The sequence below is a fragment of the Streptomyces sp. VTCC 41912 genome, assembly GCF_045799175.1.
Lineage (GTDB): Bacteria > Actinomycetota > Actinomycetes > Streptomycetales > Streptomycetaceae > Streptomyces > Streptomyces albulus_C.
This window is the reverse complement of sequence record NZ_JBJMAB010000001.1, coordinates 167,616-223,713: the sequence shown is the minus strand read 5'-3', so window position 1 is coordinate 223,713 and position 56,098 is coordinate 167,616. Positions and strand designations below refer to the sequence as shown.

The window sequence follows — 56,098 nt, the reverse complement described above, 5'->3', positions numbered from 1 at the left end:
GACGCGATGCGCCGGGACCTCGGCCTCTCGCCGGTCCAGGCCCGCACCCGGCTCGCGCAGGAGGCCGAGGCCCAGCACACCGCGCTCGCGGTGCGCCGGGTGCTGGCCGCGCCGCCCGCCGGGATGTGGTTCGACACGTCGCTCGGCCGGCTGGTCGTCGCGGTGACCGACGCCGCCGACGCCCGTCGGGTGCGGTCCGCCGGCGCGGTGCCCAAGACCGTCCGGCACAGCCGGGCGACGCTGCGCGGCATGGTGCAGCAGATCGCCGAACGGGCCGGGCACGGGGTGCCCGGCGTCACCGGCTGGGGCATCGACGAGCGCGCCAACGGGGTGGTGGTGCGGGTCGACCGCGCGGCGCGCACCAACCGCACCGCCGGTTTCGAGACCACGGTCCGCCAGCTCGCGGTCCGTTCGCGGGTGCCGGTCTCCGTCGAGCGCAGCGACCAGGCGCCGCGCCAGCAGAGCGGCACGGTCGTCGGCGGCGAGCGCTGGATGCCGGGCACCGACGGCATCTGCTCGATCGGGTTCTCGGTGACCGGTCCCAGCGGGCTCCGCGGCTTCGTGACGGCCGGTCACTGCACCTTGAAGGCCAACCAGCCCGCGTACGGCAAGGACAACAGCCGGCTGGGCACCTCCAACCAGGGCGGGTCGCACAGCGTCAACGGCTACGGGGGCGACTTCGGCCTGGTGACGGTCGACCAGCAGGGGTGGAAGCTGAGCCCGTCGGTGGCCGGTCAGGGCGGCAGCCCGGTGACCGTCACCGGCTCCCAGGAGGCGATCGTCGGGATGTCGATCTGCCACTCGGGCCAGACCAGCGGCTGGCGCTGCGGAGAGGTGACCCGCACCGACCAGACCGTGGACTACGGCAACACCGTCATCTCCGGCCTGTCCTTCACCAACGCCTGCTCCGCGGCGGGGGATTCGGGCGGTTCGTACGTCACCCAGCCCGGCGCCCCCAAGGCCGTCGGCGTGCACTCCGGCGGCGGCGCCGCGACCTGTGACGTCGGCGGGGACACCGTCACCATCTTCCAGCCGATCGACGAGCCGCTGCGGAAGTGGGACCTGAAGCTGGTGACCGGCACCCCGTGAGCCGCGGCCCGGTCCCGGGAGCCACCGCGGCCCCAGCGGATCGGGGGCACCCGGGACCGGTTCATGACCACACCTTTACGTACTGTTTAATGGCAACCGCATAATTGCGAGCCATTCGCAACAACAGTCGATCTTCAAAAGGGGTGTGGGCAATGACGTCCCGGTCCATACGGCGCGTGGCCGCCACCGCGCTGGCGGCCACGATGGCGCTCACCGCGGCGGCCTGCGCCGCGCCGAACGAGGGCCGGGGCGGCGGCAAGCCCACCGACACCGCGGTCGTCGGCATCGCCTACGAGCCCGAGACGCTCAGCCCCCTCCTGGGCTACGGCAAGGACGGCAACTCCAAGATCTTCGACGGGCTGCTCACCCACGACGCCGAGATGCGCCTGAAGCCCGCACTGGCCGCCGCCCTCCCCAAGGTCACCGACGGCGGCACGACCTACACCTTCACCCTCCGCCCGGGCGTGAAGTTCAGCGACGGCAAGCCCTTCACCGCCGACGACGTGGTCTTCACCTACGCGACCATCCTGGACGAGAAGACCAACAACGCCTCCAAGGCCGAACTGGACGCCCTCGACAAGGTCGAGAAGAAGGACGACCGGACCGTCGTCTTCCACCTGAAGTACCCGTACGCGCCGTTCGCCGAGCGCACCGTCCTGCCCATCGCCCCCCAGCACCTCGCGGGCAAGCAGGACGTCAACACCGGGTCCTTCACCACCCACCCGGTCGGCACCGGCCCCTACGTCCTCACCAAGTGGTCCAAGGGCGAGAAGCTCACCTTCACCGCCAACCCGCACTACTGGGGCGGCGCGCCGAAGGTCAAGCACTTCACCATGGCGATCATCAAGGACGACGACATCCGCGCCACCCGGCTGCGCTCCGGCGACCTCGACGGCGCCATCCTGCCGCCGGAACTCGCCGCCACCTTCAAGGCCGACCAGGGCCGCAAGACCGTCGCCGCCAAGACCTTCGACTACCGCAACGTCACCCTGCCCAGCGCCAACCCGGTCACCGGCGACCGCGCCGTCCGTCGGGCGCTGGACCTCGCCGTCGACCGCCAGGCCATGGTCAAGGGCATCCTCAGCGGCGCCGGCAAGCCCGCCTACGGACCGGTGCCGACCGACAGCCCCTGGTTCGCCAAGGGCACCGAGCGCCCGCACGACCTGGCCAAGGCCCAGCAGATCCTCGACGAGGCCGGCTGGAAGAAGGGCCCCGACGGCGTCCGCGCCAAGGACGGCCGGCGCGCCTCCTTCACCCTCTGGTACCTCTCCGGCGACAAGCTCCGCCAGGAGCACGCCCTGGCCTTCGCCTCCGACGCCAAGAAGGCCGGCATCGAGGCCAAGGTCGAGTCCGGCACCTGGGAGGCGATCGAACCCCACATGAAGCAGGACGCGGTCCTCGCCGGCGGCGGCAGCCCCGCCGACCCCGACTTCGACCAGTACCTGCTGCTGCACTCCTCGCTCGCCGGCGACGGCTTCAACAACATGTCCCGGTACGCCAACGACACCGTCGACGAGCACCTCGTCACCGCCCGCCGCACCGACGACCACCAGGCCCGCAAGAACGCCTACGACGCCGTCCAGCGCGAACTGGTCAAGGACCCCGCCTACGTCTTCCTCACCCACGTCGACCACCTCTACGTGATCGACGACCGCTGGCAGGGCCTGACCACCCAGGTCGAACCGCACGACCACGGCCTGGCCTCCGGCCCCTGGTGGAACGTCGAGGACTGGCAGCCCACGAAGTGACCGCGCCGACCTCGCTGCCCTGGGGGCCGATGGCGCGGATGACGGCACGGCGGGCGCTGACCGCCGTGCCGGTCCTGCTCGCCGTCACCCTCGGGGTGTTCGCGATCGCCGCCGCCTCGCCGTTCGACCCGGTGCGCGCCTACGCCGGCACCGCCGGCCTCACCGCCTCCCAGGAGAACCTCGACCAGCTCCGCCACAACCTGGGCGTCGACCAGCCGCTGCTCACCCGCTGGTGGGACTGGCTGACCGGTGCCCTCACCGGCGACCTCGGCGACTCCGCGAGCCTGCGCGCCCCGGTCTCCCAGGTCATCGGCGAACGCCTCGGCTGGTCGGTGCTGCTGTGCGCACTGGCCTTCGCCCTCGCCGTGGCCGCCGGCACCGTCCTCGGCGTCCTGGCCGCCCGGCGCCGCGGCGGCGCCCTCGACCGCGCCGTCACCACCACCGCCTACGTGCTGGAAGCCGCCCCGCCCTACTGGCTCGGTCTGCTCGCCGTCTGGCTGGGCGCCCTCAAACTCGGCGTGCTGCCCGCCGGCGGCCTCACCGACACCGGCAGCGACCTCGTCACCGCCGGCCAGGCCGCCCGCCACCTCGTGCTGCCGGTGCTGGTGCTCGCCGTCTCCCAACTCCCGTGGTTCGTGCTCTACGTCCGCCAGGGCGTCGCCGACGCGCTGGCGGAGGACCCCGTGCGCGGCGCCCGCGCCCGCGGCCTGCGCGAACGCACCGTGCTGCGCCAGCACGCGCTGCGCTCCGGCCTGCTGCCCGTGCTCACCCTGATCGGCTCCCGCGTGCCCGAACTCATCACCGGCGCCCTCCTGGTGGAGACCGTCTTCAGCTGGCCCGGCATCGCCGCCGCCACCGTCCAGGCCGCCACCAGCGTGGACTTCCCGCTGCTGGCCGCGCTCACGGCGCTCGCCACCGCCGCCGTCCTGGCCGGCAACCTGCTGTCCGACCTGCTCTACGGGTTGGCCGACCCGAGGGTGGGGTTCGATGGCTAGCGCCAGCACGTCCGCCGCGCCACCGCAGAGCCGGCGCGGCACCGGCTCCCGGCGCGCCCTGCGCCTACGGATCTGCGCCGGCATCCTCGCCGCCGTCGTCCTCGCCGTCGTCCTCGTCCCGCTGCTGTTCCCCCTGGACCGGCAGGCCGTGGACCTCGCCGCCAAGCTCCAACCGCCCTCCGTCGCCCACCCGTTCGGCACCGACGAGGTCGGCCGCGACCTGCTGCTCCGCTGCGTCTACGGACTGCGCGTCTCGCTGCTGGTCGGGGTGGTCGCCGCCGTGGTCGCCACGGTCATCGGCACCGCCGTCGGCGCCCTGGCCGGCGCGCTCGGCGGCTGGGCCGACCGCACCGTGATGCGCCTGGTCGACCTCTTCTCCTCCGTGCCGCACCTGCTGCTGGGCATCTTCATCGTCGCCATGTTCCGGCCCGGCGTCTGGCCGGTGATCGTCTCGGTGGCGCTGACGCACTGGCTGTCCACCGCCCGGATCGTCCGCGCCGAGGTGCTCTCGCTGCGCTCCCGACCCCACCTCGACGCGGCCCTCACCGGCGGCGCCTCCCGCTGGCGGGTGACGATCCGTCACCTGCTGCCGGCCGTGCTGCCGCAGGCCGCACTCGCCGCCGTGCTGATGGTGCCGCACGCCATCTGGCACGAGTCCGCGCTCTCCTTCCTCGGCCTGGGGCTGCCCGCCCACGAGGCGAGCCTGGGCATCATGGCCAACGCCGCCCGCGGCTCCCTGCTGGCCGGCGACTGGTGGCCCACCCTCTTCCCCGGCCTGTTCCTCGTCGTGCCCACCCTCGCCGTCGCCGGCCTGGCCGGCGCCTGGCGGGAGCGGCTCAACCCGCGCCGCCGATCGGAGCTGATGCTGTGACCGCCCACGGGACCGCGGCGGACGCCGCCCGCCCGACACCCGACCGGAGCCCCGGACCGGCCGGCGCCCCCGCCGACCGTCCCCTGCTCGCGGTCCGCGACCTGACCGTCCGCTTCCGGATGCCCGGCGGCCGGTCCGTCGCCGCCGTCACCGACGCCGCCTTCGACCTGGCACCGGGCGAATGCCTGGTCCTCGTCGGCGAGAGCGGCTGCGGCAAGTCCGTGCTCGCCTCGGCGCTGCTCGGCCTGCTGCCCGGCAACGCCGAGGCCACCGGCACCGCGCTGCTCACCGACGCCCGCGGCACCACCGACCTGCTCGCCGCCGGCGAGGCCGAACTGGCCCGCTCCGTGCGCGGCCGCCGCATCGGACTGATCCCGCAGAGCCCGGCCGCCCACCTCACCCCCGTCCGCACCGTCCGCGCCCAACTGGAAGAGACCGTACGGGAGTTGACCGACACCCCGCGCGGACCCGCGCTGCGGTCGGCCGCCGAGCGGATCGCCGAACGCGCCGCCTTCCCCACCGGCCACCTCGACCGCCACCCGCACCAACTCTCCGGCGGCCTGGCCCAGCGCGCCGCCACCGCCCTCGCCCTGGCCGGCGACGCCCCGCTGCTGCTCGCCGACGAACCGACCACCGGCCTCGACCGCGACCTGGTCGACCGCACCGTCGACGAACTGCGCCGGCACCTCGCCGCCGCACCGTCCCCCACCGCCGCGAACGGCACCGGCCGCGCCCTGCTGATGATCACCCACGACCTGACGGCGGCCCAGCGGATCGCCGACCGGGTCGCCGTGATGTACGCCGGCCGGATCGTCGAACTCGCCGACGCCCCACGGTTCTTCGGCACCCCCGGCCCCCGCCACCCCTACGCCCGCGGCCTGTTGGACGCCCTGCCCGAGCGGGCCTTCACCCCCATCCCCGGGATGCCGCCCGAACTCGGCGCCCTCCCCGACGGCTGCGCCTTCGCCGCCCGCTGCGACCGCGCCACCGCGCGCTGCGCGACGCTCCCCGCACCACGCGACGGCGTCGCCTGCCACCACCCGGGCCCGCCGAAGACGGAGACCGACCGTGCTCGAACTGCGTGACATCACCGCCGGATACGACCGCCGCGCCCCCGTCGTGCGCGGCGTGTCGCTGGCCGTCGCCCCGGGCGAAGCGGTCGGCCTGCTCGGCCCGAGCGGCTGCGGCAAGTCGACCCTGGCCCGGGTCGCCGCCCTGCTGCACCGCCCCGACGCCGGCACCGTCGTCCTGGACGGCGCGCCCGCCCGCGGCTGGCGCCACCGCGCCCCCCGCACGCAGCGCACCGCCTTCGGCGTCCTCTTCCAACAGCCCCGACTGTCCGCCGACCCCCGACTACGGCTCGCCGACGTGATCGCCGAGCCACTGCGCGCCACCGGACGGAAGGTCGAAGTGGCCGACCGGCTAAGGGAGTTGGGGCCGCTCGTCGGCCTCGGTGCGGAACTGCTCACCCGGCGCCCGCACGAGGTCAGCGACGGCCAGCTGCAACGCGCCTGCCTGGCCCGCGCCCTGGTGCTCCGCCCGCGCTGGCTGATCTGCGACGAGATGACCGCGATGCTGGACGCCTCCACCACCGCCGCCCTCGTCGCCGTCGTCGAGTCCTACCGGCGGGAGAGCGGCGCCGGACTGCTCGCCGTCGGCCACGACCGCACGCTCCTGGAACGCTGGTGCGACCGCACCGTCACCTGGGCGGAGCTGGAAGCGACCGCCGGAATGCCGGGCGCGGGCTGAGCGTTCCCCCTACGATGGTCCGGCGTGTGACGGACGAGCACCATGGTGCCGGAAGTGATCATTGGTGAGACAGGAGCGATCGTGACCGAAGCGACGCATGTGACGGCCGAGGCGGACACGGCTGCGCCCTTCACCGTGCCGATCACCGTCCGGGGCTACGAGACCGACACCCAGGGCCACCTCAACCAGAGCGTCTACCTCCAGTACGCCGAGCACGCCCGCTGGTCCCTCCTCCAGGCCAGCGGCATCCCGCAGCGCGCACTGGTGGCCCGCGGCATCGGCCCGGTCACCGTCGAAACCACCATCCGCTACCTGCGGGAGCTCCACGCCGGCGACGAGGTCGAGGTCAGCTGCCGGTTCGTGTGGGGCGAGCGGAAGACCTTCGTGATCGAGCAGTCCGTCCACCGGACCGACGACGGCACCCTCGCCGCCGAGATCCGCGCGGTCTGCGGAATCCTGGACCTCACCGAACGCCGCCTCGTGCAGGACCCGCGCACCGCCCTCGGCGAACTCGCCACCGACCCCGCGCTCCTGGGCCTCGACCAGCCGTAGGCGCGCCCCCCGCCCCCTGCCCCACCGCACGGTCCGCCCCTCACGACCGCTGCGGCACCACCGTCACCTCCGTGCCGGCCGCCCGTACCGCCCGGACCTGCTCCGCCGGCAGCCCGTCGTCGGTGATCAACAGATCGAAGTCGGTCAGCGGCGCCAGCGCGTACAGCCCGTCCTTGGCGAACTTGGTGTGGTCGACGAGCAGCACCCGCCGCGCCGCGCTCTCCATCATCGCCCGCTTGACCTGCACCGTCTCCGGCGAGGTGTGGTAGCAGCGGCCCTTGGCCACGGCCGTCGTCGACAGGAACAGCACGTCCGCCCGATAGGCCCGCACCGCGTCCGCGGTGTGCAGCCCCATGAACGCGTCGTACGCCGGGAAGTACGCCCCGCCCAGCGTGATCAGCGAGATCCCCGGCTCCTTGGCCAGCGTGGTGATCGCCGGCAGCGAATTGGTGAGCACCGTCAGCGGCGCGTGCCCGGGCGCCTGGTGCGCCAGCATCAGACAGGTGGTGCTGTCGTCCAACAGCACCGTCTGCCCCGGCGTCAGCAACGCCGCCGCGGCCCGCGCCAACGCCTGCTTGGTCGCCGCCATCGTCGCCATCCGCTCCGCGACCGTGCCGTGGAAATGCGCCGACGGCAGCCCCGTCGCCCCGCCCCGCACCTTCCGCAACCAGCCCTGCGCCTGCAGCGCGTCCAGGTCCCGGTGAGCGGTCATCAGGCTGATCCCGAACTCCGCGGCCAGCTCCGAGGTCCGCACGAACCCCCGCGCGACCACCGTCTCCCGGATCCGGCGCCGCCGTTCCTCCTGAGCCTCGACCCGGTCCATCGCCCCGTTCCCTCCGGTTCGCGCCGCGGTCACCCACGTGAAGGCGCCGCGTGATGTTCACACGAAGGTAACGCGGGCCACCGGGTGCAGGTGCCCGCCGGACGCGGTTCCGTCCCGATGCCTCACGGCAGCTCCCCGCCGCGATGGGAACATTCCGGCCGCCCTTGACGGCCCTTTCGCGCGAGCGGTTGCATCACCGCGTCGTCCACCGGCCACCGAGGCTCCCGCCGCCCCTCCCGCCGGCCCGGACCACCCGCATCCGTCCCGCCGCACACAAGGGGAGCTTCGATGACGAACCCTCCGCTGCCCGCGCCCCGCGCGCTCCCGGCCCGCCTCGGCATCCCGCCGACCCTCGCCTGGGGATACCTCGGACTGCTCCTCTTCATGATCGGCGACGGCGTCGAATCCGGATACCTCTCGCCGTACCTCATCGACCGCGGCATCCCCGAGTCCCGGGTCGCCCTGCTCTTCACCGTCTACGGCATCGCCGCGGCCATCGCCGCCTGGCTCTCCGGAGTCCTCTCCGACCTGTGGGGCCCGCGCCGCGTGATGGCGACCGGCCTGGCCGTCTGGGCCGCCTTCCAACTCCTCTTCCTCACCGCCGCGCTCCCGCTCACCAACTACCCCCTGATGCTCCTCGGCTACGGCCTGCGCGGCCTGGGCTACCCGCTCTTCGCCTACGGCTTCCTCGTCTGGATCGCCGGCGTGGCACCCCGGGCCCGCCTCGGCACCGCCATGGGCTGGTTCTGGTTCGCCTTCACCGGCGGACTCCCCACCCTCGGCTCCCTCGTGGCCAGCGGCCTGATCCCGCACATCGGCGCCTACGCCACGCTCTGGGCCGCCCTGGCACTGGTCGTCGCCGGCGGACTGACCGCACTGCTACTCGTCCGCGACGCACACGGCGCGCCCCGCCCCCGCGGCGCGGGGGAGGGGCCACTGGCCACCCTCGTCGGCAGCGTCACCGTCCTGTGGCGCAACCCCCGGGTCGGCGCCGGCTCCCTCGTCCGGGTCATCAACACCGCCTCGCAGTTCGGCTTCTTCGTCGTCCTGCCGGTGCACTTCACCAAGACCGTGGGCTTCACCCTCACCCAATGGCTGCACCTGCTCAGCGCGATGTTCGCCACCAACATCTTCGCCAACCTGCTGTTCGGCGTGGTCGGCGACCGCATCGGCTGGCGCCGCACCATCGCCTGGTGCGGCGGCGCCGGCTGCACCCTGAGCACCCTGACGCTGTTCTACGTCCCCACCGCCGCCGGCCCCAACTTCCCGCTAGCCCTCCTGGTCGCCGCGTTCTACGGCGCTACCCTGGCGGGATACGTACCGATATCAGCGTTGATGCCCTCCTTGGAACCGCGGCACAAGGGACAGGCACTGGCGGCGCTCAACCTCGGCGCCGGCGCCAGCACCTTCGTCGGACCCGCCGTCGTCGCCGCCTTCGTCGGGCCGCTCGGCGTCGAAGGGGTGGTCTGGATCTTCGCGGGGATGTACGCGGTGAGCTGCGCCCTCACCCTCCTGCTGAAACTGCCGGACCCACCGGAACCGGCAGCCACCGTCCGCACCGCCGCCGCGCACACCACCGAACGCCCCGGCGCGAAGGGACTGAGCTGATGTCCGTCCTCACCATCGACGCCGGCACCACCGTCATCAAGTCCGTCGTCTTCGACGACCAGGGCCACGAGACCGCCGTCTCCCGCATCGCCACCGACGTCCTGCGCCCCCACCCCGGCTGGGCCGAACAGGACATGGACGCCGTCTGGCGGGCCGTCGTCCACACCGTCCGCGACGTCCTCACCGACCTCACCGACCCGGTCCGGCTGATCGCCTTCACCGCCCAGGGCGACGGCGCCTGGCTCGTCGACGACCACGACCGCCCCACCGGCCCCGCCATCCTCTGGTCCGACGGCCGAGCCGGCGACCTCCTCACCACCTGGCAGCACGACGGCCTCCTCGAAGCCGCCTTCCGCCGCAACGGCTCCCTGACCTGCGCCGGCATGCCCAACGCCCTCTTCGCCTGGCTCGCCGCCCACGACCCGGACCGACTGGCCCGCTCCACCACCTCGCTCACCGCCGCCGGCTGGCTCTTCCTCCGCCTCACCGGCATCCGCGCCACCGACGAATCCGACGCCTCCGCCCCCTTCCTCGACCACGCCACCGGCGCCTACGACCCCGCCATCCTCGACCTCTTCGGCCTCACCGACCACGCCCGCCTCCTGCCCACCGTCCTCGCCGAGGACCAACGGACCGCCGAACTGACCACCACCGCCGCCGACCAACTCGGCCTCCCCACCGGCCTCCCCGTCGTCATGGCCCCCTACGACATCGCCGCCACCGCCCGCGGCGTCGGCGTCGTCAACCCCGGCCAGGCATGCAGCATCCTCGGCACCACCCTGTGCACCGAAATCGTCCGCACCGGCATCGACACCACCGGCGAACCCTCCGGCGTCACCATCGCCTACCGCGGCCGCGAACGCGTCCTCCGCGCCTTCCCCACCCTCAACGGCGCCGAAGTCCTCGGCTGGGCCGCCCGCCTCCTCCACCTGCCCGGACCACCCGAACTCTCCCGCCTCGCCTTCGAAGCCGAACCCGGCGCCCGCGGCCTGATGTTCCTGCCCTACCTCTCACCCGCCGGCGAACGCGCCCCGTTCCTCGACCCCACCGCCCGCGGCTCCTTCTGGGGCCTGACCCTCGACCACACCCCCGCCGACCTCGCCCGCGCCGTCTTCGACGGACTCTCCCTCGTCCTGCGCGACTGCCTGACCGCCGCCCGCACCGACGTCACCGAACTGCGCCTGTGCGGCGGCGGCGCCAACAGCGACGCCTGGTGCGCCCTGATCGCCGACGCCACCGGCGTGCCCACCGCCCGCTCCGGCGACACCGAGATCGGCGCGAAGGGCGCCTTCCTCACCGGCCTGGTCCGCACCGGCGCCGTCAGCAGCATGCACCGCGCCGCCGACACCTACGTCCACGTGCAACGCCGCTGGCAACCCGACCCCGAGCGCACCGCGTTCTACGCCGCCCTCCACGAGGACTTCCTCGCCTGGCGCGGCCTCGCCCGCACCGCCGGCTGGCGCACCACCGCCACCTGGCGCCCGGAAACCACCACCCGCCGCACCGACCCCACCCACCACCCCGCCGAGCAACCCGCCCCAGGAGGCATCCGTGTCTGACCCGCACGCCCCCGGACCCACCGGCCACCACCCCGGCCCCGACGGCATCTGGCTCGGCCTCGACCTCGGCACCCAAAGCGCCCGCTGCCTCGCCGTCGACGGCACCGGCACCCTCCTCGCCACCGCCGCCCGCCCCCTCACCGGCAAGCGCACCGGCAACCGCCACGAACAAGACCCCCACCAGTGGTGGACCGCGCTCGCCGAGGCCTGCCGCGAAGCCCTCACCGGACTCGACACCCGCCGCATCCGAGGACTGGCGATCGACGGCACCTCCGGCACCCTCCTCCTCACCGACCCCCACGGCACCCCCCGCACCCCCGGCCTCATGTACGACGACGGCCGCGCCACCGAACAGGCCGAAGCCGTCAACGCCGCCGGCGCACCCGTCTGGCAGGAACTCGGCTACCGCACCATGCCGCCCTCCTGGGCCCTGCCCAAACTCCGCTGGCTCCTCGACGACGACCCCACCCTGCGCACCGGCTCCCGCCTCCTGCACCAAGTCGACCTCATCACCTGGAAACTCGCCGGCCACCAACTCCCCAGCGACACCAGCCACGCCCTCAAAACCGGCTACCACCTCATCGACGAACGCTGGCCGCACGACGTCACCGACCACCTCGGCATCCCCACCGACCTGCTGCCCGACGTCGCCCGCCCCGGCACCGTCCTCGGCACCGTCTGCCCGGCCGCCGCCGACGCCACCGGCATCCCCGCCGGCACCACCATCGTCGCCGGCATGACCGACGGCTGCGCCGCCCAGATCGGCGCCGGCGCCCTCACCCCCGGCGCCTGGAACGCCGTCCTCGGCACCACCCTCGTCCTCAAAGGCAGCAGCGACCACCTCATCCGCGACCCCGCCGGCGTCGTCTACTGCCACCGCGGCCCCGGCGACACCTGGCTGCCCGGCGGCGCCTCCAGCAGCGGCGCCGGCGTCATCTCCCAGTACTTCCACGGCGAGAACCTCGACGTCCTCACCGACCAGGCCGCAGCCCTCGACCCCGACGCCGTCGCCTACCCCCTCGTCTCCACCGGCGGCGAACGCTTCCCCTTCCACGCCCCCGAAGCCGAACCCTTCATCCTCGGCGACGTCCCCACCCGCGCCACCGCCTTCCACTCCTACCTCCTCGGCGTCGCCTGCCTCGAACGCCTCTGCTTCGACTACCTCGACCTCCTCGGCGCCCCCACCGACGGCCCCCTCACCTACACCGGCGGCGCCGCCCGCAACACCTACTGGTGCCGCCTGCGCGCCGAAGTCCTCGGCCGCACCGTCCACGTCCCCGAACACGCCGAAGGCGGCCTCGGCATGGCCGTCCTCGCCGCCACCTCCAGCGGCGCCACCCTCACCGAAGCCGCCACCGCCATGGTCCGCCCCGGCACCGAGATCCGCCCCGCCCCCGACCGCACCCCCCGCTACCTCCCCGTCTACCACCGCTTCGTCGACGAACTCACCCGCCGCGGCTGGCTCGCCCCCGCCGTCGCCGACCACGCCCTCAGGAGGGCCGCCCAGTGACCGACTTCCTCCTCGTCCGCCACGGCGAGACCGTCTGGCACGCGGAGAACCGCTACGCCGGCCGCTCCGACGTCCCCCTCACCGACCGCGGCCGCGAACAGGCCCGCACCCTCGCCCACTGGGCCACCACCGCCGACCTCACCGCCATCTGGACCTCCCCCCTGACCCGCGCCCGCCTCACCGCCGCCCCCGCCGCCGACGCCTGCGGCCTCACCCCGCACGTCGACGAACGCCTCTACGAACTCGACTTCGGCCAGGGCGAGGGCCTCACCCGCGACGAAATGCGCCAACGCTTCCCGCGCGGCGTCGCCGACTTCCTCGCCGACCCCGCCGAGCACCACCTCCCCGGCGGCGAACACCCCCGCCACGCCGCGGAACGCGCCGCCGCCTGCCTCACCGACATCGCCCGCGACCAACCCCACGGCCGCATCCTCGTCGTCGCCCACTCCACCCTCATCCGCGTCCTGCTCTGCCACCTCCTCGGCATCCCCCTCGCCGCATACCGCCGCACCTTCCCCGAACTCCACAACGGCGCCCTCACCGAGATCCGCCTCGACGGCACCCACACCGCCCTCCTCCGCCTCAACGCCCCCACCCACACCGAAACCCCCGCCGCCCTGCCCTGACCCGCACCACCCCACCCCGCACCACCCCACCCCGCACCACCCCACCCAGGAGAAGACCCCGCATGACCACCACCGTCCTCGCCGCCGGCAACCACTTCATCCGCCCCGGCCTCTTCAGCGCCGCCGTACGCGCCGCGGCCGGGGACACCCCACTGGACATACGCGAGATCCAATTCGGCTGGCCACACACCCCCTTCGGCCCGGTCGCCGAGGTCACCGAGGCATCCGGCACCGAAGACGACATGATCGAGGCGCTCCAAGGCATCGAGATCTGCGTCACCGAACACGGCCCGCTCACCGAACGCATCCTCGCCAACTGCCCCGACCTCAAGCTCTTCTGCACCAGCCGCGGCGGCCCCGTCAACGCCAACCTCGCCGCCGCCACCCGCCACGGCGTCGCCGTCTGCAACGCCCCCGGCCGCAACGCCACCGCCACCGCCGAACACACCCTCACCCTGCTGCTGGCCGCCGCCCGCGGCGTCGGCGACACCCACACCGACCTCCGCCGCGGCATCTGGCGCGGCGACTACTACGACTACGACACCTGCGGCATCGAGATCGACGGCACCACCATCGGCCTCATCGGCTTCGGAGCCATCGGCAGCCGCGTCGCCAAGGTCCTGCACGCCATGGGCGCCCACGTCCTCGTCCACGACCCCTACGTCCGCCCCGAAGCCCTCGCCGGCCTCGCCGAACAGGTCCCCCTCGACGTGCTCCTCACCCGCTCCCGCATCGTCTCCCTGCACGCCCGCGTCACCCCCGAGACCACCGGCATGATCGGACCCGCCCAACTCGCCGCCATGCCCCACGGCTCGGTCCTGATCAACTGCGCCCGCGGCGCCCTCCTCGACTACGACGCGGTCTGCGACGCCCTGGAATCCGGGCAACTCGCCGGCGCCGGCTTCGACGTCTTCCCCGAAGAACCCGTCCCCGCCCACTCCCGCCTCCTGACCGCCCCCCGCGTCGTCCTCACCCCGCACATCGCCGGCGGCAGCCAACAGGTCGCCCACAAGGCCGCCGCGATCGTCGCCGGCGACGTCGGCCGCTACCTCCGCGGCGAACCCCTCCACCACCAGGCCAACGCCTGACCCGCACAACGACAGGACGGCCCGCCTCGAAAGGCGGGCCGTCCCGTCGTCACGCTTCCGGATGCGCCGCTCAGCGCCGCCGCACCAACGGGAACGGCAGCGTCTCCCGGATCGACAGACCCGTCAGGAACATCACCAGCCGGTCCACGCCGATGCCCAGACCACCGGTCGGCGGCATCGCGTACTCCAGTGCCTGGAGGAAGTCCTCGTCCAGCTCCATTGCCTCCGGGTCACCACCGGCCGCCAGCAGCGACTGCGCCGTGAGCCGCCGCCGCTGCTCGACCGGATCCGTCAACTCCGAATAGGCCGTGCCCAGTTCGGTGCCGAACGCCACCAGGTCCCAGCGCTCCGCCAGCCGCGGATCGACCCGGTGCTGACGCGTCAACGGCGAAACGTCGGTGGGGAAGTCCTTGTAGAACGTCGGCAGCGTCGTCTTCTCCTCCACCAACCGCTCGTACATCTCCAACACGACGTCGCCGCGACCCATCTCCGGCTTCACCGGCACCGACGCGGCCTGACACAACCGCCGCAGCACCGCGGGATCGGTGTCCGCGTCGACCTCCTCGCCCAGCGCCTCGGAGATCGCCCCGTACACCGTCTTCACCGGCCAGATCCCCGAGATGTCGTGCTCGACCAGCCGCCCGTCCTTGTCCGCCTTGCGCGCCGTCGCACTGCCGAACGCGGCCACCGCCGCACCCTGGATCAGCTCCCGGGTGAGGTTCAGCATCACGTCGTAGTCGGCGAACGCCTGGTACGCCTCCAACATCGTGAACTCGGGATTGTGCTTGTACGAGATGCCCTCGTTGCGGAACGTCCGCCCCATCTCGAAGACCTTCTCCATGCCACCCACACAGAGCCGCTTGAGGTACAGCTCCGGCGCGATCCGCAGGTACAGGTCCAGGTCGTAGGCGTTGATGTGGGTGTGGAACGGACGGGCGTTCGCCCCACCGTGGATCTGCTGCAACATCGGCGTCTCGACCTCCAGGTAACCCCGGTCGATCAGCCCCTGCCGCAACGCCTGCACCGCCGTGCTCCGCGCCCGCACCGTCTCCCGCGCATCCGGCGACACGACCAGGTCCACGTACCGCTGCCGCACCCGCGCCTCCGGGTCGGACAGCCCGCGCCGCTTGTCCGGCAACGGACGCAGACACTTCGCGGTCAGCCGCCACCGCGTCACGAACACCGTCAACTCACCGCGGTCACTGGTGCCGACCTCACCCTCGGCCTCCACGTGGTCACCGAGGTCCACGTCCGCACCGAAGCGGTCCAACAGCTCACCGGCCGCGTCCCGGGTCAACGCGATCTGCAGATCGCCCGACCAGTCCCGCAACTCCGCGAACAGCACACCACCGTGATCCCGGACCAGCAGCACCCGCCCGGCGACCGTCACCGTCTTGCCGGTGCGCTCACCAGCCGCCAGCGCCCGGTACTCCTCACGCACCTGACCGAGCGTGTGCGTCCGCTGCACCCCGACCGGGTACGGGTCGGTACCCTCCTGGCGCAGCCGCTCCAGCTTCTGGTGCCGCACCCGCACCTGCTCCGGCAGCGCGGCCAACTCCCGCTCCCGCCGCTCCTCCTCGGTCGCCGGCGCGGCCTGCACCAGACCCAACTCGTCCAACGACGGCAGCCCCGCGGTGCTCGCCGGCGCCAACACCCGCTTCTTGTGGCCCTTGCCCCACAGCTTGCCCAGGCTCGGCACCGCCACGAAACCCTCGGCGATGCCCGACGCCATGCCGATCCGCGCCAGCGCACCGGCATCCGCGTAGCACAGGAACCGCGGGTACCACTCCGGGTGGTACTTCGAGTTCGACCGGTACAGCGCCTCCAACTGCCACCAGCGGGAGAAGAACAGCAGCAACCGCCGCCACACCTTCAACACCGGACCCGCACCGATCCGCGCGCCCTCCTCGAAGGCCGACCGGAACACCGCGAAGTTCAACGAGATCCGCCGCACCCCCAGCGCCCCGGCCTGCGCGCACAGCTGCGCGACCATGAACTCCATCACGCCGTTCGGCGCACTGCGGTCGCGCCGCATCACGTCCAGCGAGATGCCGTCCTTGCCCCACGGCACGAACGACAACAGCGCGATCATGTTCCCGTCGCCGTCGAACGCCTCGGCCAACAGGCACTCGCCGTCCTGCCCGTCCCCGAGCCGGTCCAGCGCCATCGAGAAGCCACGCTCGGTCTCGGTGTCCCGCCACGCGTCCGCCCGGTGGATGACCTCCTGCATCTCCGCATCGGTCAACTCCGCGTGCCGCCGCACCCGGAACGTCGCCCCGGTCCGCTCGACCCGGTTGACCGCCTGACGGGTGCCCCGCATGTCCCGGCCGTCCAGATCGAACTCCGAAACGTGCAGGATCGCCTCGTCACCGAGCTGCAACGCACCCAGCCCGGACCGCGCGAACGCCTTGGCACCGTCCTCGCTCGCTCCCATGACCGCCGGCTGCCAGCCGTACCGACCCGCGACCTCCAGCCACGCGTCGATCGCCGGCGCCCACGCCTCCCGGTCACCGACCGGGTCACCACTGGCCAGACAGACACCGGCCTCCACGCGGTACGTCACCGCGGCCTTGCCACTGGGGGAGAAGACCACCGCCTTGTCCCGACGGGTGGCGAAGTAACCCAGCGAATCCTGGCTGCCGTACTTCGACAGCAACGCCCGGATCCGGTCCTCCTCGTCACCGTGCAGCGCCGCTTCCATCCGCTGCGAACGGAACAGCGCGGCGGCGGCGTTGAGCAGCGCCAGCGCGCCCAGCAGCCCGAGCAGCGTGCCGATCCAGTGCGGTGGGTGACCCTCCACGATCCGGCCGCCGACCAGCCCACCACAGACGCGGTTGGCCGCCCACAGCAGGCGATTGCCGCCACCGGCCTCCAACGAACCCGGTGCCAACGACACCACGCCCCAGCCGACCAGCACCGCGGCCACGAGACCGCCGGCCAGCACCAGCGCGGCCCGCAGGAACGCACCGCGCCGAGTGATCGCGTAGAACTCCCGGTGCGAGACGAGCAGCAGCACCAGCGCCCCGGCGCACAGCGCCAGCGAGAAGCCGAACTCCCAGAACCCGGCCGCCAGGAACAGCGCGTCGGCGAGGACGTTCAGCACCATGTACGCGGCCACGAACCACAGCGCCACCCGTTTGCGCGCGGTCATCGCCGCGGCCAGGAGGAAGAGGAACGCGGCGTAGGCGAAGTTCGGCGCCACCGGGATCGTGAGCGTGTCCAGCCAGTAGATCACCGAGTGGAGCGTGCGCCGAAGGGGCCCGATCAGCGCCGTCAGGGCACAGAAGAGCCCCAGCAAGCTGAAGATGATGGCGAAGCCATTGGGGACGCGGCGCCGGAAGCGCAGCCACCCCGTGAGTTGATCCTGGTCCTGCACGGTGCTCATTCCGTCACATTAGGCTCTGAAAAGGGGTCGGCAGTCCGACACGAGGCGCGTGCTCCGCCTCCGGCCCACTGCCGCTGCGACCGGCCGACCATCGAGGCTCCGGCCCGCCCCCTCTGTTGTCTGTCCCTCACAGGGAGGGTTCGGTGACCCGTCACGGAGTCACCCACCTGGACCTTGCCATAACGCCGGCGTAAGTCCGAGTCCGGGCGTGAGATACGCGTCAGAATCGAGGTCCGCCCGGACGGCCGTACCCCGACCCACGGTGAACCGCAGCCCGTAGTCCTTGGTGAAGAAGCGTCCGCCCCCGGAGTCCACGCCGTTCAACTCGGCCTGGAGGGTCACCTTGGTGCCCGGCTTCCACTCCTGCTCCGGCCGCCAGCTGATCCGGTCCTTGCCGTGGACCGACTTCCAGGTCCACGCACCCGTCGTCCGGTTGTCGGTGGTCACGGTCAGTCGCCGCTCCACCGCCGCCCGGTCCCGCACCGGAAAGGCGAAGGTCAGGGTGATCGGATCATGGACGCCCACCACCTCGCCGTGCGGCCGCGGGGCGATCGTCAGCCGGTTCCGCTTGGCCACCTTCCCGGTGGTCAGCGACTCCTTGGCCTCATCGGTGGCGCCCTGCTGGTTCTTGGTCCGGGCGAGCACCGAGTACTTGGTGTCCGGCGCGACCTTCGCCCGCGACGTCCACACCGTCCCGCCCGCACTGAACCCGCCGACGAGCTGCCGGCCCCGGGGATCGGTCACCGTCACCTCGGTCAGCACCCCGCCGGCCGCACTCACCCGCAGCCGGTCACCGGCCTGCACCGTCGGTTGCCCGCCGGCCGAACCGAGCCCCACCTTCACCGGCTGCTCCACACTCGCCGAGGCCCGGGTCGCGTCGCAGGCCGCTAGCGTGCCGACGCCGAGCACCGGCATCAGCGCGAGGGCGACGCACAACGACCGGGAGGGCCGGAACGGCCGGGCGGGGCTCAGGCTCATGAGCGGACTTTCCGTCGGTGTGTGGGAGGCGGCGGCAATGTCGGCCGCTAAGACGGCCAATCGCCACACTCCGTTGCGAGGAGTGAGGTGATCCATGCCACTTCTTTACCGACCCGTGGAACCGCCGTCACACACGCCGCTCCCGCATCAACGGAGACGGGACCGAGGCATCCCGACCCCCCCGACCACCCACCCGGGTGACCGCTCGGTGACCCGCAGTGATCACCCGTTCGGGCCACCACGTCGCGAACCGGACATACCCCGAAATGCGCCAAACTGGCCACCGCTCGCCGTCCGTTCGGGCGGTCGTCGAGGAGGTGTGGTGTCCATGGCTGTCTCCATCTCGGTCATCCTCTTGCTGGTGGTCCTGATCGTGATCTTCCTACGCAGCGGCAAGCTGAAGCTCTCGCATGCCATCGTCTGCGGACTGCTCGGCTTCTACCTGGCCGGCAGCAGCCTCGCTCCGGACATCCACCACGGCCTCGCCAACGCCGCCGAGGTCGTCAGCAGCGTCCGCCCGTGACCGACTCCACCGCGACGCGTCAACATCCCGCTACACTGAGTGAAAATCCCGGGAATGATTAACTCTCCGTAATCGTTGCCGAACAGGGAAGAGGCAAGCGGGCACACCGGCACCCGGCCCCCGCAACCCTCGCCCCGCGACCGCCCCCAACACAGACCGCCGCCCCAGCACATACCGCCGCCCCCAGCGCATACCGCCGCCCCCAGCGCATACCGCCGACCTCGACGCAGACCGCCGTCCCCGACGCAGACCGCCACCCTCGACGCGGGCCACCTGGACGTAGGCCCACTCCCGACGAGTGCTAACCGCCCGCGGCCCGCACGGCCCCGCCACCCGCACCGGCCCGCCACCCTGCCCCGGTCTTGCCCCGTCGCCTCGCGCGCCGGAGGTCGGACGCCGAACCCGCCTCGGCCGATGCCCGCACTCCGTGTCGGGTGTGGCGTCGAGCCCCGCCCCGCGCCACGGCGGGCGGAAGCGGGAGGACCCGCACCACGAGTTCGCCGTCGAGCCACGGGCTGGCCGTCGGGCTGCGGCTCATCCGAGGTCGGACTGTGGCTCACCGGAGTGAGAAGACCCCCAGCGCATTGGCCACCGGTCGTTCCTTGCCGTCCGTGGGGTGGTTGCGTACCTGGACCTCGCCGTAGCGGTCCTCGGTGACGAACGTCGAGGAGCCGCCGCCGTCCAGGTCCGTCGCGTCGCGGGCGCCCAGCCGTGCCATCAGCCCCGCCAGTTCGCGGACCGTCAGCCCGGTCTGGTGCTGGCCCTTCTCGCCGTCCAGGGCCATCAGCAGCAGGGTGCGTCCGTGGTGCGCGATGCCGGCGGAGGTGCGCATCGTGACGGCGGTGATGTCCAGGCCGGCCGTGGGGCGCCCGTCGCGCAGCACCGGGAAGCCGCCCACCGCGCAGCGCAGCCGACCCGGGCGGTGGCCGACGAGCCGGTGGCTGATCCGGACCCGCTCGCCGAGGTGCAGCGCGCGCAGGCGTCGGGCGCCCCCCTCGCGGCCGACCAGCACCACCGAGCCCGGCGCGATCGTGCCGGCACCCGGGCGCCGGGCGGTCTTGACCACCCGGCCGTGGCGGACGGTGACCTCGGCGGTGGCGGTGTCGCAGCCCGCCCCGCGGTCGGTGTCGGTGCCGCAGACCGCCCGTTCCCGGGACACCCCGCCCCACCGGGCGGTGTACGCGCCGATGCCGCCCTGCGGCAGGGCGTACTGGTTCAGCCCGCGCAACGGCCAGTCGCCCGCGGCGCTGCGGACGGTGCCGCGCAGGGCCAGCCGGTCCAGTCGGGCCCGGCGGTCGTAGCCGATGCCGAGCACGTCCTCCGTGCTTGCGCCGGGGGGCAGTGGTGGGCCGAAGCGTTGGCCGTCGGGCACCGCGCCCTTCAGTGCCCGTCCCGAGGAGACCTCGGGGCCGACCGACGAGCCGGTGACCGCCACCCCGGGGTGCTGGGCCTCGCTGATGTTGAAGAAGTCGCCGTTGACCGCCGCGACCGCCTCCTGGTCCCCGGCCAGTTCGGACACCGGGGCCCGGGCGGCCACCGCGGCCGGATGGAGCAGGTCCACGGAGACCTCGGGGTGGGACAGGTCCACGGTCAGCAGGTGGCCGCGGGCGGTGCCGCGGGGCAGTGCCAGTCGGAACGCGGAGTAGGTGACCCCGGGGGCGAGCCGCACCGGTGTGGTGCGGCTGAGGTGCGTGCCCCGCGTGACGGGGGAGGGGGCCGGTGCGGCGAGGTCGGCGGCCGCCGCCCGGGCCGTGCCCGCCACCGCGCCACCCACCAGGACGCCCCAGGCGACTGCGCCCGCCGTCGCTGCGCGGATCGTGACCGTCCGGATGGTTCCCAACCGCTTTTTCACGACAGCCCCCTGACGTTGCGTCAACTGTTTCAGGTGGTGGCAGCGCTCACTATGGACCGCGGATGGCGGGATTCCGAACATCCGCGGAACGGTGCCGTGTCGCCCGGCGGGCGGCCGCCCGCCGGGCCGGGGCGACCGGTTCGGCCCGGCGGGACGGCCCCTTGCGTCGTCGGAGGTCGGCGCCGTCAGAAGTCGGCCAGGTCCTGCCAGAAGTTCGCGCCCTTGACCAGCTCCATGTAGTGGGCCCAGTCCCAGTACTGTCCGGGGTCGGTGTGGTCGGTGCCCGGGACCTCGACGTGCCCGATGATGTGCTCGCGGTCCTTGGGGATGTCGTAGCGCTCGCAGATGGCGGCGGTCAGCAGTGCCGAGCGGGCGTAGAGCGTCTCGGTGAACCACTTCGGTTCGTCGATCCACCCCTCGTGCTCGATGCCGATGCTGCGGGTGTTGTAGCCCCAGTTGCCGGCGTGCCAGGCGACGTCCCGTTCGCGGACGCACTGGGCGGTGTAGCCGTCCGAGGACCGGACGACGTAGTGCGCGGCGGCCTTGTGCGCGGGGTCCTGGAAGAGTCGCAGGGTGTCCGCGAAGGTCTCCTGCGTCACGTGGATGACGACGGTGTCGATCGGGTACTGCGTGGGGCGGTTGGCGGCGGTGTAGTTGGCGGCGTCGGCCGGGGTCCAGTGCACGGGCGGGTAGCCGAAGGGCCGTGCCCGCCGCCTGCGCGGTGTGGCGGCGCCGGCCGCGGTGAGGGGGGTGAGGGCGGCGGCTGCGGCGAGTGCGGCGGCGCCGGTGAGCAGCCGCCGGCGGGCCGGGAAGTGCTGGTCGGGTTCCATGCGAACTCCTGACAAGGACCGAGGGGGGTCGCGTACATGTCACGCACGTACCGGTGCGTTCATCATGCGCAACGGCGCGCGTGCTGCCAAGGGAATGGCCGGCGTGTCAATGGCTTGACCAAAGAAGGCCCGCGGCGGGTGACCTGCGCCCAAGGCCCTGATCGGCCGCGACGCACGTCACCCGGGTGCCGCGCCGCGCCCCGATCCTGACGGAGGGTCAGTGGGGCGGGCGGCACCCGGGTGACGGGGTGTCCGGCTGGTCGCTCAGTGTCCGATCTCGACGTCCTCCAGGACGCCCAGCGCGTCGGGCACCAGTACCGCCGCGGAGTAGTAGGCGCTGACCAGGTACTTGATGACGGCCTGGTCGTTGATGCCCATGAACCGGACGGACAGGCCCGGTCGGTACTCGTCCGGGATGCCGGTCTGGTGGAGGCCGACCACGCCCTGGTTCTCCTCGCCGACGCGCAGGGCCAGGATCGAGCTGGTCTGGTCGGGGTTGATCGGGATCTTGTTGCAGGGCAGCAGCGGGATGCCGCGCCAGGCGCGCACCGGCGTCCCCTCGAACTCCGCGGTCGCCGGGTAGATGCCGCGGGCGTTCCACTCCCGTCCGATGGCCGCGATGGTCCGCGGATGCGCCAGCAGGAACTGCGTCTTGCGGCGCCGGGAGATCAGCTCGTCGAGGTCGTCGGGGGTGGGCGGGCCGCTGCGGGTGTGGATGCGCTGCTTGAGGTCGGCGTTGTGCAGCAGGCCGAACTCGCGGTTGTTGACCATCTCGTGTTCCTGGCGCTCGCGCAGCGCCTCCACGGTGAGTCGCAGCTGCTGGTCCAGCTGGTTCATCGGGTCGTTGTAGAGGTCGGCCACCCGCGAGTGGATCTTCAACACGGTCTGCGCGACGCTCAGTTCGTACTCCCGCGGCGCCCGCTCGTAGTCCACGAAGGTGCCCGGCAGCGCCGGCTCGCCGACGTGTCCCGCGGCCAATTCGATGGCTGCCTCGCCGTGCTTGTTCTGGGCCGGGACGAGCGCGGTGCGGACGTTCTCGACGTGCTCGCGCAGCGCCGCCGAACGGCTCAGCACCTCTTCGTAGTCGCCACGGGAGAGGGTGAGGACGGTGCCGCGGGTGGCCGCGCGCAGGGTGAACTCCCACTCGGCGTCCGGCGCCAGCAGTGCGGCGTCGCCGGCCGCGTCACCGCCGGCGAGGACGGCGGTCACCGTGTCGTCGCCGTACTTGCCGGTGCCGATCCGTTCGACCTTGCCGTGCGCGATCAGGATGACCTGGTCGGTGGTGGTGCCCTTGGTGGCGAGGACGTCGCCGGGGGCGACGTCCCGCTGGGTGAACCGGCCGGCGAGCTCCTGGAGCGTGGGGTCGTCGGTGAAGCCGCGCAGCGGCGCCAGCTCGCGCAACTCCTGCGGGATGACGCGGACCTCGGAGCCCTCGGTGACGAACTCGACCTCGCCGTCGCCCAGGGTGTGGGTCAGGCGGCGGTTGACGCGGTAGGTGCCGCCGGAGACCTGCGTCCACGGCAGGATCCGCAGCAGCCACCGCGAAGAGATCCCCTGCATCTGCGGCGGGGTCTTGGTCGTGGTCGCCAGATTGCGGGCGGCCGCGGTGTCCAGGCTGGACCGGTGCTCCTCGGAGCCGTCGGTCTGCGGGCCGGACGTGGGGTCCACGGATGTGGTCATGCGGGGGGTCACCTGTTCCGATCGGTGCGTAAAGCGTGGAAGGCAAAACGCGGTGAAAAGCGCGGGAAATCACTCAGCAAGGCGGTGGAGCGGGCGGCACTGCCGGACCGTGCGGTGCGGCAGTCGCCCTCCGGGGATTTCCCGCTCAACGCCCGATTTCTACGTCTTCGAGGACGCCCAGGGCGTCGGGGACGAGGACGGCCGCGGAATAGTAGGCGCTGACGAGATAGTTCGAGACGGCCTTGTCGTCGATGCCCATGAAGCGCACCGAAAGGCTCGGCTCGTACTCATCGGGAATTCCGCTGCGGTGCAGTCCGACGACGCCCTGCTTGTCCTCGCCGGTGCGCATCAGCAGCACCGAGCTGGTGCCGTGCTCCGTCACCGGGATCTTGTTGCAGGGGAAGATCGGCACTCCGCGCCAGGACGGCAGCGAGTGGCCGTTGAAGTCCACCGCGTCCGGGTAGAGCCCGCGGGCGCTGCACTCCCGGCCGATCGCGGCGATCGCCTTGGGGTGGGCCAGCAGGAAGCCCGGGTCCTTCCAGACCGTCGCGAGCAGGTCGTCGAGGTCGTCGGGGGTGGGCGGGCCGCTGCGGGTGTGGATGCGCTGGGTCAGGGCGGCGTTGTGCAGCAGCCCGAACTCGCGGTTGTTGATCATCTCGTGTTCCTGGCGCTCGCGCAGCGCCTGCACGGTGAGCTTGAGCTGTTCCTCGACCTGGTTCATCGGGTCGCTGTAGAGGTCGGCGACCCGGGTGTGGGAGCGCAGGACGGTCTGCGCGACGCTGAGTTCGTACTCCCGGGGCTTGCGCTCGTAGTCGACGAAGGTGCTGGACAGGGCTGGTTCGCCGTGGTGGCCGGAGGTGAGGGCGAGCGGGGGCTCACCGCCGGTGCCTGCCGGCGGCGCGGACCGGTGGCCGTCGGACGCGAGGTGGTCGCGCAGGGCCGGCGAGCGGCCGATGACCTCGTGGGCGTCCTGGCGCTCCAGGGCCATCACCGTCACCCGGGTCACCGCCCGGTAGCTGAACTCCCACTCCCCGTCGGCGCCGTCGAGCGCGGCGTCGCCGAGGTGGTCGCCGCCGGCCAGGGCTTCGAGGACGGTCTCGTCGCCGTACTTGCCGGTGCCGACCCGGTCGACCCGGCCGTGCGCGATCAGCACGACCCGGTCGTGCGGCGCACCGGCCTGGGCGATCAACTCGCCCGGCGCGTATTCGTGTTGGGCGAACCTCTCGCCGAGCGCCGAGAGCACCTCGGTGTCGGTGAAGTCCCGCAGGGCGGGCAGTTCGCGCAGCTCGTCGGGGATGATCGTGATCGCGTTGCCGTCGATGTCGAAGTCGATCCGCCCGTCGCCGACGGTGTACGCCAGGCGTCGGTTGACACGGTACGTACCGCCTGAGACCTGGACCCAGGGCAGCAGCCGCAGCAGCCAGCGGGAGGTGATCCCCTGCATCTGCGGCGCGGTCTTGGTGGTCGTCGCCAAATTCCGTGCAGCGGCCGTACTCAGGCTGGAAATTTGGCTCTCTTCGGCGCTTCCGGTCAGCGTTTCGCCGGCAATCGTCACCATGTCACCTATCTCGTCGAGGCTGCGGCGTGGAACACCGGGCAGAACTCAACGAAGGCCCCCCGGCAGCTCGCCGCCGCCTCGAAGATAGCGGCGTTGATTTTATCGACACAATCGCTCGATTGGGTGGCATGGAATTGACTTTCCATGGAAAGGGTTTAGATCTTTCGGTACTGGGCACAGTGTGCCGGGGCGATGATCACGGACGGTGCGTCAGCCGCCCAGCAACGCCGCTCCGTCGGTCAGCGTCGCCGCCAGCCGCTCCCAGGCGTCGCCGTCCCGCTCCCGCGCCGGATGCACCGCGCCGCGGGCCGTCCCCCAGCGGCGCGCCACCGCCGCCGGATCCTCGCCCAGCAGCAACCCGGCCGCCTGCGCCGCCGCCCCCAGCGCGACGAGTTCGTCCGCCTCCGGCACCACCACGGGACGGCCCGAGAGTCGTCGCACGGTCTCCCGCCAGGCATGTCCGCGGGCCCCGCCGCCGATCAGCAGCAGCGGCGCGTCGGGCGCGGCATCCACTCCCGGCAGCCGGTCCAGGGCCCGCAGCAGCGTGAACACCGCGCCGTCGTAGGCGGCCTGGAGCAGTTGGCCGGCGGTGGTGTCGTGGCGCAGCCCGTGCAGCAGGCCCGTGGCGTGCGGGAGGTTGGGGGTGCGCTCGCCGTCGAGGAAGGGCAGCAACACGGCGCTGCCGCCCGGCTCGACGGCCTCCCGGTCGCGGCCGAGCAGCGCCGCCACCCGGTCCACCGCGAGCGTGCAGTTGAGCGTGCAGGCCAGTGGCAGCCAGTCGCCGCGGGCGTCGGCGAAGCCGGCGACGGTGCCGGTGGGGTCGGCGGGGCGGCGGGTCGTCACCGCGTACGCCGTCCCGGAGGTGCCCAGGCTCAGCACCGGCTGCCCCGGCCGCAGGCCGAGGCCGAGCGCCGCGGCCATGTTGTCGCCCGTCCCGGCGGCCACCAACGCGCCGTGCGGCAGCGGCAGTTCATCGGTGTGCACGGTGCCGGCGGCCTCGCCGGGGAGCGCCACCCGCGGCAGCATCGACGGGGCCAGTCCGACCCGGTCCAGGACCTCCGCGTCGTACGCGCCGGTGGCCGTCGCCCACCAGCCGGTTCCCGAGGCGTCGCCGCGATCGGTGACCGCCTGGCCCGTCAGCCGCTCGACGAGGTAGTCGTGCGGCAGGCGGACGGCGGTGGTGGCGGCCGCGGCGGCCGGCTCGTGGGCGCGCAGCCAGGCCCACTTGGCGACGGTGAACGCCGGGCCCGGTACGCTGCCGATCCGCTCCGCCCAGGCAGCCGGGCCGCCGCCCTCCGAGATCAGCCGGGCGCTCTCGGGGGCCGGGCGGACGTCGTTCCACAGCAGGGCCGGGCGGACCGGCTCGCCGGCCGCGTCCAGGGTCACCAGGCCGTGCTGTTGGCCGGCGACCGAGACCGCGGACGCCTGGCGGGCGGCCGCGCCGCACTGGACCAGTGCCTCGCCCAGCGCCCGCCACCACTGCCGAGGGTCGCTCTCCTTGGCCGCCCCGCCGCTGACCGTGTGCGGTGCCTGACCGCGGGCCAGCACCTGTCCGGTCTCCGCGTCCACCACCAGCGTCTTGGTCGACTGCGTCGAGCTGTCCACCCCGACGACCAGGGGTCCGGCCGACTGTGCGCCCATCGAGCACTCTCCCTCGGCGGCCGGTGGTACGGGCCCTGCCCCGGGGCTCCCGGCCGCTTGGGGCCCCGGTGCGCTGCCGCATAGTAATGCGCGCGGCGCCGGTCCCGGGCGGCCTGTGGACGACACGCGCGGCGCGCGCCGGCCGGTCGCGGTCAGCCGCCGAACAGCTTGCGCAGGAAGCGGACCTCCGCGGTCCGTTGGGCGCCGCCGCCGCTCTCGTGGGCGTTGAACCGCCACACCTCCAACTGCTTGTCACCCGCGTAGTGGTGGTGGGCGGCGAACCCGGTGGAGGGCGGGACGACCTCGTCCCGCAGGGCGGTGCCGAAGAGCGCCGGGGCGCTCGCGCGGACCGCGAAGTTCAGGCCGTCGAAGTGGTCGAGGGTGCGCAGCGCGGTGTCGACGTGGTCGCGCTGGCCCGCGAAGTAGCGGGCCAGTTCGCCGTACGGGCCCTGGTCGGTGACGTCCAGGGCCCGTCGGACGTGGGTGAGGAACGGCACGTCGATCAGGGCCCCCGCCAGACCGGGGACCAGGCCCGCCACGGCCAGGGCGAGGCCGCCGCCCTGACTGCCGCCGGCGACCACGATCCGGGCGGCGTCCACCGCGGGGTGTCCGTGGGCGACCTCGACGGCCCGTACGGCGTCGGTGATCAGCCGCCGGTAGTAGTAGGTGTCGGGGTCGAGCAGGCCCTGGGTGAGCTTGCCCGGTACGCCCGGGTGGGCGATGCCCACCGGGTCGGGGGTCTCGCCAGGGCGGTTGGGGCCGCTCTGGCCACGGGTGTCCATGACCAGCGTGGCGTATCCGGCCGACGGCCACAGCAGCCAGTCGTGCGGGAACATCCGGCCGCCGCCGTAGCCGAGGTACTGCACCACGCACGGCAGGGGGCCGGCCGCCGCGCGCGGGCGCAGGAACCAGCCGCGGATGCGGTGCCCGCCGAAGCCGGCGAAGTCCAGGTCGTCGACGTGGAGTTGGGTCAGTCCGTCGTCGAGCGGGGTGAAGCGGGGGGCGAGGTCGTGGGCCCGGGCCTCGTCGAGGGTCCGGTGCCAGAACGCGTCGAAGCCCGGGGGCTCGGGCAGGGGAGGGCGGTAGCGGCGGAGTTCGTCCAGGGGAAGGTCGGTGAACATGGCGCACCTCCGGGCAGTGAGGCGTACACGTCGGGCACGTTAGGGTCTGTCCGGGCGATCAGGATCGGGAGCCGTCCGTCCGGGCCGCGGGTCGCCAACGGTGCCCACGGGGCGGAGGGTTCGCCCCGGAACGGTCCGGATCGGTCACCGCGTCCCTGACTCCCACCGAAGAAGCGATATTTCCGCCATGAGCTTTCCCCCGCCTCCGCCGTCCAACCAACCGCCGCACCAGCCGCCCCCGGGCGGGCCGGGCGGCTACGGACCGCCGCACGGCGGCTATGGGCCCGGCGGGCAGCAGCCGGCCCCGGGCGGGTACGGTCCGGGCGGCCACGGACCGGCGGCGCCCCAACCAGGGCAGCCGCCGGCCGGCCCCTACGGCGCCCCTGCCGGCGGCTTCGGCCCGCCCGGGGCCGGCGGTCCGGGCGGTTGGCAGCAGCCGCCCGCCCCGCCCTCCGGCGGCGGCAACGGCACCACCATCGCGCTGATCATCGGTGCCGGCGTGCTGATCGTGGCGCTCGTCGTCGGCGGCGTCATATGGGCCACCAGCAGCGGCGGCGGGCGCAACCAGGCCCGGCCGGGCACCGGCACCACCGCCAGTCCCACCCCGACCTCCTCGAACTCCGGGCTGCCGACGCCGTCCGCTTCGACCTCCGCGACCCCCACCGGCCCCGAGAGCACCGCGTCCGCGCCCTCGGGACGCGGCGTCGCCTTCTACGCCCTGAAGACCGGTGACTGCTTCGACATCCCGCCGGGCGGGAACGGCGGCAACAACGAGTCGGCCCCCTGCACCGGCCCGCACGACGCCGAGGTGGTCTTCCTCTACACCCTGCCGCGCGGCCTGACCACCGAGAACGAGATCAAGGACAAGGCGTCCACGCTGTGCTCCTCGGAGCTCCAGGACAAGGCGTCCAAGCAGCCCGCCGGGACCGCCGGGGGCACCTATGTGCAGTTCCCCAGCGCCCAGGGCTACAAGCTGGGCATCAAGACCGTGGTGTGCAGCCTGACGGGCAACCGCAGCGGCACCAAGAAGCTCACCCGGCCGTTGACCTGACCCCCGACGGGACCGGGAGCCGGGCACCGGGCTGCGGGACGGGGCGTCACGGTGCCGGGCGGAGCGGCGCCCCGGTCACCGGCCCCGGCGCGTCGGGCCCGTCCGGACCGCCCGTCCCGTTCACCTCGGCCGCCGCCGGGTCCAGTACGCGTGAGAGGAACGCCCGGGTCCGCTCGTGCCGGGGAGCGCCCACCACCCGTTCCGGGGCGCCCTCCTCGACGATTCTCCCGCCGTCCATGAAGACCACCCGGTCGGCGACCTCCCGGGCGAAGCCCATCTCGTGCGTGACGACCAGCATCGTCATCCCGTCCCGCGCCAGCGAGCGCATCACTGCCAGCACGTCGCCGACCAGTTCGGGGTCGAGCGCGGAGGTCGGCTCGTCGAAGAGCATCAGCTCCGGAGCCATCGCCAGCGCACGGGCGATGGCGACCCGTTGCTGCTGACCGCCGGACAGCTGCGCCGGATAGGCGGCGGCCTTGTCGCCCAGGCCGACCCGGGCCAGTTGGTCACGGGCGACCCGTTCGGCCGCGGCCCGGTCGCGGCGCAGCACCCGGCGCTGGGCGATGGTCAGGTTCTCCAACGCGGTCAGGTGCGGGAAGAGGTTGAAGGACTGGAAGACCATGCCGATCCCACGCCGCACCCGGTCGATGTCGACGTCCGGGTCGGTGACCTCGGTGCCGGCGACCGTGATCCGGCCGGCGCTCGGCTCCTCCAGCAGGTTCACGCACCGCAGCAGCGTCGACTTCCCGGACCCCGACGGCCCGATGACGCAGACCACCTCGCCGCGCGCCACCGAGAAGTCGATCCCGCGCAGCACCTCCACCGCGCCGAACGCCTTGTGCAGTCCGCGCACCTCGATGGCGTTGCCGCCCCCGCCGTCGGTCATCCCGTGCCCCTCCCCGCCAGCCCCGCCACCGGTCGTCGCGCCACTCGTCCGCGCCCCCGTCCCGTCACCGGGCCCGCGCCGTGCGGGCCTCCAACCGGCGGACCACCTGGCCCAGCGGAAGGGTGATCACCAGGTAGAGCAGCCCGGCGATCAGCACCGGGGTGAGGCTCTTGTGCTCGTTCAGCGCGTCCCGCCCGAAGTTGGCCAGCTCGAACTGGGAGAGCGACAGGCCCAGCAGGTACACCAGCGAGGAGTCCTTCGTCAGCAGGATCAGCTCGTTGGTCAACGGTGGCAGCACGATCCGGAACGCCTGCGGAATGACGATCGAGACCATCGCCCGGCCCTGCGACATGCCCAGCGAACGCGCGGCCTCCGTCTGGCCCTTGGGCACCGCCCGGATGCCGGCCCGGATGGTCTCCGCCATGTAGGCCGCGCCCACCAGCCCCAGCGACAGCATCACCGTGACGCCCTGGTCGAGCGCGACCTGGAACGCCAGCGGCACCCCGAAGCCGAGCGCGATGAACACCAGGAGCGCGGGGATCCCGCGGAAGAACTCGATGTAGGTCACCGCGAGCCAGCGGTACGGCGGCACCGACGACAGCCGCATCAGGGCGAGCAACAGCCCGAGCGCGAGCCCGAACCCGAAACCCAGCAGGGTGTACCGCACGGTGTTGACCAGTGCGGTGGTCACGATGTCCGGGAACAGTGCCGTGGCGACGGAGGGGTCGAAGAACGCCGCGCCCAGCCGGCGCCAGTCGGCGGCCAGCGCGAGCACGGCCGCCGCGGCGAGCAGCACGCCGTACTGCACGCCGCGGACGAGCCGGGCCCGGCGCCGCTTGGACGGGCGGCGGGGCATCAGCCGAACCACTTGCGGTGGATCCGGTCGTAGCTGCCGTCCTTCTTCGCCCGGGCGAGGACCGCGTTGATGCGTTGCCGCAGCGCGTCGTTGCCCTTCCGCACGCCGAACCCGTAGCGCTCGCCGGTGTCGAACTCGGTCGCGACCCGGGTGTCCTGGTTGTGCTTCACGTAGTCGAGGAGCACGCCGTTGTCGTTGATGCCGGCGGCCACCTGGCCGGACTTCACGGCGGTCAGCAGCAGTCCGACGTCCTCGAACTCGACCAGTTCGACGCCCTGTGCGTGGGCCTTGGCGTAGACGGCGCCGGTCGTCGCCTTCTGGTAGCCGAGCTTCCTGCCCCGGAGGTCCTCGATCCTCTTCAGCGGGCTGCCGCGCTTCACCAGCAGTGCCTGGGTGGCGTCGAAGTACGGGTCGGAGAAGTCCATGACCTTCTTCCGGGCCGGGGTGATGGTCATGCCCGCGGCGGCCAGGTCGCACTTGCGGATGGCGAAGTCCTGCCCGGTCTCGATGCCTTCGAAGGGGGTGTTGATGATCTGCTGGGTGGCGCCCAGGTCCTTGGCCACCAGGTCCACCAGGTCCACGTCGAAGCCGACGACCTTGCCGTAGCGCGTCACCTGGAACGGGGCGTAGGGGAGGTGGGTGCAGGTCAGGAGCGTTCCGGGGCGGACCAGTTCCGGGCCCCGGCCCTCGCCGGCGGGTGCGGTGCTGGTGCAGCCCGCCAGGAGGGCGGTGGCCGCGACGGCGGCCAGAAGGGGCAACGCGGAGCGAGCGGTCACAGGGCCTCCAGGAGTGCCGTGACGATCAACCGGGCCGGGGGAGCGACGAGTTGGCCTGCATCCTGCCATCGGGCGGGGGTGTTGTCGCCGGTGCGTCCGTTGCGGCTGGGTAACGCCCGCGCGGGCGGCGGGCGGCTCAGCGCAGGGTCCAGAGCCAGCCGAGCGGGGTCAGGCCCAACGTCCGGGCCACCGAACGGGAGGCGCGGTTGGCGACGCCGGTGCTGTAGAAGAGCGCCTCCTTGTGGCGGGCCGCGCGCCGGGCCCAGGCGGCGACGACGGCCGGTGCCAGCCCGCGCCCGCGGAAGTCCGCACGGGTCCAGGCGCCCGCCTCCGCCGCGGTGGCGTTCGCCTCCGGGGTGTGGCAGATGGACACCGGGGCGGCACCGTCCACGGCCATCGCCCACCCCCCGGCGGCGCCGGAGATCAGCTCCGCCCACTCGTCGGGCTGCCAGTTGCCGGGCCGCTCCAGTCGCCGCGCCGCCCGGCGCCCCGCGGCGTCCGACACGAGGAGGGGCAGCGGCGCGGGCGGCGGGGACGGGAGCGGTCGGGGGAAGACGAAGGTCGGACCGCCGTCGACGGTGGTGCGCCGGCCGGTCGGGTCCAGCGCCTCGGCGAGCCGCGTCAGGGCCCGTGGCGCCTCTTCCGGGACGTACGGCTGCTCGGGGTCGTCGAGGGCCGTTCCAGGGCCCACGAGGCCGCTCACGGCCGGCCCCAGCGCCAGCAGGCGGGCCCGCGGGGTCCAGGCCCAGACGGCCTGGACCGGCTTGTCCGTCACGACCGCCGGACGGTCGGCGGTTCCCGGTACCAACCCGTAGACGGCGTCCACTTCCCAGGCGAGCAGCGTCGCGTCGTCCCACTCCATGGCGGGAGGCTAACGGGCGGTGCCGGCCGGCCGCCGCCCGTTTTCCGCGGCCCGCCGTCCGTTGCCCGTTGGGCCGCGGTCGGGTCAGCGGCCCAGTGCGGTCGCGAGTGCGGCGATGGCGTCCGGCCCCACCCGGCAGCAGCCGCCGATCAGTCGGGCGCCGGCCGCGACCCAGCCGGCCACCCGGTCCGCGCGGAAGGTCGGGCTGCCGCGCCAGGCCCGCGCCGCGGCGTCCCACTGCTCCCCGCTGTTGGGGTAGACCACCACCGGCTTGCCGGTGACCCGGGCCGCGATCTCCACCGCCCGGTCCGCGTCGTCCGGCGCGCAGCAGTTGACCCCGACCGCGATCACCTCGTCCGCGTCCGCCGCCGCGGCGAACGCCTCGGCCAGCGGCTGCCCGGCACGCGTGCGGTCGCCGGCGACGCTGAACGACAGGTAGGCCGGGACGCCGAGGCCGCGGACGGCCCGCAGCAGGGCCTGCGCCTCGTCCGCGTCCGGCACCGTCTCCAGGGCCAGCACGTCCGGCCGGGCGGCGGCCAGTACCTCCAGGCGCGGCCGGTGGAAGCGCTCCAGGGCGTCCACGGACAGGCCGTACCGGCCGCGGTACTCGGAGCCGTCCGCCAGCATCGCGCCGTACGGCCCCGCCGACGCGGCGACGTAGAGCGGCCCGGTGACCCCGCCGGCGTGCGCGCGGGCGGCCGCCTCGCGGGCGAGTTCGACGCTGCGGCGCAGCAGTTCGGCGGTCTCCTGCGGGCCGGTGCCGCGCCGGGCGAAGCCCTCGAAGGTGGCTTGGTAGCTGGCGGTGAGGGCGACCCGGGCGCCCGCCCGGTAGTAGGCGAGGTGGGCCCGCACCACCGCCTCGGGTTCCTCGGCGAGCAGCCGGGCCGACCACAGCGCGTCGCTCAGGTCGTGGCCGTCGGCCTCCAGTTGGTTGGAGAGTCCGCCGTCGAGGACGACCGGTCCGGCGGCGAGCGCCGCGGCGAACGTCGGTGTCGGTGGCTGGGGCGACGGGCCGGTCATGGGGACCACTTCTCCTTGTTGCGGTGCGCGGCTACTCGGGCCGGACCGCCTGGATGTCCAGCTCGACCCGGATGGTAGCGCCGATCGCGGCGATGCCCCTGGCCAGCATCTTGCGCCAGTCCAGGGTGAAGTCCTCGCGGTGCAGTTCGGTGACGGCCTGGCATGCGGTGCGGGTCTCGCCCGCGATGCCGGTGCCGATGCCCAGGTAGCGGGTGTCCAGTTGGATGGTGCGGCTGACGCCGTGCAGGTGGAGCACGCCCTGCACCGACCACCGGCCGCCGCCCTTGTGGACGAACCGTTCGCCGGAGAACTGGAGGTGGGGGAAGCGGGCCACGTCCAGGAACTCCGCCGACCGCAGGTGGTCGTCGCGCATCCGCACGCCGGTGTCGATGCTCGCCGCGTCGATCGTGACCTCGACCCGGGAGTCCTGCATCCGCTCACCGATCCACAGTCCGCCCTCGAAGACGTTGAACCGACCGTGGATCTCGGCCAGTCCGATGTGCCGGGCGGTGAAGCGGAGGGCGCTGTGGTCGGGGTCGAGCCGCCACTGGCCGGGGTCGGGCAACGGCAGCGCCGGCGCCAGCTCCAACGTGACCGGGCGGGGCGCGGTCCGTCCGCCCGCCACCACCTCGGCCTCGAAGCGGGCCGGGCGGAAGCCGTCGGAGGTGGCCACCAGCCGGTACCCACCGGGCGGCAGGGTCACGGTCAGCCGGCCGTTGGGGTCGGTCCGGCCGGCCGTCGCCTCCTGGCCGCCGGCGTCGCGGACCGAGATCGCCACCCCGGCCATGGGGAGGCCGACGGGATCGTTGACGCACAGGTCCAGCGCGCCCGCCCCGCGGGGCAGGGGCGGCTGGGCGGTGTGCGGCGAGCGGTCGCGCAGGCGGTGCAGGAAGGCGAGCGGCATGGCAGGACGGGGCCCCATCAATCGGAATCAGTCGGATCAGTCGGATCGGTCGGATCGGTCGGATCGGTCGGGCGCCGGACAACGTGCGAGCGGGTACGCGCGCTGCCGCGGGCGGGCGCACGCGGACGCACAGGGATGCGGCCGCGGAATGAATCGCACGAAAAGGGTGCGGATTCGGTCCCATCCTGTCATTGGTGCCGACCCGAAATGACCACAAGGTGTCAAGGTCAGATCAAAGGTGACCTTTCTCGCACTGTGGGGGGATTCCCCCGGCGTCACCCCTCCGGTGGCTCCACCGCGAGGCAGGCCAACGCCGCCACCGCGTCGTCGGCCGCGGGACCGGCCGGCGCCCACCGCCCGCCCTCCTTCCGGAACGGCCACCACCGTCCGTCGCGCCCGAAGCGGAGTTGGACGTCCCCGCCGACGACCGTCCAGCGGTTGCCGGCGGCCCGTAGGCGCGACCGGGACGCCGCGTCCTCCCAGGCCGCCGCCACCTGCTCGGACAACCGGGAGACCACCTCGGGCGCCGGCGTCCACTCCTCCTCCAGGGCGGCCAGCCCGGCCGCCCCGCCCGCCCGCCAGGCCCGCACGGCCAGTGCCAGGCCCTGGGCGCTACGCCCCGAGCCCTCCGCCAGCCGCGCCTGCACCGCGCTCCCGGGCCCGGCGGCGGCCAGCCGCACCGCGTCCTGCGCGGGCGTCAACGAGGGCGCCGCAGGGCCGTCGACGGACCCGGGGGAGAGCGCCGCCGTCAGCAGCCGGTGGGCGCGCGCCGCCGCGTCCCCGATCAGGAACTCCAGCGCGTCCGCCGCCACTCCGGGCGCCGGCGGGGTACCGCTGCCGAGTGCCGGTGCCGGGCCGGGGGCCGCGACCGGCGGCGGTGGCGGGGGCAGCGGCGGCAGGGCGTCCCGTACCGCGTACGCCTCGGCCGCGGGCACGCCGGCCGCGTCCCCGCCGGCGGCGTCCGCCGGGCCCGCCACCGGCTCGGCCCGGGCCGCGCTGCGCCGTTGGAGCTCGTCCAGCAGCTCCGTCTCGCCCCGGCCGCGCAACAGCAGCAGCACCAACGGGTCCTGGTCCAGCAGCCGGGCCACCTGGTAGCACAGCGCCGCCGAGTGCGCACAGTGGTCCCACGCCTCGCAGGCGCACTCCGGCTCCAGGTCCCCGATGCCCGGCAGGAGTTCGACCCCGGCCGCCGCCGCGTCCTCCACCAGGACCGGCGGCATGTCGCGGTCCAGCAGGGCCGCGAGATGCCCGGCCCGGTCCGCGATGACGTCCAGCAGCCGGTCCCAGTCCGTTCCGGACAACTGCTGGAGCAGCACGTCGGAGCGGTGCCGGGTGTGGTCGCGGTCCTGGACGACGGCGGTGATCCGGCCGGGGCGCACGGAGACCGCGCCGACCGCCCCGGCGCGGGCGTGCCGGCGGCCCAGCTTCAGCTGCGCCCCGTCCAGCGCGGTGTCCTCCAGGGCCTTCAGCCACGCCTGCCCCCACCAGGTCTGCGCGAAGCCGCGGCCGCCCGCCACCGGGAGCGCGGCGAACGTCCGTTCCGGCCCCGCCCCGCCGCTCCCGTATCCCGCGTCGCCGTCCACCACGTCCCCGTTCCCGTCCCTCTCCGCCACGTTCCCACCCGTTCCGTCCCGATCGGTGCTGTCGCCGGCCGGCTCGCGCCTGTGCACCGGAGCCTGCGGCCACTCGTTCGCCCCGTTCACCGCTGGTTCCCGCGCAACGCCACCAGGTCCGCCAGCTCGGCGTCGGTGAGTTCGGTCAGCTCCGCCTCCCCGGAGCCGAGCACCGCGTCCGCCAACCGCTGTTTGCGGGCCAGCAGCGCGGCGATCCGGTCCTCGACCGTGCCCTCGGTGACCATCCGGTGGACCTGCACCGGCTGGGTCTGGCCGATGCGGTAGGCCCGGTCGGTGGCCTGCGCCTCGACCGCCGGGTTCCACCAGCGGTCGAAGTGCACGACGTGCGCCGCCCGGGTCAGGTTCAGGCCGGTGCCCGCCGCCTTCAAGGACAGCAGGAACACCGGCACCGCACCGTCCTGGAACCGCCGCACCATCTCCTCCCGTTGGGCGACGGGCGTCCCGCCGTGCAGCAGCTGGGCCGACACCCCGCGCGCCGCCAGGTGCGCCGCCAACAGCCGTGCCATCCCCACGTACTGGGTGAACACCAACACGCCGGCGCCCTCGGCGAGGATCGTGTCCAGCAGCTCGTCGAGCAGTTCCGTCTTCCCCGACCGGCCGGCGAACCGCGCGGCCCCGGCGTCCGGCGCGCCGGGCGGTTCCTTGAGGTAGTGCGCGGGGTGGTTGCAGACCTGTTTGAGCGCGGTGAGCAGCTTCACCACCAGGCCGCGTCGGGCGAGCCCGTCCGTCCCGGCGATCTCGCCGAGCCCCTCGCGCACCACCGCTTCGTACAGTGCGGCCTGTTCGGCGGTGAGCGCCACCGCCCGGTCGGTCTCCGTCTTGGGCGGCAGCTCCGGGGCGATCCCCGGATCGGACTTGCGCCGGCGCAACAGGAACGGCCGCACCAGCCGGGCCAGTCGGTCCGCCGCCGCGGCCGCCTCCGGGGTGCCCGCCGCGTCGCCCTCGATCCACTGCGCGTGCCGCTGCCGGAACCGGCCCAACGACCCCAACAGTCCCGGCGTCGTCCAGTCCAGGATGGCCCACAGCTCCGACAGGTTGTTCTCCACCGGCGTCCCGGTCAGCGCCACCCGGGCCTTGGCGGGCAGCGTGCGCAGCGCCCGGGCGGTCGCCGAGAAGGGGTTCTTGACGTGCTGCGCCTCGTCGGCGACGACCAGCCCCCAGCCGGCACCCGCCAAGGTGGCGGCGTCCAGCCGCATCGTCCCGTAGGTGGTGAGGACGAACTCCCCGTCGGTGAGGTCCGCCAGGCTGCGCCGCCCGCCGTGGAAGCGGCGCACCGGCGTCCCCGGCGCGAACTTCTCGATCTCCCGCTGCCAGTTGCCCATCAGGGAGGTCGGGCAGACCACGAGCGTGGGCCCGGCCGACTCCGCAGCGCCCTGCCGGTGCAGGTGCAGGGCGATCAGGGTGAGGGTCTTGCCCAGGCCCATGTCGTCGGCCAGGCAGCAGCCGAGGCCGAGCGACGTCATCCGGTGCAGCCATCCCAGACCGCGCACCTGGTAGTCGCGCAGGGTGGCGGTGAGCCCGGGTGGCGGCCCGACGGCCGGTTCCTGCGCGCCCTCCGGGTCGGCCAGCCGGTCGCGAAGCCGGGCGAGCCAGCCGGACGCCTGGACCACCACCTGGCTGCCGTCCTCGTCCTGGGTGCTGCCGGTGAGTGCGGCACCCAGCGCATCGAGCGGGGTGACCGCGCGGTCCTTGCGGTCCCGGGCGGCGCGTACCGCCTCCGGGTCCACCAGGACCCACCGATCGCGCAGCCGCACCAGGGGGCGTCGGTCCTCGGCGAGCCGGTCCAGCTCCGCCCGGTCGATCTCCTGGTCGCCGATGGCGAACCGCCAGCTGAAGGCGAGCAGCGCATCGGCCGAGACCAGCGACGGCACCCCGCCGGACGGGCGCCCGGCCGCTTCCGGCCCGTCCGGCGGCCCCACCACGGCGCGCGTGGTGAGCGTCCGCGTCAACTCCCGCGGCCAGTGGACCCGCACCCCGGCGGCGGCCAGTGCGGCGGCCGCCGGACCCAGCAGCTCGGCGACCTCCTCGTCCGCCAACTCCAGGGCGTCGGGCACCGCCGCCGACAGCAGCGGCGTCAACGGCGCCCAGGCGGCGGCCGCCCGGCGCAGCGTCAGCAGGGCCTCGGTCCGGGCCCGCGGCCCGAACGCCTGCCCCGCCGGGGCCGTGCCCGCCCACACCTCGGCGGCGTCCGCGACGACCGTCGGATCGGCCGCGTCGTGCACCTGGACGACGGCGGTGAACGTGGCGGCGGGCGCTGCGGTCCCGCCGGCCTCCAACCCGTGCGCCTCCACCCGCAGCGAGATCCGCACCCCGGCGTCGTGTCCGGCGGCGATCTCCGCGGCCCAGGCGCGTCGTTCCGGGACGTGCTGCGGGGCGGACGCGGCGAAGGCGGGCCCGCCGGCGGCCAGTTCCGCCGCGGGGGTGCGGGGCAGTCCGTCGGCGACCGCGTCGAGGAAGGCCCGCACCAGGTGCTCGGGGGACGGCAGTCGCACCGGATCGGTGCCGGGGACCGGGGCGGCGTGGGCGTGCGGCGGCATCGCGGCGGCCAGTTCGCGCAGCCGCGCCACGTCGTCCGGGTCGAGGGGGCCGGCCCGCCAGGCGTCGTGGTCGGTGGGGCTGAGGCCCGGCAGCAGGCGTCCGCGGGCGGCGACGTGGAGTGCGAGCAGGGCGGCGGCGCCCCAGAAGGCCGCGGCCGGATGGGCCTGCCGGCCGTCGCGTATCCGGGTGAGCAGGGGGAGCGCGGCGGCGACCGGCAGGACCAGGGCCGGCACCGTGCGCACGGCGATGTCGCCGTCGTCCGCCGGCCCGGTGGGGAGGGCGACGGGCAGCTGCTCCCGTACCACCGGGCCGTGGACGGCGGCCTCCGGGACGGGGCCGCCGTCCGGGCGCCAGAAGGCGATCCGCCCGAGCCGCGGCGGATCCGACGGCAGGAAGAGCACCGCGCAACGGGACAGCTCGGTGAGCGGAACAGGCGTGACCGCGGGGTGGGAAGCCACTGGGGCGCATACTCCTCAAATTTGACTACTGGAGCGTGGAGCGCCCGAGGGTACAGCACGCTCCGGCCCGTCAGGGAACCTCCGACGCCGAACCGGCGTTCAATGGGATACGACAGAGCGGCGCGCGCCGCGGAAAGGGCGTGAAGGATGTCCACACAGGCGAAGGTCGCGATCGGCGGCGTCGCGGTGGGAGTGCTCCTGCTGTGGCTGCTGCCCTTCTGGGCGGCCGTCTTGGTGATGGTCGGAATCCCGGCCGTCGCGTACCTGACGCTCGACCCCTCCCAGCGGCGCCGGCTGCGCCGGGCCAGCCGCAAGCAGCTCGGCCGCTGAGTCGGCGGCCCCGGCCGGCGCCCGCCCCCTGGAGCGGCCCGGCCGGTCCGGCCGTCAGGCGGGGCGGGGCGCCAGGCCGTCCAACGACGCCAGCAGCGCCGGAAGTTCCGGCCCCCGCCCCACCGGATGCACCTGCCCGGGCTCGTCGTCCAGCAGGACGAACGCGATGTCGTCGGTGCGCGCCACCATGCTCCACCCCGGCCCGTCGACCCGCAGCGTGCGGGCCTCGCCGGCGGCGAACGACGACCGGACCCGGCCGGGCGGCGGCGGGTCGGCGAGATAGCCGCGGGCCTGCGCCAACACCCGTCGCACGCCCTGGTGCCGCTCCTCGCCGGGCTCCGCGAAGGTGATCTCCTCGTCCTCGACCTGGCTCCGCCACGCCGCCCACTGGAGCGCTATCTCGTCCGCGCCCAGCCGGCGCTGGGCGGGGCCCCAGTCCGTCGCGTCCGGCGGCGCCAGCGGTGTCCGGTCGCTCTCCTGCGGCCCGGGGTCGTGCGGTTGCGGCACCCCGGGTGTCGACACCGCCAGGGCCAGCGGCCACCCGGGCAGCGCCACGACGATGCCGTCCTCACCGGGCGACAGGTCGTACTCCATGCCGCAGTCCCAGGCCGCGATCGCACAGGCCACCAGGGACACGTCCTCGGTGACCACGGTCCAGCGCGCCCCGGTGCCGTCCTGGCCGAGGACCAGCCCGTAGCCCTCGGCGTAGGGTTCGAGACCGAGCCCCGCACACACCTCGGGATAGTCGTCGCCGAGCACGCTCGGGAACTGCGCGGGCGTCAGCAGCACCGCCGTCAAGATGAACAGCTGGTCGCTCAACTGCTCCCCGTCGGTGTTCTCGGTCGTCGGCACGCCCGGCCTCCTCGCATTGCGGTCCGCACTTTCGCCGCGCACCTTAATTGGCCGAGTACGGCCTTGTCACCAGCCGTACGCTGCGACGATGCGCCGCCACGGGGCGTCGCCGGGCCGCCGGACCACGACCCGTCAGGGCAACGGCAACCCCAGGAGGTCATGGGCGACCTCCCGCGGTGACTGCGCCCGCTCCCGCGCCAGGGCGAGCACCGCCCGGCAGGCGAGCTCGTGGACGCCGAAGGCCAGCGCCTCCGGCGACACCCACTCCGCCGCCTGCGCGCCGCGCTCCTCGTCGTCCTCGACGTCCGCCGCCACGTAGCACGCCGCGGCCTCGAAGAGGTTGTGCGGACGCGGCGGCGCCGGCCGCGCGCCGCGGTGGAACACCGTCCGACGCCGGCCGCCGGCAGGTCTGTCGTCGGTGCGTCTGCCGGGGTGCAGCACCCCGGCCAAGTCGCGCATGAATCCGGTCATCTGGCCCCCCGGCCCTCGTCCTTCACCGTCGTAGGAGTGTGCCCGCAGCCCGTAGTGTGGGAACTTCGGCGGAGCGAAGGGACGGACAACAGGTGCGGCGCTACGACTGGTTGACGGAGATCCGACGGCTCGATCCGGAGCGCGACTTCGCGCGGATCTACCAGATCACCGCCGCGCACGAATTCCCCTGGGACGTCACCCGCGCGCTGGAACTCGCGCTCTACCGCACCTACGCGGTGCCGAGCATCGGGCGGCTGCTCGCCGAGACGGCCGAGCTGACGGATCGCGCGCAGAAGCGCTACGACGACACCGCCCTGCTCCTGGACACCGTGGTGGAACACGGCTTCGACGCCACCGACGGGCGGACCGCGATCCGCCGCATCAACCAGATGCACCGCAGCTACGACATCAGCAACGACGACATGCGCTACGTCCTGTGCACCTTCGTGGTGGTGCCGATCCGCTGGATCGAACGGTACGGCTGGCGGCGGCTGAGCGAGCACGAGAAGCGCGCCATCGCCGCGTACTACCGCACCCTCGGCCGCCACCTCGGCATCGGCGACATCCCGCAGACCCACCAGGAGTTCACCGACTGCCTCGACGCCTACGAGGCGGAGCACTTCGCCTGGGACCCCGGTGCCCGCCGGGTGGCCGACGCCTCCCTGGACCTGATGGCCGGTTGGTACGGCCCGCTCGCCCCGGTGGTGCGCGGCGCGAGCCTGGCCCTCCTGGACGACGCGCTGCTGGCCGCCTTCCGCTACGACCGGCCCCGGCCCGCCGTGCGGACGGCGGTGCACACGGCCCTGAAACTGCGCGCCAAGGCCGTGCGGCTGCTCCCGCCGCGCCGCGCCCCCCACTTCGCCCGGCAGAACCCGGAGATCAAGTGCTACCCGAACGGCTACCGGGTCGCCGAGCTCGGGACCTTCCCCGCGTCCCGGCGGGCGGGCGGCTGCCCCGTCCACCCGTCGGACGGCGACGCGCCCGCCCAGGGGGACCCGGCGGCGTCCTGAGGCGGGGCGGCCCGCCGACGATGCCACCGGGGCACCGGGTGCGCCGGCCCCTCACCCCTGGCGGACCGCCAACGCCAGATAGCGGTCGTCCTCGTCGACGTACTGCACGAGGTCCCAGCCGCTGCCGGCCAGGAGGGGACGCAGGTTGGGCTCGGCCCGCAGGTCGTCGGGGGTGAGCGGATGCCCCTTGCGCGCCGCGAGGGCCGCCCGCCCTACGGGGTGGAAGAGCGCGAGCCGGCCACCGGGGCGGACCACCCTGGCCAGTTCGGCCAGTCCGGCCGCGGAGTCGGCGAGATGGGAGACCAACCCGGCGGCGAACACGGCGTCCAGCGCGGCGGACGGGAGCGGTAGCCGGGTCACGTCGGCGAGCAACAGGCCAGCGCAGGCGTCGCGCCCGGCCCGCACGGCGGCCGCCAGCATCTCCGGGGTGAGGTCGGCGCCCAGCACCGTCCCGCCGGGCCCCACGGCCGTTCTGAGCGCCGTCAGGGCGCGTCCGGTGCCGCAGCCGGCGTCCAGCACCCGCTGGCCCTCCTGCAGCCCCAGGGCGGCCACGCCGCCGGCGTAAGCGGGCCCGTCGTCGGGGAACTTGGCGTCCCAGCCGGCGGCACGGGCGCCGAAGAACGCGCGGACGTCGTGCGGACGGCTGGTCTGGGGGCCGGTCATCGGTCTCCTTCGGATGCGGTGGGACGGGCCAGCGGGGCGGTGACGGCGTACAGGGCGCCCGCGACGAGCAGGGCGGCCACCACCCCGAGGTTCATGGCGCCGAGCGTGCCATGGGCGGCGGCATCGGTGAGCAGGAAGCCCACGGCCCGGGCGAGGTGCGGATCGGCGGAGGTCACCAGGCCGAGTCCGACGACGGTGGCGACGGCGAGCGCGAGCACCGCGGGCCACCTGACGCCGGGCGCGGCGGCCGGCCCGGCCCCAGGGCGGCCCGTCCGCCACCGCTCCACCAGGAACACCGCCGTCCAGGCGGCCATCGCCACCCCGACGACGGACAGGAACGCCTGGAACGTGGCGAGGAAACTCGGCGAGACGAACAGCACGTACCAACCGCCGACGGCCATCAACACCCCGTCCACCAGCACCGCGAGGTGCCGGCGGACCGGCACGCCCAGGGCCAGCAGCGACATCCCCGAGCTGTAGATGTCCATGATCGCCCCGGAGGCGAACCCCCCGATGGCGGTGAGCAGGTACGGCACCAGGAACCAGGTCGGCAGCGCCGCCGCGAGCGCGCCCACGGGGTCGGCGGCGGCCGCCGCGGCCAGCTCCGGGTCGCCGGCGTTCAGCATGACCCCGAAGACCAGCAACACCACCGGGGCCAGCACCCCGCCCAGCGTCGTCCAGCCGGTGATCGCCCGACCACTGCTGCCGCGGGGCAGGTAACGACTGTAGTCCGCACCACAGTTGACCCACCCGAGCCCCAGGAGGGTCATCGCGAAGACCACGCCCCCGACGGCCGTGCCGAGCCCGCCCGGCCGGCCCGCCAACAGGGCGGACGGGTGGATCCGGCCGGCCATCAACACCAGGTAGGCCGCGGTCATCACGGTGATGGCGGCGGTCAGGTACTTCTGCACCCTCATGATCAACGCGTGGCCGTAGACGCCCACGACCACCACCGCGACGGCGGTCACCGCGAAGCACAGCGCCTGCGCCCCGGTGGTCGGCGTCCGCCCGTCGGCCCGGGCGAAGGCCGCCGGCGAGACGCGCGCCAGGATCACCGCACCGCCCAGGGAGGAGAGCGCCACCAGCACGGTCTCCCAACCGACGTTGGAGACGTAACTGAACAGCGTGGGAAGCGTGTTGCCCTGCCGCCCGAACACGGTCCGCCCGATGGCCATCGTGGGCGCCCCGGTCCGTGTCCCGGCCACCGAGACCAGGCCGACCAGGACGAACGACAGCACGTAGCCGACGGTCCCGGTGACCACCGCCTGCCAGGCATTGAGGCCGATCCCCATGACGTAGATCCCGTAGGCGACGGACAGCAGCGACAGCCCGGAGGCGGCCCACGGCCAGAACAGGGAGCGGGGCGTGCCGTGCCGTTCGGCCTCCGGCACCGGATCGAGGCCGTTGCGTTCGACGGTGGCGGCCGACGGCCGCGCCGCCACGGACGCGGCGGGCCGCTCCGGCGACCGCGGTGCCTGCTGCTGCGTCATGGGCACATGATCCCCCATGGCCGGCGGGCGCGGGGCAGGCCCGTAAGGGGAAGCGGGAGCCGGCGCACCGTACGGCCGGACGGCACCGGATGCGGCAGCAGGGCACGGGCGCGCCACCAGCCGGAAAGCACCCCGATCGGCGATCCCGTGGCGGCTTTGTCGAATTCGAGGAAATCCCGATCAGCGGAGGGTACGGTCCTCGCCATGGATTTCCGGACGGCACCCGGTGCCGCCGCCGGCCCCATCGTTGTGCCCTGGATCCACACACCCGCGCCGCGCGGGACCTCGCACCCTGGAGGAGACGGCCGATGACCGCCGTACAAGGGACCCCGGAGGACATAGTTCCCCGCCCCGCCCCCGATGTGGCCCTGAAGATCTTAGTCGCGGGCGGTTTCGGGGTCGGCAAGACGACCCTGGTGGGCGCCGTCAGCGAGATCCGTCCGCTGCGCACCGAGGAGCGCCTCAGCGAGGTGGGCCATGCGGTCGACGACACCGGGGCGGTGGCGGACAAGACCACCACCACGGTGGCGATGGACTTCGGTCGCATCACCATCAGGGAGGGCCTCTCCCTCTACCTCTTCGGCACCCCGGGACAGGACCGCTTCTGGTTCCTGTGGGACGACCTCTCGGACGGCGCCCTGGGGGCCGTGGTGCTGGCCGATACCCGACGGCTGCCGGACTGCTTTCCGGCCATCGACTACTTCGAGCGCCGCGCCCTGCCGTTCGTGGTGGCGGTCAACTGCTTCCCGGGGGCCGGGTCCTACGGGGCCGACGAGGTCTCCCGCGCCCTGGACCTGGACCGCGGCACGCCCGTCGTGCTCTGTGACGCCCGGGACCGCGACTCGGGCAAGGAGGTGCTGGTCCGGCTGGTCGAGCACGCCGGGCGGAGGCACACCACCCGGCAACTGGGGCCGGTGGGCTGACGAGCCGGGGCGGGGGAGCGGACGGCGCGGCACGCGACCGGCGCACCGGCGGTGCCCGCCGCTCAGTCCGCGAGCGCGGCGACCGCGACGGCCCGGTCGATCCGGACCCGCACCAGAAGCTCCCCGGGCACGCCGTTGCGGGCGCCGTACTCCTCGGCACGGTCCTCGCCCATGTAGCGGGCCGCGATCCGGGCCGCCCAGTGCCGGACGTCGGACAACTCCTCGCTCAGCGCCGCCGTGCCCTGCACGACGACGAACGAGAACGGCGGCCGTTCGTCGTCCACGCACAGCGCCACCCTGCCGTCACGGGCGAGATTGCGGCCCTTGACGGTGTCCCTGCCGGTGTTGAACACCAGGTCGTCGCCGTCCATGAGGAACCACACCGGGGCGACGTGCGGACTGCCGTCGGCCCGCACGGTCGACAATTTTCCGGTTCGCGTACCCGCGGAGAGGAACGCGAGCCGCTCGTCCTTCGTCATTGTGTGTGCCATGCCGCCATCCTCGCCGCCGGCACGAACCGGAGGCGGGTGGCACGCCGGGGTGCGGAGCCGCTTGCCGAGACGGCGGAGGTGGGACAGGCTGGCACGGCGGCTCGCCAACAGGCTGCGAACTACCGTCCGGCCACACTGCGGACGGGGATACGGGGAGGAACGGGCATGGCACTGAGCAGCGGACTCGACTGGCTGCTGGACGACCTGACCAAGCGGGTGGAGCAGGTGCGGCACGCCTTGGTGCTGTCCAACGACGGGCTGGTGACCGGCGCGAGCCAGGCGCTGGAGCGGGAGGACGCCGAACACCTCGCGGCGGTCGCCTCCGGGCTGCACAGCCTCGCGAAGGGGTCGGGCCTCCACTTCGGCGTCGGGCGGGTGCGCCAGACCATGGTGGAGTTCGACGACGGGATGCTGTTCGTGACGGCGGCGGGGGACGGCAGCTGCCTGTGCGTGCTCGCCGGCGCCGACTCCGACATGGGCCAGATCGCGTACGAGATGACGCTGTTGGTCAACCGCGTCGGCGAGCACCTGGGCGTCGCGGCCCGCCGGCCGGAGAGTTATCCACAGGCTCGACAGCAGCTTTGACGCGCGGTCACCCCCCGCGGCTATCGTCGTAACCGTCAGTGATCGACGACGATCGAGTCGCAGGGGGAAGCACCATGACGATGACAGTGATGCGCGACGGACGGCAGACGCTCTCGACGGCGCGCGCCGCGCAGGAGCTGGAGCTGCGGACCGGCGAGTGCGAACTCGCCACCCAACTCGGGGAGGTCCGGACGGTCCCGGCCGGGACCGCGGGTCGGCCGGGAAGCGGCGGACCGCCCGGCCGGCTCCGGGTGCCGGCGGAGGAGATCGTCCGGCTCCGGGCCGAACCGGACTTCCCCGAGGCGCTCCGCGCCCGACTCCGCACCGTCACCACCAATGAGGCGGCCGCCCTGCTGGGCATCGGCCCCGGCCGGGCCCTGCGGCTCACCCGCGCCGGCTGCGTGAGCCCCGTCCGCTTCTATGTGAACCGCTTCGGCGCGGTGGTCTGGCTCTACCTCGCCTCGGAGATCTCCGACTTCGCCGACCGCGAGCCGGAGCTGTTGCAGGGAAACACCCCCGCCGCGATGCGGGTGATGCTCACCAACGGGCAGGACTGGCGGGGCCGCCAGTGGCGCAGCCGCCGGGTCGCCCAGCTGCTGGGGCGGACCGACGATCCCTGGGAAGCGGCCGCGGTGATCGCCGCCGTCCTCCCGCCGGAGGAACGGGCCTCGGTCGCCGAGGACCCGCTGGAGCGTGCCCTGCTGCGCCGCCTCCGGCCGACGCTCGCCTCCGTGACCACGGCGACGCCCGCGGCCCACGAGTCCTACGAACGGGTCCTGGCGGCAGAGGAGTTCGACGAGGTCCTGTGGTACCGCGTCAATCTCTCCCGCGCTCTGGAAACCGCCCGCCGCGAGGATCCAGGGCGGGTCCGCCCGGCGCCCGCCGGGCGGGCCGACCGCCCTTCCGAACTGCGGAACAGCCCCTCCTGGCCGCCACGGCCGCGCAGCCTCGCCCGGCAGGTTTAGCCGCCCTCACCCTCAGGCTTCTCCGGTGCTCCCGGGGTCCGACAGCACGGCGCGCGCGATCGTCGACAGGACCAGGGCCCGGTCCTCGCCGACGACGAGCCAGCCCTTGTCCAGCAGGGATTGCAGCAACGGTCGGGCCTCGTCGCCCAACGCATCCGCCACCTCGTCATCCGTGGCCGGCATACCGGCTCCGACGCGGCGGGCGACGTGGCGGACGACGGTCTCCTCCGCCGGGGTGAGGGTGAAGTCCATGAGGCGAGCGTACGGGGGTGACGCGGCCGCCGGGCACGCCCCTGTCCGTCGCCGAGCGCGCGGAAGGGGGCTTCTGGGAGCGGTCGGTTCCGGAGAGCGGTGCGGCGGTCGTTCTCCGCGTCCGTCCGGAGAAGGGAAGCCGGTCCACGGGTGGCACGGGTCGGAGGTGTGCCGGAGCCTCGTCCGGCTGCCGGCGGTGTTCGGCCGGGAGCCGGCGGGCATGTGCGCGGTGATCGGCCGGCCGGTGGCCTCCGGCGGGGAAGCGGAGGCGGACACCCAGCGGCGCGCGGCGTAGGACCGGCGCCCACGTCGCGCGCCGTCAGGCGACGTCGTCTGCTGACGGTCAGTTGCTGTAGACGTTTCCGACGCTGAAGTCGGCGTTGCTGAAGGGCGAGTCGGTGTCGTCCGCGCTGGCCGTGGCGGCGCCGGCCAGTACCGCGGCGGCAGCCAGGGCGACGGCAGCGATGACGATGCGTATCCGCATGATGTGCTCCTCTTGCTCTTGGGAGAGACCTTGCACCTTCACGATTGCAGCGGCGGCGAGGGCGCACTCGATGTGTTGGTCCATTGGTGCCCGCGGCGGTCCTCAGGGCAGATACGGAGTGCCAGGCACGGTGTGCGTGCCGGGCCTCGTCGTCGGCTCGTCCCGGTGCTTGCCGGGGAGCGCCTCACGGCCCGCCGGTCAGCGTGGCCGGCGGAGCCGGTTCCGGGGCGGCCGGGACGACCGGGTGGGCGCCCGCGGCCGGCGGCCGAGCCGGGTCGGCCTGCTACGAGGTCGTCTCCGGAGCGGTCGCCTCTCCGGAACCGTCCATGTGGCGCGGGCCGTAGGGGCGCAGCAGGCCCTCCTGTACGACCGAGACCAACAGGCGCCCGGCGCGGTCGTAGATGCGGCCGCGGGCCAGGCCCCGGCCGCCGGTGGCGACGGGGGACTCCTGGTCGTAGAGGAACCACTCGTCCGCCCGGAAGGGGCGGTGGAACCACATCGCGTGATCGAGGGAGGCCATGTCGAAGCCACGCGGGCCCCACAGGGGTTCGATCGGGATGCGGACGGCGTCCAGCAACGTCATGTCGCTGGCGTAGGTCAACGCGCAGGTGTGCACCAGCGGATCGTCGCCGAGCGGTCCGACGGCGCGCATCCAGACGGCGCTGCGGGCATCCGCGCCCTCGATCTCCTCCGGCGTCCAGCGCAGCCGGTCGACGTAGCGGATGTCGAACGGCTGCCGGCGGGCCATCCGCTCCAGCGCCTCGGGCAGACCGCCCAGGTGCGTGCGGACCTCTTCCGCGACGTTCGGCAGTTCTTCCGGGTCGGGCACGGCCCGGCGCATCGGCAGTTGGTGGTCGAAGCCGGGTTCCGGCTTGTGGAAGGAGGCGGTCAGATTGAAGATCGTGCGGCCCTGTTGGACGGCGACGACGCGACGGGTGGTGAAGGACCGCCCGTCGCGGACCCGCTCGACCTGGTACACGATCGGCACCCCCGGCCGGCCCGGCCGGAGGAAGTACGCGTGCAGCGAGTGGACCGGCCGGTCCCCTTCCGTGGTCCGGCCGGCGGCCACCAGCGCCTGGCCGGCGACCTGCCCGCCGAAGACCCGCTGCAGGCTCTCCTGCGGGCTCCGGCCGCGGAAGATGTTCACCTCGATCTGTTCCAGGTCCAGCAGATCGACCAGCTTCTCGGCCGGATTCGTCATGACCGGTGGCCCTCCGTCGTCTCCTTCGGCGGCCTCGGTCGACGCCGCCGCCTCACAGCTGTCCCACATCGGTGACCCGGACCACCGCGCGCCCCTCCTCGTCGGAGGCGGCCAGGTCCACCTCGGCCGAGATGCCCCAGTCGTGGTCGCCGTTCGGGTCGGCGAAAGTCTGCCGCACCTTCCACAGCCCGTGCGCGGTGTCCTCCTCGATCTGGAGGAGCTTCGGACCGCGCGCGTCCGGGCCGGTGCCCAACTCGTCGTACTCGTCCCAGTACGCGTCCATCGCGTCGCCCCAGGCGTCGGCGTCCCAGCCGGAGTCGGCGTCCAGTTCGCCGAGTTCCTCGACGTTGTCCAGGGCCGCCAGCTCCACCCGACGGAACATCGCGTTGCGGACCAGCACCCGGAAGGCCCGTGCGTTGGCGGTGACCGGCCGCACCTGGTCGGCGCGTTCGGCCGCCTCCTCCGCGGTCTCCTCCGCGGGGTTGGCCAACTGCTCCCACTCGTCCAGCAGACTGGAGTCGACCTGGCGGACCATCTCGCCGAGCCAGGCGACGATGTCCTGGAAGTCCTCCGACTTCAGGTCGTCCGGCACGGTGTGGTCCAGTGCCTTGTACGCGCTGGCCAGGTAGCGCAGCACGATGCCCTCGGTGCGCGCCAGCTCGTAGAAGGAGGTGAACTCCGTGAAGGTCATGGCCCGTTCGTACATGTCGCGGATGACCGACTTCGGCGACAGCGGGTGGTCGCCGACCCACGGGTGGCTCTTGCGGTAGAGGTTGTAGGCGTGCGACAGGAGCTCGTCGAGCGGCTTGGGGTACTCGACGTCCATGAGCCGTTCCATGCGGTCTTCGTACTCGACGCCGTCGGCCTTCATCTGGGCGACCGCCTCGCCGCGCGCCTTGTTCTGCTGGGCGGCCAGGATCTGCCGGGGGTCGTCCAGCGTCGACTCCACCACCGAGACCATGTCCAGCGCGTACGACGGCGACTCGGGGTCGAGCAGGTCGAACGCGGCCAGGGCGAACGTCGACAGCGGCTGGTTGAGCGCGAAGTCCTGTTGGAGGTCGACGGTGAGCCGGACGATCCGGCCCTCCGCGTCCGGCTCCGGGAGCCGCTCGACGATGCCGCCGTCCACGAGGGAGCGGTAGATCGCGATGGCCCGTCGGATGTGCCGCAGCTGGTTCCGGCGCGGCTCGTGGTTGTCCTCCAGCAGCCGGCGCATCGCCTCGAAGGCGTTGCCCGGCCGGGCGATCACCGACAGCAGCATGGTGTGCGTCACCCGGAAACGGGAGGTCAGCGGCTCGGGGTCGGAGGCGATCAGCTTCTCGAAGGTGTTCTCGCCCCAGTTGACGAAGCCCTCCGGCGCCTTCTTGCGGACCACCTTGCGGCGCTTCTTCGGATCGTCGCCGGCCTTCGCCAGCGCCTTCTCGTTCTCCACGACGTGTTCCGGGGCCTGGGCGACCACGAAGCCTGCGGTGTCGAAACCGGCCCGCCCGGCGCGGCCCGCGATCTGGTGGAACTCCCGCGCCCGCAGCGTCCGCACCCGCTGCCCGTCGTACTTCGTGAGGGCCGTGAACAGCACGGTGCGGATGGGGACGTTGACGCCCACGCCGAGCGTGTCGGTGCCGCAGATCACCTTCAGCAGGCCCGCCTGGGCCAGCTTCTCCACCAGCCGGCGGTACTTCGGCAGCATGCCGGCGTGGTGGACGCCGATGCCGTGCCGGACGTACCGGGAGAGGTTGCGCCCGAACTTCGTGGTGAACCGGAAGTTCCCGATCAGCTTGGCGATCTCGTCCTTCTCGGCGCGGGTGCACATGTTGATGCTCATCAGCGCCTGCGCCCGCTCCACGGCGGCGGCCTGGGTGAAGTGCACGATGTAGACCGGCGACTGGCGGGTCTCCAGCAGTTCGGTCAGCGTCTCGGTCAGCGCAGTGGTGCGGTACTCGTACGACAGCGGCACCGGCCGGGTCGCGGAGCGCACCACCGAGGTGGGCCGCCCGGTGCGCCGGGTCAGGTCCTCCTCGAAGCGCGACATGTCGCCGAGCGTCGCCGACATCAGGACGAACTGCGCCTGCGGCAGCTCCAGCAGCGGGATCTGCCAGGCCCAGCCGCGGTCCGGCTCGGCGTAGAAGTGGAACTCGTCCATCACGACCTGGCCGATGTCGGCGTGCCTGCCGTCACGCAGCGCGATGGAGGCGAGCACCTCGGCGGTGCAGCAGATCACCGGGGCGTCGGAGTTGACCGACGCGTCGCCGGTGAGCATGCCGACGTTCTCGGTGCCGAACAGCTTGCACAGGTCGAAGAACTTCTCCGAGACCAGTGCCTTGATGGGCGCGGTGTAGAAGGTGACCTGGTCGTTGGCGAGCGCGGTGAAGTGCGCGCCGGCCGCCACCAGGCTCTTGCCGGAGCCGGTGGGGGTGGACAGGACGACGTTCGCCCCCGAGACCACTTCGATCAGCGCCTCCTCCTGGGCAGGGTAGAGCGTGATGCCCTGCTGTTCGGCCCAGCTCGAAAAGGCTTCGAAGAGGGCGTCGGGGTCGGCGTTGTTCGGCAGCTGATCGATGAGGGTCACGCCCCCCATACTGCCTGCCTTCGGCCCGGATCCGAGAACCGGTGCTCCGGATGGAGATCAACTGGAGACCAACGGGGACCGCGGGGCCCCGGCCCGCGCCCTCGCGCGCCGGCCCGGGCGCACGGGGCGAGCGGCCGTGCGCGGAGCGTTCCCGGCGTGTCCCGCGCCGGGCCGCGGCGCTGTCACCCGCTCCACCCGCTCCCCGCGTGGAGATCATCTGACGCTACGCTGAGTCGCCGACCGGGCGTCAGACGTGCAGAACAAGGGGTGGGGAACAACCATGATGGGACCGGCGCACTCGCTGTCGGGAGCCGCGGCCTGGCTGGGGGTGGGGGCGGCGGCCTACGGCGCCGGCTCTCCGATGCCCTGGCCGGTACTGGTCAGCGGTGCGCTGATCTGCGCCGGGGCCGCGCTGGCACCCGACCTCGACCACAAGGCCGCCACCATCTCGCGCGCCTTCGGGCCGCTGTCGCGGTGGCTGTGCGAGGTCGTCGACGCGCTCTCGCACGCCGCCTACAAGGCGACCAAGATGCGCGGCGACTCGCACCGCTCGGGCGGGCACCGGACGCTGACCCACACCTGGCTGTGGGCGGTGCTGGTCGGTGGCGGCATGTCGCTGCTGGCGATGGAGGGCGGGCGCTGGGCGGTGCTCGGCATCCTCTTCGTGCACATGGTGCTCGCCATCGAGGGGTTGCTGTGGCGGGCGGCCCGGGTCTCCAGCGACGTGCTGGTGTGGCTGCTCGGCGCCGCGTCGGCCTGGATCCTGGCCCAGACCATGGACCAGCCGGGCAACGGCGCGAACTGGCTCTTCGGCGAGCCGGGGCAGGAGTACCTCTGGCTGGGTCTGCCGATCATGCTGGGGGCGCTGGTGCACGACATCGGCGACGCCCTGACCGTCTCGGGCTGCCCGATACTGTGGCCCATCCCGATCGGCCGGAAACGCTGGCACGCGCTGGGTACGCCCAAGCCGATGCGGTTCCGGGCCGGCAGCTGGGTGGAGCTGAAGGTGCTGATGCCGGCGTTCATGCTGCTCGGCGGCATCGGGGCGCTGGGGGCGCTGGGCTACATCTGATGCGTGCGGGCGGACCGGGCCGCCGCCCGGTCCGCCCCCAGACCACCGGTGGCGTCCCGCTGACCAGAGCGGGGCGCCACCGTGCGTTCCGTGGCGGTTCAGCCGTGCCACGACCGCCACAGGGCCGCGTAGGCGCCGCCGGCCGAGACCAGTTCCCGGTGGCTGCCCAGTTCGCTGATCCGGCCGTCCTCGACGACCGCGATGACGTCGGCGTCGTGGGCGGTGTGCAGCCGGTGGGCGATCGCGACGACCGTCCGCCCGTCCAGGACCTTGCCCAGCGACCGTTCCAAGTGGCGCGCGGCGCGCGGGTCCAGGAGCGACGTCGCCTCGTCCAGCACCAGGGTGTGCGGATCGGCCAGCACCAGCCGGGCCAGCGCGATCTGTTGGGCCTGGGCCGGGGACAGGGCCGTGCCGCCGGAGCCGACCTCGGTGTCCAGACCGCCGGGCAGGGACTGGGCCCAGTCGTCCGCGTCCACCGCGCCCAGCGCCGCCCAGAGTTCGGCGTCGGCCGCGTCCGTACGGGCCAGGAGCAGGTTGTCCCGCAGCGTGCCGACGAAGACGTGGTGCTCCTGGTTGACCAGGGCGACGTGCTCCCGGACGCGTTCGGCGGGCATCGCGGAGAGTTCGGCGCCGCCGAGCGAGACCGAGCCGGACCGCGGTCCGTAGATGCCGGCCAGCAGTCGGCCCAGGGTGGACTTCCCGGCGCCGGACGGGCCGACCAGCGCCACCCGGCTGCCGGGGCGGACGTTCAGCGAGACCTGGCGCAGGACGTCGACGCCGGCGCGGTAGCCGAAGCTGACGTCCTGCGCGCGCACGTCCCGGCCGCCCGGCACCACCGAGGCGTCGGCGGGCTCCGGTTCGATCTCGCGCACGCCGACGAGCCGGGCGAGCGACACCTGGGCCACCTGGAGCTCGTCGTACCAGCGCAGGACCAGGTTGACCGGTTCGGTGAGCATCTGGGCCAGCAGCGCGCCGGTCGTCAGCTGCCCCGGGGTGAGCCAGCCGTGCAGCACGAACAGCCCGCCGAGCACGACGACCGCGCCGAGCACCAGTACGTGCGTGACGTTGATGACCGGGAAGAGCACCGAGCGCAGGAAGAGGGTGTACCGCTCCCACTGGGTCCAGGTGCGGATCCGGTGCTCGGACAGGGTGATCCGGCGGGCGCCCAGGCGGTGCGCCTCGATGGTGCGGCCGGCGTCCACGGACTCGGTGAGGACCGCGGAGACCGCGGCGTAGCCGGCGGCCTCGGAGCGGTAGGCGGCCGGCGCGCGCTTGAAGTACCAGCGGCAGCCGACCAGCAGCACCGGCAGGGCGAGCAGCACGGACAGCGCGAGCGGCGGTGCGGTGACGGTGAGCCCGCCGATCAGCAGGCCGGCCCAGACCACGCCGATCGAGAGCTGCGGCACGGCCTCGCGCATGGCCTCGGCGAGCCGGTCGATGTCGGTGGTGATCCTCGACAGCAGGTCGCCGGTGCCGGCCCGCTCCAGGACGCCGGGCGGCAGGGCCACCGACCTGACCAGGAAGTCCTCCCGAAGGTCCGCCAGCATCCGTTCGCCGAGCATCGCGCCGCGGAGCCGGACCATGCGGACGAAGACCGTCTGCACGACCAGGGCGAGGGCGAACAGGCCCAGGGTGCGGCCGAGTTGGATGCTCCCGCCGTGGCCCGCCGAGAGGTCCTCGACCAGCCCGCCGAGGAGGTAGGGCCCGACCATCGAGGCGATCACCGCGACGGCGTTGACGGTGATCAGGACGGTGAAGTCCCGGCGGTGCCGGCGGAACAGCTCGGCCACGTAGGCGCGCACCGTGGCCGGCGAGCCCACCGGCAGGGTGGCGGTGGTGCGGGCCGGATGGGGATCGTGCTCCGGCGGGGCCAGGCCGATCATGCGGTCTCCTCGGGGGTGCGGTGGGGGGCGGTGCGGCCTTCCGGCGTGCCGCGGACGGCGTCCGGTTCGCGGGTGACGACGGCGCGGTACTCGGGGTGGGTGTGCAGCAGTTCGCGGTGCGGGGCCTCGCCGGCGACCTTGCCCTCCTGGAGGAACACCACCTGGTCGGCGCGGTCCAGGAGCAGCGGACTGGCGGTGAGCACCACGGTCGTGCGGCCCGCTCGGACGTCCCGTAGGCCGTCGGCGACCCGGGCCTCGGTGTGGGCGTCGACGGCGCTGGTCGGTTCGTCCAGGACCAGCACCTCGGGGTCGGCGACCAGCGACCGGGCCAGGGCCAGCCGCTGGCGTTGGCCGCCGGAGAGGGACCGGCCGCGTTCGGTGATGTGGGTGTGCAGGGGGTCGTCGGAGTCGTCGGCGGACGCCCGGGCCAACGCGGCCAGCACGTCGGTGCATTGGGCGGCGTCGAGGGCCTCGGTCTCGGTCACCCGGCCGGAGGAGGGGACGTCGAGGAGTTCCCCGAGCGTGCCGGAGAGCAGGACCGGGTCCTTGTCCTGGACGAGGACGGCCCTGCGGGCGGTGTCACGCGGCAGGTCGTCCAGCGGGGTGCTGCCGAGGACGACGGAGAGCGCTCGGTCCGGGGCCGCGGGCGGGCTGTCGGGCGCGGTGGCGTCCTGCGGCGCGGGCGGGGCGGCGTGCGGCGGGTGGCCGCCGAGGCGCTCGGCGAGCAGGCCCGCCGCGTCCGGGTCGCCGCACACCACCGCGGTCAGCCGGCCGGCCCGCGCGGTCAGGCCGCTCATGGGGTCGTGCAGGTCACCGGCCGGCGGTCGCGGGTCGGGCAGGCGCCCGCCCGTGGGGCGGCTCAGCGCCAGGACGCGTGCCGTGCGTCCCGCCGACGGCAGGCAGAAGGACCAGGCCATCGTGATCTCTTCGAAGTGGCGCAGCGGGTAGAGCAGGAAGGCCACCGCACCGTAGAGGGTGACCAGTTCGCCGACGGTGATCCGGCCGGCGAGCGCGAGCCGGACGCCGTCCCAGACCACCGCGATCAGCAGCAGGCCCGGCAGCGCGACCTGCACCGCGGAGATCAGCGACCACATGCGGGCGCTGCGCACGGCGGCCCGGCGGACCTCCTGGGAGGCGCTGCGGTAGCGGCCGAGGAAGAGGTCCTCGCCGCCGATGCCGCGCAGCACCCGCAGGCCGGCGACGGTGTCGGAGGCGAGTTCGGTGGCGCGGCCGGCCATCTCGCGCTGGGCGTCCGCCCGGCGGGTGGCCGGCGGCAGCAGCGGCAGGACGGCCAGCGCCAGCAGGGGCGTGCCGAGGGCCACCACGAAGCCGAGCTGCGGTTGGTAGACGACGAGGGCCAGGCAGACGCCGACCGACGCCACCAGGGCCGCGCCGAAGCGCGACAGCGTCTCGACGAACCAGCCGATGCGTTCCAGGTCGCCGGTGCTGACGGCGACGACCTCACCGGCCGCCACCTGTCGGGTCATCGCCCCGCCGAGTTCCGCGGTCTTGCGGGAGAGCAGTTGCTGCATCCGGGCCACCGTGACGATCCAGTTGGCCACGGCCGACCGGTGCAACATGATGTCGCTGACCGCGACCAGCGCGCCGAGCAGCATCAACAGGCCGCCCGCCAGGATCAGCCGGGTGCCGTGGCCGTCCACCGCGGCCTGCACGGCCAGGCCCACCGGCAGGGGGAACGAGGCCATCGCGCCCATGTGCAGCAGCCCCCAGCAGAGGGACTGGACCTGTCCGCCGAGCTGTTGCCGGCACAGCCACAGGAGGAATCGGCCGCCCGTACGGACGTCCGGGACGCCGGGGTCGGGGTGGGGGAGGTCGCGAATGCGCATGATGTCCCAGGAGTTGTCGCGGGAGGTGGGGGGTGGGCCGCGCGCCGGGCGGGCCGCAGGAGGGGCGGGCGGGTCGTTGGCGGGGGAGCGGTGGCACGCCGCCCGGGCAGGCCGGAGTGCCCTCGCGCCCCTCGGTGACGGCCTCGGCGCGAGCGGAGGCACACGAAAGGTTCGCGCGCCGGCCGGCCCGGCTTCAAACGGTTTTTCCGTAGAAAGCCGGTCAAGCCGACGCACCTTCCGTG

49 protein-coding genes (1 of these 49 running past the window's edge) are annotated in these 56,098 nt (G+C 73.5%); 21 read left to right on the top strand and 28 right to left on the bottom strand.

Going from position 1 to position 56,098, the window contains the following annotated elements; all coding sequences use genetic code 11:
* From ACJ6WD_RS01020 to ACJ6WD_RS00990, 7 genes are all read left to right on the top strand, one after another.
* Positions 1–1,089, top strand: the 3' portion of a protein-coding gene (locus ACJ6WD_RS01020; protein WP_267952232.1) for a S1 family peptidase. 138 nt of this gene lie to the left of the window's left edge; the window shows 1,089 of its 1,227 coding nt (coding positions 139–1,227); the start codon falls outside the window, past its left edge; the stop codon is at positions 1,087–1,089.
* Between the two features lie 152 nt (positions 1,090–1,241).
* Positions 1,242–2,837: an ABC transporter substrate-binding protein gene (locus ACJ6WD_RS01015; protein WP_407614939.1), complete on the top strand. Its 1,596-nt coding sequence runs from the start codon at positions 1,242–1,244 to the stop codon at positions 2,835–2,837.
* Between the two features lie 29 nt (positions 2,838–2,866).
* Positions 2,867–3,832, top strand: a complete 966-nt coding sequence (locus ACJ6WD_RS01010) for an ABC transporter permease (protein ID WP_407615103.1) — start codon at positions 2,867–2,869, stop codon at positions 3,830–3,832.
* The gene (locus tag ACJ6WD_RS01005; protein WP_331249200.1) at positions 3,825–4,703 is read left to right on the top strand and encodes an ABC transporter permease; all 879 of its coding nucleotides are present in this window, start codon (positions 3,825–3,827) and stop codon (positions 4,701–4,703) included. Before ACJ6WD_RS01010 ends, ACJ6WD_RS01005 begins: the two co-directional genes overlap by 8 nt.
* A complete protein-coding gene (locus ACJ6WD_RS01000; RefSeq protein WP_407614938.1) occupies positions 4,700–5,788 on the top strand; it encodes an ABC transporter ATP-binding protein in 1,089 nt (362 codons plus the stop codon). Before ACJ6WD_RS01005 ends, ACJ6WD_RS01000 begins: the two co-directional genes overlap by 4 nt.
* Positions 5,772–6,452, top strand: coding sequence for an ABC transporter ATP-binding protein (locus ACJ6WD_RS00995; RefSeq protein WP_407614937.1), 681 nt, complete (start codon positions 5,772–5,774; stop codon positions 6,450–6,452). The genes ACJ6WD_RS01000 and ACJ6WD_RS00995 overlap by 17 nt, the downstream gene beginning before the upstream one ends.
* 42 nt (positions 6,453–6,494) lie before the next feature.
* Positions 6,495–7,004: a thioesterase family protein gene (locus ACJ6WD_RS00990; protein ID WP_233656591.1), complete on the top strand. Its 510-nt coding sequence runs from the start codon at positions 6,495–6,497 to the stop codon at positions 7,002–7,004.
* 40 nt (positions 7,005–7,044) lie between these two features.
* Here the strand turns inward: ACJ6WD_RS00990 and ACJ6WD_RS00985 are convergent, their stop codons facing one another.
* Entirely contained in the window at positions 7,045–7,827 is a 783-nt protein-coding gene (locus ACJ6WD_RS00985) for a DeoR/GlpR family DNA-binding transcription regulator (protein ID WP_233656592.1), read from the bottom strand.
* A 288-nt stretch (positions 7,828–8,115) separates the two neighbouring features.
* On the opposite strand from ACJ6WD_RS00985, the gene ACJ6WD_RS00980 reads away from it, so the two are divergent.
* The 5 genes from ACJ6WD_RS00980 (at position 8,116) to ACJ6WD_RS00960 (ending at position 14,218) form a co-directional block, all read left to right on the top strand.
* Positions 8,116–9,435 (top strand): MFS transporter, encoded by a 1,320-nt coding sequence (locus ACJ6WD_RS00980; protein ID WP_016574595.1) that lies wholly within the window; start codon positions 8,116–8,118, stop codon positions 9,433–9,435.
* A complete protein-coding gene (locus tag ACJ6WD_RS00975) occupies positions 9,435–10,994 on the top strand; it encodes an FGGY-family carbohydrate kinase (protein ID WP_233656593.1) in 1,560 nt (519 codons plus the stop codon). The genes ACJ6WD_RS00980 and ACJ6WD_RS00975 overlap by 1 nt, the downstream gene beginning before the upstream one ends.
* Entirely contained in the window at positions 10,987–12,504 is a 1,518-nt protein-coding gene (locus tag ACJ6WD_RS00970) for an FGGY-family carbohydrate kinase (protein WP_407614936.1), read from the top strand. The genes ACJ6WD_RS00975 and ACJ6WD_RS00970 overlap by 8 nt, the downstream gene beginning before the upstream one ends.
* Positions 12,501–13,130, top strand: coding sequence for a histidine phosphatase family protein (locus ACJ6WD_RS00965; protein WP_331249203.1), 630 nt, complete (start codon positions 12,501–12,503; stop codon positions 13,128–13,130). The genes ACJ6WD_RS00970 and ACJ6WD_RS00965 overlap by 4 nt, the downstream gene beginning before the upstream one ends.
* Before the next feature lie 62 nt (positions 13,131–13,192).
* Positions 13,193–14,218, top strand: a complete 1,026-nt coding sequence (locus ACJ6WD_RS00960; protein ID WP_331249469.1) for a 2-hydroxyacid dehydrogenase — start codon at positions 13,193–13,195, stop codon at positions 14,216–14,218.
* A gap of 70 nt (positions 14,219–14,288) precedes the next feature.
* On the opposite strand, the gene lysX is transcribed toward ACJ6WD_RS00960, so the two are convergent.
* A complete protein-coding gene (gene lysX, locus ACJ6WD_RS00955; RefSeq protein ID WP_233656597.1) occupies positions 14,289–17,603 on the bottom strand; it encodes a bifunctional lysylphosphatidylglycerol synthetase/lysine--tRNA ligase LysX in 3,315 nt (1,104 codons plus the stop codon).
* Positions 17,604–17,762: 159 nt separating this feature from the next.
* Positions 17,763–18,581, bottom strand: a complete 819-nt coding sequence (locus ACJ6WD_RS00950) for an Ig-like domain-containing protein (RefSeq protein ID WP_233656598.1) — start codon at positions 18,579–18,581, stop codon at positions 17,763–17,765.
* Between the two features lie 328 nt (positions 18,582–18,909).
* On the opposite strand from ACJ6WD_RS00950, the gene ACJ6WD_RS00945 reads away from it, so the two are divergent.
* The gene (locus ACJ6WD_RS00945; RefSeq protein WP_331249470.1) at positions 18,910–19,104 is read left to right on the top strand and encodes a hypothetical protein; all 195 of its coding nucleotides are present in this window, start codon (positions 18,910–18,912) and stop codon (positions 19,102–19,104) included.
* 556 nt (positions 19,105–19,660) lie between these two features.
* Here ACJ6WD_RS00945 and ACJ6WD_RS00940 read toward each other — a convergent pair.
* The 4 genes from ACJ6WD_RS00940 to ACJ6WD_RS00925 form a co-directional block, all read right to left on the bottom strand.
* A complete protein-coding gene (locus tag ACJ6WD_RS00940) occupies positions 19,661–20,956 on the bottom strand; it encodes a phosphodiester glycosidase family protein (RefSeq protein ID WP_407614935.1) in 1,296 nt (431 codons plus the stop codon).
* Between the two features lie 185 nt (positions 20,957–21,141).
* Positions 21,142–21,786, bottom strand: coding sequence for an N-acetylmuramoyl-L-alanine amidase (locus ACJ6WD_RS00935; protein WP_233656600.1), 645 nt, complete (start codon positions 21,784–21,786; stop codon positions 21,142–21,144).
* Positions 21,787–22,050: 264 nt separating this feature from the next.
* A complete protein-coding gene (locus ACJ6WD_RS00930; protein ID WP_407614934.1) occupies positions 22,051–23,466 on the bottom strand; it encodes a family 2B encapsulin nanocompartment shell protein in 1,416 nt (471 codons plus the stop codon).
* A gap of 145 nt (positions 23,467–23,611) precedes the next feature.
* Entirely contained in the window at positions 23,612–25,024 is a 1,413-nt protein-coding gene (locus ACJ6WD_RS00925; RefSeq protein ID WP_233656602.1) for a family 2B encapsulin nanocompartment shell protein, read from the bottom strand.
* Between ACJ6WD_RS00925 and ACJ6WD_RS00920 the strand changes: the two genes are divergently transcribed.
* Positions 24,974–25,162: a hypothetical protein gene (locus ACJ6WD_RS00920; protein WP_162483929.1), complete on the top strand. Its 189-nt coding sequence runs from the start codon at positions 24,974–24,976 to the stop codon at positions 25,160–25,162. The two genes, ACJ6WD_RS00925 and ACJ6WD_RS00920, sit on opposite strands and share 51 nt — an antisense overlap.
* A 72-nt stretch (positions 25,163–25,234) precedes the next feature.
* On the opposite strand, the gene xylB is transcribed toward ACJ6WD_RS00920, so the two are convergent.
* Both xylB and ACJ6WD_RS00910 read right to left on the bottom strand, forming a co-directional pair.
* Complete coding sequence (xylB, locus tag ACJ6WD_RS00915; RefSeq protein ID WP_233656603.1) at positions 25,235–26,665, bottom strand: xylulokinase; 1,431 nt, start codon at positions 26,663–26,665, stop codon at positions 25,235–25,237.
* A gap of 152 nt (positions 26,666–26,817) precedes the next feature.
* Positions 26,818–27,786 (bottom strand): acetylxylan esterase, encoded by a 969-nt coding sequence (locus ACJ6WD_RS00910; RefSeq protein WP_233656604.1) that lies wholly within the window; start codon positions 27,784–27,786, stop codon positions 26,818–26,820.
* 187 nt (positions 27,787–27,973) lie between these two features.
* Here ACJ6WD_RS00910 and ACJ6WD_RS00905 point away from each other — a divergent pair, with 187 nt between their 5' ends.
* Positions 27,974–28,837: a hypothetical protein gene (locus tag ACJ6WD_RS00905; RefSeq protein ID WP_407614933.1), complete on the top strand. Its 864-nt coding sequence runs from the start codon at positions 27,974–27,976 to the stop codon at positions 28,835–28,837.
* A 46-nt stretch (positions 28,838–28,883) separates the two neighbouring features.
* Here the strand turns inward: ACJ6WD_RS00905 and ACJ6WD_RS00900 are convergent, their stop codons facing one another.
* From ACJ6WD_RS00900 to ACJ6WD_RS00865, 8 genes are all read right to left on the bottom strand, one after another.
* Positions 28,884–29,723: an amino acid ABC transporter ATP-binding protein gene (locus ACJ6WD_RS00900; RefSeq protein WP_233656606.1), complete on the bottom strand. Its 840-nt coding sequence runs from the start codon at positions 29,721–29,723 to the stop codon at positions 28,884–28,886.
* A 64-nt stretch (positions 29,724–29,787) separates the two neighbouring features.
* The gene (locus ACJ6WD_RS00895) at positions 29,788–30,579 is read right to left on the bottom strand and encodes an amino acid ABC transporter permease (RefSeq protein WP_376438408.1); all 792 of its coding nucleotides are present in this window, start codon (positions 30,577–30,579) and stop codon (positions 29,788–29,790) included.
* A complete protein-coding gene (locus tag ACJ6WD_RS00890; RefSeq protein WP_407614932.1) occupies positions 30,579–31,355 on the bottom strand; it encodes a transporter substrate-binding domain-containing protein in 777 nt (258 codons plus the stop codon). The genes ACJ6WD_RS00895 and ACJ6WD_RS00890 overlap by 1 nt, the downstream gene beginning before the upstream one ends.
* Positions 31,356–31,491: 136 nt before the next feature.
* Positions 31,492–32,217, bottom strand: coding sequence for a GNAT family N-acetyltransferase (locus ACJ6WD_RS00885; RefSeq protein ID WP_233656609.1), 726 nt, complete (start codon positions 32,215–32,217; stop codon positions 31,492–31,494).
* A gap of 84 nt (positions 32,218–32,301) precedes the next feature.
* Entirely contained in the window at positions 32,302–33,237 is a 936-nt protein-coding gene (gene mmuM, locus ACJ6WD_RS00880; protein WP_331249478.1) for a homocysteine S-methyltransferase, read from the bottom strand.
* A gap of 31 nt (positions 33,238–33,268) precedes the next feature.
* Positions 33,269–34,141 carry a YceI family protein gene (locus ACJ6WD_RS00875; RefSeq protein WP_016574544.1) on the bottom strand — a complete coding sequence of 291 codons (873 nt, stop codon included), beginning with the start codon at positions 34,139–34,141 and terminating at the stop codon, positions 33,269–33,271.
* A 275-nt stretch (positions 34,142–34,416) separates the two neighbouring features.
* Positions 34,417–35,754, bottom strand: coding sequence for an SWF or SNF family helicase (locus ACJ6WD_RS00870; RefSeq protein WP_374206758.1), 1,338 nt, complete (start codon positions 35,752–35,754; stop codon positions 34,417–34,419).
* Between the two features lie 86 nt (positions 35,755–35,840).
* Positions 35,841–38,771, bottom strand: a complete 2,931-nt coding sequence (locus ACJ6WD_RS00865; RefSeq protein ID WP_407614931.1) for a DEAD/DEAH box helicase — start codon at positions 38,769–38,771, stop codon at positions 35,841–35,843.
* Positions 38,772–38,918: 147 nt separating this feature from the next.
* Between ACJ6WD_RS00865 and ACJ6WD_RS00860 the strand changes: the two genes are divergently transcribed.
* Entirely contained in the window at positions 38,919–39,101 is a 183-nt protein-coding gene (locus tag ACJ6WD_RS00860; RefSeq protein WP_016578086.1) for a hypothetical protein, read from the top strand.
* A 54-nt stretch (positions 39,102–39,155) separates the two neighbouring features.
* Here ACJ6WD_RS00860 and ACJ6WD_RS00855 read toward each other — a convergent pair whose 3' ends face one another.
* Together ACJ6WD_RS00855 and ACJ6WD_RS00850 are read right to left on the bottom strand one after the other, a co-directional pair.
* A complete protein-coding gene (locus ACJ6WD_RS00855; RefSeq protein ID WP_016572153.1) occupies positions 39,156–39,953 on the bottom strand; it encodes a hypothetical protein in 798 nt (265 codons plus the stop codon).
* A gap of 132 nt (positions 39,954–40,085) precedes the next feature.
* Positions 40,086–40,424 (bottom strand): hypothetical protein, encoded by a 339-nt coding sequence (locus ACJ6WD_RS00850; protein WP_331249480.1) that lies wholly within the window; start codon positions 40,422–40,424, stop codon positions 40,086–40,088.
* A 92-nt stretch (positions 40,425–40,516) separates the two neighbouring features.
* Here ACJ6WD_RS00850 and ACJ6WD_RS00845 point away from each other — a divergent pair, with 92 nt between their 5' ends.
* Positions 40,517–41,434, top strand: a complete 918-nt coding sequence (locus ACJ6WD_RS00845; RefSeq protein WP_233656614.1) for an oxygenase MpaB family protein — start codon at positions 40,517–40,519, stop codon at positions 41,432–41,434.
* Between the two features lie 51 nt (positions 41,435–41,485).
* Here the strand turns inward: ACJ6WD_RS00845 and ACJ6WD_RS00840 are convergent, their stop codons facing one another.
* Positions 41,486–42,097, bottom strand: a complete 612-nt coding sequence (locus ACJ6WD_RS00840) for a methyltransferase domain-containing protein (protein WP_331249482.1) — start codon at positions 42,095–42,097, stop codon at positions 41,486–41,488.
* Positions 42,094–43,587, bottom strand: a complete 1,494-nt coding sequence (locus ACJ6WD_RS00835) for a purine-cytosine permease family protein (protein WP_407614930.1) — start codon at positions 43,585–43,587, stop codon at positions 42,094–42,096. The genes ACJ6WD_RS00840 and ACJ6WD_RS00835 overlap by 4 nt, the downstream gene beginning before the upstream one ends.
* Positions 43,588–43,895: 308 nt before the next feature.
* Between ACJ6WD_RS00835 and ACJ6WD_RS00830 the strand changes: the two genes are divergently transcribed.
* A complete protein-coding gene (locus ACJ6WD_RS00830; protein WP_233656616.1) occupies positions 43,896–44,510 on the top strand; it encodes an ATP/GTP-binding protein in 615 nt (204 codons plus the stop codon).
* A 62-nt stretch (positions 44,511–44,572) separates the two neighbouring features.
* On the opposite strand, the gene ACJ6WD_RS00825 is transcribed toward ACJ6WD_RS00830, so the two are convergent.
* The gene (locus ACJ6WD_RS00825; RefSeq protein WP_233656617.1) at positions 44,573–45,001 is read right to left on the bottom strand and encodes a PPOX class F420-dependent oxidoreductase; all 429 of its coding nucleotides are present in this window, start codon (positions 44,999–45,001) and stop codon (positions 44,573–44,575) included.
* Between the two features lie 165 nt (positions 45,002–45,166).
* Here ACJ6WD_RS00825 and ACJ6WD_RS00820 point away from each other — a divergent pair, with 165 nt between their 5' ends.
* Both ACJ6WD_RS00820 and ACJ6WD_RS00815 read left to right on the top strand, forming a co-directional pair.
* Positions 45,167–45,586, top strand: coding sequence for a roadblock/LC7 domain-containing protein (locus ACJ6WD_RS00820; RefSeq protein WP_016572146.1), 420 nt, complete (start codon positions 45,167–45,169; stop codon positions 45,584–45,586).
* A 74-nt stretch (positions 45,587–45,660) separates the two neighbouring features.
* The gene (locus ACJ6WD_RS00815) at positions 45,661–46,551 is read left to right on the top strand and encodes a DUF6397 family protein (protein ID WP_233656618.1); all 891 of its coding nucleotides are present in this window, start codon (positions 45,661–45,663) and stop codon (positions 46,549–46,551) included.
* A gap of 12 nt (positions 46,552–46,563) precedes the next feature.
* Here the strand turns inward: ACJ6WD_RS00815 and ACJ6WD_RS00810 are convergent, their stop codons facing one another.
* The 4 genes from ACJ6WD_RS00810 to ACJ6WD_RS00795 form a co-directional block, all read right to left on the bottom strand.
* Positions 46,564–46,803 (bottom strand): hypothetical protein, encoded by a 240-nt coding sequence (locus ACJ6WD_RS00810; RefSeq protein WP_233656619.1) that lies wholly within the window; start codon positions 46,801–46,803, stop codon positions 46,564–46,566.
* 343 nt (positions 46,804–47,146) lie between these two features.
* Positions 47,147–47,287, bottom strand: a complete 141-nt coding sequence (locus ACJ6WD_RS00805) for a hypothetical protein (RefSeq protein WP_233656620.1) — start codon at positions 47,285–47,287, stop codon at positions 47,147–47,149.
* Positions 47,288–47,570: 283 nt separating this feature from the next.
* Positions 47,571–48,488 carry an acyl-CoA thioesterase II gene (locus ACJ6WD_RS00800; RefSeq protein WP_016572141.1) on the bottom strand — a complete coding sequence of 306 codons (918 nt, stop codon included), beginning with the start codon at positions 48,486–48,488 and terminating at the stop codon, positions 47,571–47,573.
* Between the two features lie 52 nt (positions 48,489–48,540).
* Complete coding sequence (locus tag ACJ6WD_RS00795; RefSeq protein ID WP_016572140.1) at positions 48,541–51,054, bottom strand: RNA helicase; 2,514 nt, start codon at positions 51,052–51,054, stop codon at positions 48,541–48,543.
* Between the two features lie 280 nt (positions 51,055–51,334).
* Between ACJ6WD_RS00795 and ACJ6WD_RS00790 the strand changes: the two genes are divergently transcribed.
* On the top strand, positions 51,335–52,126 hold the full coding sequence (locus ACJ6WD_RS00790; protein ID WP_233656622.1) for a metal-dependent hydrolase: 792 nt from the start codon (positions 51,335–51,337) through the stop codon (positions 52,124–52,126).
* Between the two features lie 98 nt (positions 52,127–52,224).
* On the opposite strand, the gene ACJ6WD_RS00785 is transcribed toward ACJ6WD_RS00790, so the two are convergent.
* The gene (locus tag ACJ6WD_RS00785) at positions 52,225–54,009 is read right to left on the bottom strand and encodes an ABC transporter ATP-binding protein (protein WP_331249486.1); all 1,785 of its coding nucleotides are present in this window, start codon (positions 54,007–54,009) and stop codon (positions 52,225–52,227) included.
* Entirely contained in the window at positions 54,006–55,856 is a 1,851-nt protein-coding gene (locus ACJ6WD_RS00780) for an ABC transporter ATP-binding protein (RefSeq protein ID WP_233656624.1), read from the bottom strand. The genes ACJ6WD_RS00785 and ACJ6WD_RS00780 overlap by 4 nt, the downstream gene beginning before the upstream one ends.
* Positions 55,857–56,098: the final 242 nt, after the last annotated feature.

Excerpts from the sequence above, each read along its gene's own strand:
- ACJ6WD_RS00790 (WP_233656622.1), top strand. The coding sequence starts at position 51,335 with ATGATGGGACCGGCGCACTCGCTGTCGGGAGCCGCGGCCTGGCTGGGG.
- ACJ6WD_RS00960 (WP_331249469.1), top strand. The coding sequence starts at position 13,193 with ATGACCACCACCGTCCTCGCCGCCGGCAACCACTTCATCCGCCCCGGC.
- ACJ6WD_RS00860 (WP_016578086.1), top strand. The coding sequence starts at position 38,919 with ATGTCCACACAGGCGAAGGTCGCGATCGGCGGCGTCGCGGTGGGAGTG.
- ACJ6WD_RS00815 (WP_233656618.1), top strand. The coding sequence starts at position 45,661 with ATGACGATGACAGTGATGCGCGACGGACGGCAGACGCTCTCGACGGCG.
- ACJ6WD_RS00910 (WP_233656604.1), bottom strand. The coding sequence starts at position 27,786 with ATGTTCACCGACCTTCCCCTGGACGAACTCCGCCGCTACCGCCCTCCC.
- ACJ6WD_RS01010 (WP_407615103.1), top strand. The coding sequence starts at position 2,867 with ATGGCGCGGATGACGGCACGGCGGGCGCTGACCGCCGTGCCGGTCCTG.
- ACJ6WD_RS00820 (WP_016572146.1), top strand. The coding sequence starts at position 45,167 with ATGGCACTGAGCAGCGGACTCGACTGGCTGCTGGACGACCTGACCAAG.
- ACJ6WD_RS00850 (WP_331249480.1), bottom strand. The coding sequence starts at position 40,424 with ATGACCGGATTCATGCGCGACTTGGCCGGGGTGCTGCACCCCGGCAGA.
- ACJ6WD_RS00980 (WP_016574595.1), top strand. The coding sequence starts at position 8,116 with ATGACGAACCCTCCGCTGCCCGCGCCCCGCGCGCTCCCGGCCCGCCTC.
- ACJ6WD_RS00780 (WP_233656624.1), bottom strand. The coding sequence starts at position 55,856 with ATGCGCATTCGCGACCTCCCCCACCCCGACCCCGGCGTCCCGGACGTC.
- ACJ6WD_RS00990 (WP_233656591.1), top strand. The coding sequence starts at position 6,495 with ATGGTGCCGGAAGTGATCATTGGTGAGACAGGAGCGATCGTGACCGAA.
- ACJ6WD_RS00835 (WP_407614930.1), bottom strand. The coding sequence starts at position 43,587 with ATGACGCAGCAGCAGGCACCGCGGTCGCCGGAGCGGCCCGCCGCGTCC.
- ACJ6WD_RS00905 (WP_407614933.1), top strand. The coding sequence starts at position 27,974 with ATGAGCTTTCCCCCGCCTCCGCCGTCCAACCAACCGCCGCACCAGCCG.
- ACJ6WD_RS00930 (WP_407614934.1), bottom strand. The coding sequence starts at position 23,466 with ATGACCACATCCGTGGACCCCACGTCCGGCCCGCAGACCGACGGCTCC.
- ACJ6WD_RS00805 (WP_233656620.1), bottom strand. The coding sequence starts at position 47,287 with ATGCGGATACGCATCGTCATCGCTGCCGTCGCCCTGGCTGCCGCCGCG.
- ACJ6WD_RS00935 (WP_233656600.1), bottom strand. The coding sequence starts at position 21,786 with ATGGAACCCGACCAGCACTTCCCGGCCCGCCGGCGGCTGCTCACCGGC.
- ACJ6WD_RS00985 (WP_233656592.1), bottom strand. The coding sequence starts at position 7,827 with ATGGACCGGGTCGAGGCTCAGGAGGAACGGCGGCGCCGGATCCGGGAG.
- ACJ6WD_RS00945 (WP_331249470.1), top strand. The coding sequence starts at position 18,910 with ATGGCTGTCTCCATCTCGGTCATCCTCTTGCTGGTGGTCCTGATCGTG.
- ACJ6WD_RS00800 (WP_016572141.1), bottom strand. The coding sequence starts at position 48,488 with ATGACGAATCCGGCCGAGAAGCTGGTCGATCTGCTGGACCTGGAACAG.
- mmuM (WP_331249478.1), bottom strand. The coding sequence starts at position 33,237 with ATGACCGGCCCGTCGCCCCAGCCACCGACACCGACGTTCGCCGCGGCG.
- ACJ6WD_RS00975 (WP_233656593.1), top strand. The coding sequence starts at position 9,435 with ATGTCCGTCCTCACCATCGACGCCGGCACCACCGTCATCAAGTCCGTC.
- lysX (WP_233656597.1), bottom strand. The coding sequence starts at position 17,603 with ATGAGCACCGTGCAGGACCAGGATCAACTCACGGGGTGGCTGCGCTTC.
- ACJ6WD_RS01015 (WP_407614939.1), top strand. The coding sequence starts at position 1,242 with ATGACGTCCCGGTCCATACGGCGCGTGGCCGCCACCGCGCTGGCGGCC.
- ACJ6WD_RS00895 (WP_376438408.1), bottom strand. The coding sequence starts at position 30,579 with ATGCCCCGCCGCCCGTCCAAGCGGCGCCGGGCCCGGCTCGTCCGCGGC.
- ACJ6WD_RS00900 (WP_233656606.1), bottom strand. The coding sequence starts at position 29,723 with ATGACCGACGGCGGGGGCGGCAACGCCATCGAGGTGCGCGGACTGCAC.
- ACJ6WD_RS01005 (WP_331249200.1), top strand. The coding sequence starts at position 3,825 with ATGGCTAGCGCCAGCACGTCCGCCGCGCCACCGCAGAGCCGGCGCGGC.
- ACJ6WD_RS00885 (WP_233656609.1), bottom strand. The coding sequence starts at position 32,217 with ATGGAGTGGGACGACGCGACGCTGCTCGCCTGGGAAGTGGACGCCGTC.
- ACJ6WD_RS00925 (WP_233656602.1), bottom strand. The coding sequence starts at position 25,024 with ATGGTGACGATTGCCGGCGAAACGCTGACCGGAAGCGCCGAAGAGAGC.
- ACJ6WD_RS00950 (WP_233656598.1), bottom strand. The coding sequence starts at position 18,581 with ATGAGCCTGAGCCCCGCCCGGCCGTTCCGGCCCTCCCGGTCGTTGTGC.
- ACJ6WD_RS00810 (WP_233656619.1), bottom strand. The coding sequence starts at position 46,803 with ATGGACTTCACCCTCACCCCGGCGGAGGAGACCGTCGTCCGCCACGTC.
- ACJ6WD_RS00875 (WP_016574544.1), bottom strand. The coding sequence starts at position 34,141 with ATGCCGCTCGCCTTCCTGCACCGCCTGCGCGACCGCTCGCCGCACACC.
- xylB (WP_233656603.1), bottom strand. The coding sequence starts at position 26,665 with ATGGGCGCACAGTCGGCCGGACCCCTGGTCGTCGGGGTGGACAGCTCG.
- ACJ6WD_RS00785 (WP_331249486.1), bottom strand. The coding sequence starts at position 54,009 with ATGATCGGCCTGGCCCCGCCGGAGCACGATCCCCATCCGGCCCGCACC.
- ACJ6WD_RS00830 (WP_233656616.1), top strand. The coding sequence starts at position 43,896 with ATGACCGCCGTACAAGGGACCCCGGAGGACATAGTTCCCCGCCCCGCC.
- ACJ6WD_RS00840 (WP_331249482.1), bottom strand. The coding sequence starts at position 42,097 with ATGACCGGCCCCCAGACCAGCCGTCCGCACGACGTCCGCGCGTTCTTC.
- ACJ6WD_RS00825 (WP_233656617.1), bottom strand. The coding sequence starts at position 45,001 with ATGGCACACACAATGACGAAGGACGAGCGGCTCGCGTTCCTCTCCGCG.